The following is a 57,671-nucleotide window of genomic DNA, read 5'->3' on the forward strand; positions in this document are numbered from 1 at the left end:
TTCGATATAGATCGCCAGGTTGTCCAATGCTTGCTGACGAGCAGCCGGATCGGTTGGCAGACTGTCACGCAGTGGCAATGTGAGTGTCACTTCGCGGCTCTGCATATTCGTGTCGATCTCTACCGGACGAGCCAGTACACGAACATTCGTATTCGGAGCAACTTGTTGAATCAATTGCTCTTTCTTCGCACGCTCTTCAACTTCTTTGCGCTCGGATTCCTTTTTCAAAGGTACAACGCGGAAGTACAAGTCTTGATCAAATCCGGCGATGGAATTCGTCGGAACGGAAATCACTACATTTTCAGTGGAAATCTCCAGCTTGAGCGAGCCATCATTCAGTTCTTTTACCGCTGCTTTAGGCAGTTCAATACGTGTCTCGGACACGGAATCTTTGGTATCTGGAATAACAATGCGTGCGGTGTTCATGTTCAATTGTTTCGCTTTTTCTACCGATTCCTTGGCAATGGCTTCGGTCATTTTCACCAGATCTTTGATCGTGCCGTTGGTTTCGGTTGTACGGGTAATTGGCGTTTTGGTCAGGTTGGTACCGTTTGTTCCATTAACGTCAACCACGATCTGCTCTTGTCTCGTTGAAGGTGCAGGTGTAGAGGTTACTGGTGAAGTTGTGGACGAACCTCCACCACCTCCACCACCACCACCTGTGTTTCCATCCGGGTTAGGCGTTGGAGTATTGCCATTATCTGTATTGCTATCACCATTCTGTGTAAAGACAAACTTCACAGCGCGGCCTGGCAGTTCATCGCTGATTGCTTTGTAACGAACCCATACCGTTTTGTTGCCGCTAAGGTCCATTTTTTGAATGAAGGCAACATCAATCCAGTGCAACTTATTGTCGAAGGAAATCTCCATCGTATTGTCCAAGCCTGTTAGGGTGTTATTGATGTCATTGCCCTTCACATTAGGAGCCGTAAAGAATCGGTTAAATACATTTTGTAGATTCCCAACATCCTCGTAACTGTCTTGTTCATTTAGGACCCATTCAGCCAATTCCTTTTGGCCTTCAGGACTGAGTTCTGCCCTTTTGGATAAATCAAGAGCGCCTCTAAGATTAAATTTGTATTTGCTGAAGAATGCTTCACCTTTAATCTGATCTTTCATTGCTTTATCAAGCCATTGATCCATTCGCGGTATAGAGGTAGCTTGCTCAAATGAATCGATAGGCATAGAGAGGAGATTCAGGACAATATCCGGATCAACAATATCCCCTTTAGACACTCCTTCCAACCTTTCGAATGCAACTAGATGCAAGTAATTGAATGCCAGTACACCTTTATCTACTTTGCTACGTTCCAAATGTTGTTGTCCAAGGCTGCGTAACACATATGTCTGTTGGTCATTAAAGTGATTAGGTCCATTTACTAATTGCTGAGCGAGCAGATCCAGTTTATTCCTAAGAACACTGAGTTCCCTCTGCTCCCAAACAGATTGTGCCAATACACCAAGTTCAATCATATATTGGACCTGTTCTTTGTTTTTGTAATCTTTATTTACATATTCAATCAGGAATCCCGCAATGAAATCTCTAACCTGCAGAGACAAGGCACCGTATCCATTGGGTAAAGTAATACCCAGATCCGGATCTTCCATAGCCATTCGCATAGCCGCTATATTACTGTTGCTCTTTGCAGTATTTAAGACACTCAATGGATTGCTTTCGTTATCATCCGGGAAAAATTTATTAAATGCAGTCTGGATTGCATTATAGTTTACAAACCCTCCGCTTGGTCGAAGTTCGATCATATGATCTGCTAATTGTTGCTGATACTCGTTCGTTAAGGTATCTATTTTGGTAAAGTCCAAAGGGAAAGACTCCAACGGACTTTCTGGGTAATCGGAGTTATATTTCTCAACATCTTTCTGAATAGATCGGAGTTGCTCCAAAGACTCCAACACTTCTGCTTCCGTTAAGGCCTGGTTAAGATAAGGTGTTCTTTCAACAGCAGTGTCCGTGAATTTGACTACTCGGGAGATGGACTCTTTCCCTTTCAGCCTAATTGCATATCGATACTTAGTCATCCATTTGTCCATTTCGGAGGATGTGAGGTAAGTATCAATAAGTCGGTAGTATTCCCCTTCTGCATCGGGCTCCTTGAAATAATCTACTCGTTTTGCTTGCTTTTTATAAAACTCATCAAGTGCAGTTATTGCGTTTGGTCCATCAATTTCGCGAATGACTTCAAGTGCCTTCAAGGCTACTTGCACCATGAATTGGACCTGTTTATTATTCTCATATCCAGCATTCGTTGGTGGATCTATATCCAGTAAGTATATTGCGATATCCTCCTGATCTTTGACAGAAAGCATCTTGAAATCAGGCTCAGTGATGAATTGTTCATCGCGCAGTAATGCAATCATATCTTGGATAAAATCATTGCTGTTACCCCGATCTGCTTCTTTCTTCAGTTCGTTATACTTGGTCAGCGGTGTATCCTTATTAAAGAACGCATCAAACGTAGTTTGAACTTCAGATACCGTTTCATAACCGTTCTGCGGCTTATGATCAATCATCCATTGTGCAAGTTCGGATTTAGTGGCTACATCATTCTGGATGGTCGACATTTTCCCCATATCAAAAACAAAAGGCTGGATGTTAGGATTTGGATTAAAAATGACATGCATTTGAATGAAGTCATACTTACCATAAAGATTATCCAATGATGCTTCCATGCTGGAAAGGTCAAGTGCTCCATTCAGTTCTTTATATTCTGATATCTTAGAAACCATAAATTCCAACTGACTATTAAATTGCGTAGGATCGCTAGAATTCATGAATATAATATTATAGAACATAAGATAGCTCACAAACATTGGCAAGTCTGCACCCGTCAAATTCATATAATGATTACCAGCTTGTGTCCAATCAGGTTTACCAACATTCGGGAAATAAGTGGACCATTCTGCCAGCAGGCTATAAACCAGAGTGATGTTGTACTGCAATGCGCTCGACTCAGTCTGCTTAGGAAGTGTGATAAGATGGTGCACCAAATCAAATACGTAATTGGCCTGATTGTTGTTCTCATATGAGAACTCCAGTGGAAGCAGCAAGACCATGCCTCTGGCAATTTCATATTTTTGATTATCGTTTAATGCTTCATAATCTTCAGGTAGTGTGATTAAATCTTGTTGTTCAAGTAAATTTTGAACATTGGTCATCGTCGTACCCTCATCCGACTCAACATACATGTCTCTCTCCATATTAAGTTGATCCAACGGAGTAAACGGGTCAGCACTTGCAACCCCACCCACACTAACCACCTGTAACAACAAAACCGCAATTAAAAGGTAGCTTATCAGCTTTTTGTAATTCATGTACTTGATCCTCCCTATCTCATGTTTTTTACATATAAATTCAATCCATCTGATACGTAAGGCCTATTGTAGTGCACTGCGATAAACAGAATCTAAACAAAAAGAGCAAATAAAAGGAAAAAGATCCATCCTGTAGTACAAAAACAGGATAGATCTCAATTTTTTTCGCCAAAATTCATCATTTTATTTTAAAAAAAGTATTCTTTGGGACCTATATAACTCCAGCCCTTAAATCAAGGTGTACCCGCCATCCACATACAATGTGCTGCCCGTCGTGAACATATTGGCCATCAGATACGTAACTGTATGTGCAATTTCTTCATTGTGCCATCAAGGGTAAAAATAACGCGAACGAAGCGACTTGAACGACAACTATACAATGGAACTTCACAGCAAAAAAGACGAGAGACAGATCACCTGATATCAGGCATATCCGTATCCCGTCTTTGTCACATCACATTCCAATCCGCAATCCGACCCTATACGATCCAGATGGTCACTGACCTAAGAAAGTAACCCCAACTTCAGTACTCTTGCAATATTCTCGGCGGTACGTTCCACATTCTCCGGGCCTTCTCGCAATAGTCGATCCAGATCTGCTGCTCCAGGCACAATACCAAATATGGCATCGATGCCTTCCGCGTAGAGGGTGTCAATCCCTTCGCCCACACAACCTGCAAGGGCAATCACAGGTTTACCCGCTTCCTTGGCTGCCCGAGCAACACCATAGGGGGTCTTGCCAAATTTCGTTTGGAAGTCGATGCCGCCTTCACCCGTAAATACCACATCCGCAGCAATCAACTTTTCACGCAACTCAGTATATTCAATGACAATCTCAATCCCTTTACGTAATACAGCCTGTGTAAAAATCAAAAGTCCCGCGCCCAATCCACCAGCCGCTCCGGCTCCTTGTACATCTCGGATATCTTTATGAAGCTGCTGTTTCACCACATCTGCATAATGGGACAAATTCGCGTCCAGCTGTTCAACCATCTCTGGAGTTGCCCCTTTTTGTGGTCCAAACACCCTTGATGCGCCATGCTCCCCACATAGGGGATTGGTCACATCACAGGCCACAATGAACTCCACTTCCTGCAAACGCTCATCCAGACCAGATACATCAATCTGAGCCAGTTGATCCAAAGCCCCGCCCCCACGCGCAAGCGGCTGACCCTGTGCATCCAGAAACTTCGCACCAAGTGCTTCAGCCATGCCAGCCCCACCGTCGTTGGTCGCGCTACCACCAATGCCAATGATGATCTTGCGTATGCCAAGGTCCAGACATGCGCGAATCAACTCGCCTGTTCCATAGGTTGTCGTCCGGAGCGGGTCCCGGGTCTCCTTGGTAACCAAGTGGATGCCGCTGGCCGACGCCATCTCGATGGCCGCCGTTGTTCCGCCACCCAGAATGCCATACTGTGCAGTGACTGTCTGACCCAATGGTCCGCTCACCTCGTGCTGGTGAAGGACACCGCCGGAAGCATCCACAAGGGACTGAACCGTACCTTCCCCACCATCTGCCATAGGTACATGAATATAGCGTGCCGTCGGATATATTTTACGCAACCCTTTTTCCATCGCGATACATACTTCTTTTGCTGTCATGCTTTCTTTGAACGAATCCGGTGCCAGAACAAATGTCTTCTCTCTAGTCTCTCTCATATCTTAAAGGAGAACACGGTTTTCCATAATATTTTTCATGCTGATATGGGATTTGGAGGGTCCCAGCTTCACCAGTGAATCCTGAAATTCGGCAAGTTCTTCAATGGACGCCGTCTGTACCTTGATCAGATAGTTATATTCACCGCTAATCCGATAGACATCCGTGACTTCGATAGCCTGTTCACAGAACTGGACCAACTCGTCGCAATGCTCTGTTTTGAGCAAAATAAATGTCGTGGTTCCACGGTTTAACCGGGCCAGATTATAGATGGTTGAATATCCCGTTATTACACCTCTCTCCTCCAGTTTCAGAATTCTTTCCTTAACCGAAGGTTGGGACATGTTAATTTCTTTGCTTATCTGTGCAACGGGGATACGTGCATGATGTTGCAGCAAGCGCATAATCTGCTGATCGATTTCATCTATTATGTGTTCCATTTGTAAGACCTCCGAGTCGTCGGCTTATTTAATAAGGTTTTTCTAATAAATTAGCTAAAAATAGTTAGATTCTATCTCATTATATCCTTTGATATTGTATGGTTCCAATGCGATATTAACCCTATACTTTAGAATACAATCTGAAGAAGGAGCGATGTAATGTGAGTGTTATTGGACTTGCACATGTAGCCATTCAGGCTCGTAATTACGAAGATACTCTGGCGTTTTATATAAAAGTATTGGGATTCAAGGTCGGTCACTCCTGGAGTTTGCCTTCCTTCCACATTACCGAGGCATGTATGCTGATCTCTCCGGATCAGCGCACCTGTATTGAGGTATTTGATCCAAAAGCAGTCATTCCTGCCGAGGGTGAACCTGCCACCTCTCCTGAAGCGGTCCGGCACGGCGCACTGTTACATTTCGCCTTTTACGTGCATGATATAGAAGATATCTATCAGCGAGCGCTCGCCCATGGAGCCAAGGCCTACGTTGAACCGGATTGGATATCGCTTGGCGAACCTGCACTTCGGGTTAGAAATGCGCTCGTCCACAGTCCGAATGGTGAAGTGATCGAATTCCTTGAAGAGGTTGATTTTGACCGATCCTCATCCTCACCTTCATCCATATGAAGTACACAAACAGCCTGTTGCCTCGTCATTCGTGGCAGCAGGCTGTTTCATGGTTCGATTTGCTTGGCAAGCACCAGCACACACCTACCCTACTCTTGCTCTGCACTCCCCAGCGTATACTCACTTAGTTTCCCTTCATAAACCAGTTGCAATCGTTCACTCTGGCGAAAATCATCCGGTGTCACCAGCGCCGGCAGTTTATTCCACAGTTTGATTCCCGAACGCTGTAGAATCTCGGCTACAAATTGGGAGCAGAAGTAGGAGTTGCTGAACTCCACCGGTTCCTTGAGTGTAATGCCGATCACGCCGAGCAGATTGTACATATATTTCTGGCGGCTGCGGATGAAGATGTGCAGCACACGTTTCATCTTTTCCACTTCACGATCCGTCACCTGAAGCTTGTATATGACACATGTGGTATTGGGATACTTGCTGTATGTACCTGTCTGAATATTCTCCTTCACAAACCCACCATTCAGCGGATTGCTCGGATGCTTGCGGCCGAAGCTGTACAGTTCGGTTAACTCCCGGTCAAATGAGATCGATGCGTGATTATATGGCGCTCGGGTATAGCTCTGAATAACCTTGGTAAACAGCGTTCCTGTATTCGTAAGCAAGATATAGATGGAGCGTTCATCTGTCATAGCAAAATTTCCCCTTATCAAGTTGGCACTATTCCTTCATAATAACATAGGTACCCTACAATGGAATCTTACTTTGAATAAGCAGGTGATCGGTACGTGAGCAGTTCACTCTTTACACTAACGTTAATCTTCACAGCTTTACTTGTGATACATATCGTGTACAAAATTATTGCAAAGCTTCAGCCAAGCAAAGACTATTCAGGCATCGGCCAAAAAATCAAAACCTGGTGGGGTATGTTTGTGATCTTCTGCCTCGCCACCCTTTTTAACCCCATCGTGTCCCTCATCTCCCTCATGGTGCTTGCATTCTTCTCACTCAAAGAATACTTCTCCATGATTCGCAGTACACGCAAAGCCGACCGCAGGCTGTTCCTATGGGCGTATCTGGCGATTCCGGTTCAGTTCTACTGGATCTACATTGGATGGTATGGCATGTTTATCGTGTTTATTCCCCTATATGTGTTCCTAGTGCTGCCCCTGCCACGTCTGATTAACAAAGGTACGGTCGGTTTCCTGCGCAGTGTCAGCTCCACACAATGGGGACTAATGCTGATGGTGTTTGGACTGAGCCACTTGGCCTATTTCCCATTTGCCTCACCGGAGTACGGCTCCAAGCTGGTGCTGTTCTTGGTCGTGCTAACACAGCTTAATGATGTGGTGCACTATCTGGTCTCTCTCTATCTAGGCAAACGAAAAGTGGTGCCTACCGCCAATCCATTTGTCACCTGGGAAGGGTTTGCGTGTGCGTTTATTGTAACGACAGCAACGTCTTATTTGATCCATCCCTACCTGACGCCATTTGATTGGAAATTCTCGCTGTTCATCGGGGTGTTGATCAGTTTGGCTGGATTCTTCGGTAGTCTGACGGTGTCTGTACTGAAGCGCGATCTGTTAATTGGAGATGACAACAAGTTCGATTCGCTCAAAAAAAGCTACCTGAGCCGGGTCGACAGCCTGACCTATACCTCTCCGGTTATGTTCCACGTGGTACGTTATTTCTTTGACTTTATGTAGCAACACAACAGATAGATCGACGATCTTGTAATTATGTATGTCAAAAAAAGCAGCCCAAGTGGCTGCTTTTCCTGTTCAACAGGCTCTAGACGGACCCTTCATGATATGCCTGCGCTACTTCAACGTAATTTCTTTTTCGGACATGATTTCGTTCCCCTCATCGTTTGTGAACACAAATGTCGCTTTGCCCCGCTCGCCCTTCATCTCATCCGAATAGATAAAGCCAGAGAACTGTCCATTGCCGCTAAAGTAAAAACCCTCTTCACCATTTCCACCATGTTCAATGGCTTCCTGTAGTGAATTCACAATCGTCACCGTGTTAGACGTCCACCGCATCTCCGTTAGTGTATACCCCTTCGGAACCTGTTTAATTCCAAAATCAAAGCTGTTACCCTCGCTCGGTTTCTCCGACTGGTCAATGACGATATCAATCTGCTCAGACGGTTCAGTTGATTCCGATTGAGCTGTAGGCTTGCCCTCATCACCACTGGCACTGCCTTGGCTATTGTTATTCTTCGCATCCGCATTCGGTACAGAGTTTTCTCCAGCTTCCTCTACGGGTTGCTTCGATTGCGGATAGGCGTGCTCCTGAACCGATTCATTATTGTTCTTGGCACCACAGGCACTGACGAATAGCGAAATACAGAGCACAGACATGCAAAGTGCAGATTTCTTTATATTTATTTTCATCATCTAATTCTCCCTTCATTCATCTTCGGCACGTATATCCAACACGCCACTTATTAATCACTACACCATATCGTCCCACATGAAGCTCCATTATATGTAAATGATTAATAAATTCAGTATGTAACTGCACCTCGATGATTAAAAAAAGAACTCTGTTCATGACTTCATACACGTATTATTTTATCGATCAAACCCAGGCAAGACCAACACTTGTCCAATCTGGATGGCGGTATGCTCGATTTTGTTCACTTTCTTGATAGCTTCTACATACACACGAGTGTCCATCTGCTGAGGTTTATGTGCCAATGAAATGCCCCACAGTGTATCTCCCTGAGATACAACGATCTGGTCCCCCGACAACAATTGCTCATCCCCGGCAAATGCAGTGAATACAGCACTACACCCTATGATTATAATTAGAGTTATAGTGACGATCTTCATTAGCCAGGCTGGCGTCTTCACACGCTGCATGAATTGACCTTTAACATACATGGTGCGAGACTCGGACGTTTTGGTATAAGCGGATTCATAAATACTTTTGTACGTGGAATATTTCATTCTAGTCGACCTCCAGACTTTCATTCCGCTAATCTTTAATTTCATGTTTACCTATGTATTTTTCCTATAACAATGAATGATCAATAACTCGCTTTTTCACTATATAGGTATCTTTGCCTAAGTCACCCTACCCTGATAGGTCTATACTACCAGTTCACTCTAAACAAATTCTGAACAACCGAATTTCAATGTTATATCAGATTCAATTTATCCAATATTCATGCCTGATTTTCGGCGATGCTTGCTGCAACGTTTTTCTATAATAGGTATAGATAAAGATTCTAATGAGTAAGGACGTGCCCCCATGATTTCTGCTGATCTGAAGGAACAATATTACGAGGCGCTTGTAGCCAAGGATTCGGAATACGAGGGTTTATTCTATGTTGGAGTCCGAACCACAGGTGTGTTCTGTCGTCCCACATGCCCTGCGCGAAAGCCAAAATTCGAAAACTGCGAATTCTATGAGACGGCTCAACAGGCACTTCTGGCCTCTTATCGCCCTTGCCAGCGCTGTCGTCCACTTTCTCACCCTAACCAAGTATCCGATGTCGTTCGCATATTAGTGGAAGCTGTGGAGAAAAATCCGGAGAAACGCTGGAAAGAACAGGATTTCAAGGCCCTCTCCATCGACGAATCCACTGCTCGCCGACAATTCAAGAAGCGGTTCGGCATGACCTTTGTAGAATATGCTCGCGCTCGCCGCATGGGACTTGCCCTGAAAAATATTCGCTCCGGCCGCACCGTGATTGATAGCCAATTATCTACCGGATATGAATCAAGCAGCGGCTTCCGCGATGCCTTTTCACGGATCATGGGTGCTGCCCCTACACAAGTCGATGAAGGACATATCCTAAAAGCGTCCTGGATTGACACCCGCCTCGGCCCGATGATGGCCATCGCAGATGAGGAGTCGCTATATTTACTGGAATTTGTGGACCGCAGAGGTCTGGAGCGCGAAGTTGAGCGTCTGCGCAAACGAACCAAATCAGCGATTGTACCCGGCACTACAGCTCCCATCCAGTCCATTGAGCGTGAACTAAACGAGTACTTTCAAGGTATTCGGACAGCATTCGACACACCGTTGTTCTGTTTAGGAACACCATTTCAGAAGCGTGTGTGGGACGAGTTGCTGGCCATTCCGGCTGGTGAAACGAGGTCATATCAAGAGATTGCAAATGCACTGGGAAAACCGACTGCTTGCCGAGCTGTGGCACAGGCGAATGGGGCCAATCAGCTTGCGATTGTGATTCCATGTCACCGTGTAATCAATGCCAGTGGTGAACTGGGTGGATATGGCGGGGGATTAACTCGCAAAAACTGGCTTTTGACTCATGAGAAACAAAAACAGGGTAGCTGAAAAACAGAATGAAGTAATGAAGTACGTATCAAATGTCCAAAGGAATGCATGATATAACAAAGGAGAGTCAACATAATATGAGTACCTTAGAAGAAAAAGCAGCGTTGTTCCAACAATACCATGTGAAAGGAAAACCACTTGTTCTGGTCAATGTGTGGGATGCCGGAAGCGCACAAGCCATCCAATCCGCTGGAGCAACGGCCATTGCTACCGGAAGCTGGTCCGTTGCTGCGGCCCACGGTGAACGCGATGGTGAAGCCATGCCATTCCATCTGGTGCTTGCCAATCTCGCACGGATTACAGCGAGCGTGGATCTGCCTGTAACGATCGATATAGAGGGAGGGTATGGGAGGTCTGTGTCAGAAGTGAAGCAAAATATCCTGCAAGTCATCGATCATGGTGCTGTAGGAATCAACATTGAAGATCAACTTCCCGCTGGCTTGGGATTGTACACTGTGGAGGAGCAATGCCCGAGATTGTCCGCCGCCCGGGAAGCTGCGCAGCAGGCAGGCATCCCGTTGTTCATTAACGCCCGCACAGATATTTTTCTACAACATGCACCTGAACACCATAACCACTCTCTCCTGGAGGAAGCACTTATACGTTCGAGCCATTATGCAGATGCAGGAGCCAGTGGTCTGTTTGTACCCGGTTTGCAGGATCACCAACTGATTCAGGAATTGTGTGAGCGTTCACCGCTGCCAATTAACGTCATGGTTACGTCTCCTGAGCCTTCACCAAAACAGCTTGCCACACTGGGTGTAGCACGTGTAAGTTACGGGCCATATCCCTATCTGCAAGTTATGGAACACCTAAAAGAACTGGGGAGAAACATTTTATCGGGAAATTAACAGGAGGGCATGTTATAATCACCTCTATTGAACATTTACAGGAGGCAATTATGCTTAACGTGGAACAAAAGCTAGAAGTGCTACAATCGTATCCCCAACTGCAACGCAAAGATGTTTCTCTCGGTCGAGTTAATTTCCACTACGAGGATAGTGCGTATGATAAAAAAATTGTTGCTCTCCATATTCATCCTAACGGAAACGGTTATATCTATGCAGGGCTACTGCCTAACTGTGAGACCGATGCTAAAGGATTCGTCAATATTCGTGATTACTCCGAAGCAGATCTGCGCACATTGTTAGATGAAACGATCCAAGCGATGTCTCACAATCCCAACGCAGTTGAATTCGAAGAGCCAGAACAAGTAAAAGCTACTGCTCCTGTATTGTCTACAACCTCTACGGGTGGCGGAACGTGGATCGATGAAGATGGACATACGCTGACTTTAAAATACGAAGATGACATGTGGTATGTATATTCCGGTGATAATCTGGATATGGCTTTTGAGTCACGTAGCGAAGCCGGCGAGTACCTCAAAGACGAAGGATTCAAACCGCAGGCTCAAGCTTAAGGGATGCACCTTCATTTGGAATTACGTATAAAGATTGTTGAATAGGTAAATCCAATGATTTAGGATGATACAAAAAACACGAGGCGTGTTCGCACTCGTGTTTTCTAATTTCGGAGATTTCGCTTAGATTCCTTGCCCCGTTCCTTTATAACTGTTTCCTGTCAGTCTTTTTTGGTTTTCATGGTAAGCGGCGCATTCTTCATCATCGGGTACGTAGATAGAAGTAGCGCACCACCAATACATCCCAGAACGGTGAACAGTGTCATCATATTCACATTCGCAAACCACTTCATCCACTCCCCAAGATCTGCGAAGACAACGATCAGAGTGATCATTAGGCCTACCCCAAAGAACATAATGAAGAAGTTACGCATCCCCAAGCGCATCCAACAAACCGTTGGGAAGACAGAGATTCCCAGTACAAGAAAGCCGCACATCAGATCGATCCACAGGTAGGATAAGAAATGATATTCACTTGAATACAACATGCCCGGTTGATAAAGGGTTACGTCAACAATTCCTTTTTCCTGAAGCAGGTGTAAGAGGAAGTACGCCACATGCAGAATGATCATGGTGCCTGCAACCATCCATACCGAATTCATATAGAAGGATTTCATGAATTGAATTCGTGTACTGCCCATACCAATCGCAACCGGAAACAGTGTAATCATTCCCCCGATGGCAAACGCACATATCCCTCCGTACATGGGACCAAACAGTTGCGTAGCATACGAGACATCAAATATGAAGCCAATGGCCAGATATACAACGGCGAGCATTAGAGCGATGGATGAAAATATGCTCAGAAACAAACGCATATCATCGCGAATCAGTCGGTTCGTACCTTTTACTGCGTTCATGGTTTAACCCCCTCTTGATTACGGGTCCTGTTAACCAAATAATCTTGTAATGTCGCTTTCTCAATGGAAAGCCCCTGTGAATGAGCGATATCCTTCCACATTTTCGAGTAGGGCTCATCAATCATCACTTTTACAGTCGATCCCATCTGAGAAGACTCTATAACTTTAACACCTGATGTAACTCGGTTAATATCATCAATTCCCCCTGTTAGAAGAACTCCTTTTTCGCGCATCTCTTCCATCGATTGATTTAACAACACCTCTCCGGCTTGCAAAACGATAAGGGACTCACACAAAGGCTGAATCTCCTCAATGTGATGACTGGATATGAGAATCAGACGCGGGTTATCTTCATAACTTTCCAGTAGCGCATTGTAGAAGAATTTACGCTTCTCAGCATCGAGTCCATTGGTAGGTTCATCCAGAATGGTTATCTTTGCATTACTGGCAAGACCCAATATAATCTGGGCAGCAGTCTTCATGCCTTTCGAAAATTTAACGATCTTTTTCTTCGCCGGTAGTTCGAACACATCGATTAAACGTTCCGCCAAATCCTGATTCCACTGCGGGTGAAAATATTGCCCCATTTGAACCATGTCACTAACCGTCCAGTTTTTCCCCAGGGGATGATTCTCCTGGATGTAGCACAGATGCTCTTGGGCAGCCAGATTATTATAGGGGTCTTGACCCATGATCTGAACGGTTCCACTGTCCGGGCGGTTATGCCCTGCAAGTAAACTCATCATGGTTGTTTTCCCCGCTCCATTTCTTCCCCAGATCGCACTAATGATTGGCTCACTCTCATGTAGCGTAACCTGGTTCAGAACGGGTGTCTTCTGGTAGCTGTAGTTGACCTGCTCCATATGAATCATAACTCACTCTCCTTATCCTTCTTGCCACGAATCAGATCAATGATCATGTCTTCATTCATGTGAATCCGTCTGGCTTCTTCAAGTAAAGGCTTGATGTATTCTTCATAAAAATCTTGCTTCCGTTCAACGAGCAATGCTTCTCTTGCTCCCTTTGCAACAAACATTCCAACACCTCGCTGTTTGTATATAATCCCCTTGTCCACGAGTTCCTGCAGTCCTTTGCGGGCTGTAGCCGGATTGATATTGTAGAAGCGTGACAGTTCATTGGTTGAGGGAACCTGTTCTTCCACCTTCAATCTGCCCTCCACAATATCGTCCATAATCATCGTAGCAATCTGATGAAAAATAGGCTGAGATTCATCCAAAGTCGATTTCATGTGCTTCCAACTTTCATACGTATTCATTGGTCAGTTAGTCGGTTAGTTACTCATGTAACTAACTATAGTATACAAAGACGCAAATGTAAATAGGCGAACTTAATTCATCGCCTTTCCTACCTTTGCTCTGTTGTATTGATTAATAAGCCCGTCCAGGACTACGGATTGCTGGATCACTTCCGGATGAAGCAGACTACCGTATTCCATATGCATGCGATATAACAACTGTCTGGCATCTTCGATCCGTGATATCAAATCCAGGCGATCCATAGTACCCCTCCTTTTTGTCATATTTTAGTGTATTATGCCAATCATAAGCGCATGTGAGATACGACATACTTATTCTTCCACTTTGATACACAAAAAAAGAACGCTTCTGAAATGAATTCAGAAGCGTTCTTTACTTTTATTAAGTTCCAAATCCATGATCAGCGGGTCTCATAATTTCGGGGTTCGGGCTTTCGGGATTCGGGCTTTCCTTGCCTGGGACAGGTTCCGTAGCAGGAGCTACGATGAATACAACGATACTACAGGTAGCTATCAGCAAAGCCAACTTTCTCTTCATTGAGTTTCTGCACCTCACTAATTATCATTTTGTATTGCTGTTTCGCCGTCTCAGATGCAAATTCCCGGTATTGCTCAAACAGTCCGACACCTCTAAGCATACCTCGTCCACTGCTAATTTCAATAGAAAATTTTAAACTATCTAGCACAAATTCTATACCTAAATGATACTCGTCTTTCTTTAAATAATATGCACCCAAATCTGCTAAAAGTCGTAAATATCGATCATCCGTAACTTGTCTGCTTACTTTACCAATTCGGTTACTCTGTTCCTGATAAGTGAAGTAGGATTCATACTGTTTGAGAACATGATCAATATCCTTATCATAGCGATTAGCCGCCGTTACAATATCACAAAGCGCTGGGAATATCTCATTTTCCTTCGTCGAGATATACGCCAGGTAATCTGGTAATACCTCAAACTGTCCACCCATTAAATGATATATATATCGATTAGCTTCAGCCCATTCTTGAAACTGATTCATAACTACGATTTCATCTTTATCCGGGTTCCTCACCCAGCGATTATCCGAATATAAAGAAACATATTTAAGTGCCTCAGTGTAGTCCTTCAATTGATAACAGGCACTTCCTGCAGCTAGATCGGAGTATAGAATATAGAAAACAATTGGTCTTTTTGTCTCTTCTTGTTTCCTTCGGCCATTCATCTCATAATGGATGGACGCTTTTATTTTCAATTTTTCAGATAACTCCTGAACCTTGTCCCATCTATGCAATGCTCCAAAAGCATTAATCAGTTCGTTAAGCGCATCCAACTGGTAGCGTTCATCCAGCCGATCCACATAATATTCGAACCGAGATGCAATAATCAGATTTCGGTGCTGATCATTGGTTAGCCCCAACCTGAACAGTCGATACTGACAGAGTGCAAGCCGCTCGGAATGTTGCATTTTCTCACTCTCGGCGATGTTTTCATATAGAAGGATGGCTGCTTTGAATTTACCCGCTTGGTAGAACTCTTCAGCCACATCAAATAACAAAGGAATATAGGATAGATTATCCATCATCAGACGAATAACCTCTTCAATACAGTCCAACTTGTCCAACTCGGCACAGCGATGAAGGAAGGGTCCCAGTCTTCGCCAGTCCGGGGTCGCGTGTACAAAACACTCGTCTATGTATAACTCATAGAAGTAACCTTCTTCCAGTCTCATGGCGGAAGTAATGCGATCCAACTGCTGCATGGCAATAGGCCGATTTTTATTCAAAATATTGCTGAGCGTACCCGAATTAATCCCTGACGTTTCCGAAAAATGACTAATGGACATCTGTTCACGCTTCAGATAACTTTCCAAGTGATCGCGTATCGTGGTTGTCGACTCCAAACGAACACCACCCTCCAAAATAAAAAACATAAACGGGATTATCGGTATGCAAAAGTAATTATATGTAATTAGAAAGTATCGGTCAATATAATAATTTCAACTAATTTGTATTAAAACCATTTTAATCCTTTTATAAAACGGACAATCCTATCCTTATTTTATATCGGAAACACGTCTGGCATCAAACCTGAAATTAGACAAAAAACACGAGCCATCTACGGGCTCGTGCTCTCAACTGACTCAGCAGTCAGTATACTCACTATAACTTGGATTTAAGGCAGTATATTACCTGCCGCACGGTAAATTTCATACCACTCTGGACGAGTGAGATGAACATCTCCTGCTTTTACACAGTCTTGCAGACGTTCAATGTTCATCGTGCCTGTCACAGGTTGCATCTGCGCAGGGTGACGAAGCAACCATGCGATTGCAATCGTTGTATTGCTCACGTCATACTTCACAGCAATCTCGTCAATCTTTGCATTCAATTCCGGGAACTTGTCGCTACCCAGGAATACACCTTCGAAGAATCCGTACTGGAACGGGGACCACGGCTGAATGGTGATATCATGCAGACGACAGTAATCAAGAATGCTACCGTCACGGTTAACCGCGGCATCGTTCTCCATGTTCACATTAATGCCACTGTCAATCATCGTGGTATTGGTAATACTCATCTGCAACTGGTTGGCTACCAGTGGCTGTTTCACGTATTTTTTCAACAATTCGATCTGGTTCGGATTCTGGTTGGATACCCCGAAGTGACGCACTTTACCTTCGCGCTCCAGTTGATCAAAGGCTTCAGCCACTTCCTCCGGCTCAACCAATGCATCAGGACGGTGCAACAGCAGAACGTCAAGATATTCCGTTTTCAGACGTTGCAGGATGCCATCGACTGAATTCAGGATGTGCTCTTTGGAGAAATCAAACATGCCTTTGCGGATACCGCATTTGGATTGAAGAATCATATTTTCACGAACTTGGGGATTCATCTGTACTGCTTCGGCGAAGATCTCCTCACATGTTCCTGTACCATAAATGTCGGCATGGTCAAAGAAATTCGCGCCAACCTCCATTGCAGAACGAACAAAATGTTCGGCTTCCTTACCGTCTAGTGAATTAATCCGCATGCAGCCCACCGCGACTACAGGTACTTCTAGTGCACTGCTGCCCAATTTAATCGTTCTCAAGATGTTTTCCCTCCATATTCGAATATTATCGTGTATCTTACCTTTGATTGTGACATATATCTGCAATCGGTTTCAATAGCTTTATCCTACATTCATATGGAGAAATGATAGGTTCTTCATTCCAGCCTATAGATCCAAAAGAATAAACTATACTTCTTCCGGTATAATGACCTCAATATGCCTTGGCAGGACACGGATATGAATCGGCAGGGCAGGACCTTCTTCCCCATCTACATTAGTGCGAATGGCTTCGTCTGAGCGAACATGAACTTCTTTGGCTGTAAAATAGTCCACGTCCTTATGGTCTTTCAGACTACCAAATAACAGGGAGGTGCCCAGGGTCAGACTGTTGAACACACTGATATTACGAACAACAAAACAATGTATCAGACCATCGTCCACCTCTGCATCCGGGGACAACTTCTCGAATCCTCCGACCGAGTTGGTCAGCGCCGCCAGAAAAAGTGGCGATTCCCCCTCCCAGAGCTGTCCGTCATATTCGATGGTTAGATGATTGGCTGGTGTATTCACCAGGTCTTTCAAGCCTTCTTTGAGATATGCGAATGATCCCAACTTCGACTTTTCTTCCGAGGATACGGAGAACAAAGCTTCTGCCAAAGAACCTGCAGCCACAACGTTGGCAAACAGGCGATCATTGATTTTCCCCAGATCCACGATATGGGTCTGATTCGAACGTAACTGCCTAATGGCTTCTTCCGGGTCAAGCGAGATATTCAGCGCACGCGCAAAATCATTCACCGTACCTAGCGGTATAACGCCTAATCGGGGACGATGATCCTGATCCATCATGCCGTTAATCGTCTCATGCAGCGTACCGTCGCCTCCGATGGAGATGACCAGATCACAGCCGTCTTTGCAGGCGCTCAGACAGTAGTTGGTGGCATCACCTTCCCCGGCCGTCTCATTAACCACCACCTCATACTGCTGTGACTCCAGAATTTCTCTGACTTGGGACACATACTGCTCGGCCTCTTCCTTACCTGACGATGGATTACTAATGATCATGGCTTGGCGCATACTCACATCTTCCCCTCCAAATTGGCATCTTTACTTCATCTTTACCCTTTTCAAGGGTGGGTTGAATAGGGTCTGCGGGAGATGTTTTATTTTTTTTGATAAACATGTCTCTGAAGAGTGCAGAGCAGGGTTTGTTTCATATAGAATAGAAGTAGAGAAATACCCATTACGAAATTCCTTGTTCCTTTTTCCCGTTGACGGGTTAATAACTATAGATGTGCTTTGAGCCGAACCTGTATATGTTAAACTCTTCAATTCACACTGAACACTCCCGTGGGCAGAACAACCTTCACTAACTCAATCTGTTCGGATTATTTTATAATTCTAAAAATCGGAGGGAATGCATGCAATGAGAAGAATGACGCTATTATTTCTAGTATTCATCCTTAGTCTCGGGGCATCGGGGCAAGCCATGGCTTACACAACTACGGACTTGGGCGAGGGAATCATTGAAGATCCCGCTTTGGAGGACGGACTGAAGTTAATCCTGAACAAACCTCTGGATATGCCATTAACTTCAACGGATCTGGAGCAGCTTGAGGTGGTGGATCTGAGCAATGCAGGTATTCACAGCCTGTCCGGTCTCGAATATGCAACCAATCTGACTCACCTCCGATTATATGGGAATGAGATTGAGGATCTCACACCGCTGGCGCACCTAACCCAGCTTCGCGAGATCGATGTTCGCAATAATTACATTACATCCATAGATGCACTTACTGAATTAAAAGACTTGGGACGGCTGTATATCAGCAACAATTCCATTTCTTCCATAGAGGTTGTACGTGGGTTCAACCGATTACATACGTTCCACGCCAGTGGTAACCAGATTGCCAGTCTTGCGGCCCTCTCGGATGCGGATGCACTGAAGTGGCTTGAGATCTCGAACAATACGATTAACGATCTGACACCGCTCATGGGTAAAACCCGGCTCCAACAACTCAATGTAGCAAACAACCAGGTTCAGACGCTGGACGTACTGGCTGAATTGCCAAATACACTGCGGAATCTGAATGTGGCAGGTAATCAAATCACGGATCTGACACCACTGGAGCATATGACACGCCTTCGGACACTTGATATCTCTGGTAACCAAGTACAGCATCTCAAGGGGCTTGAGGAACTGACTGGGCTGACAGAGCTGAATGCAGAGTCCAATCAGATCTATGATCTGGAACCTTTACGGCAGCTTTCCAGCCTGGACGTGTTGAAATTATCCAACAACCGGGTGTGGGATCTGACACCGATCGCAGGTTTTACGTTTACCCGTGATCAGTCAGCGACAAATGTTATACAGGATATCTCGGCGTCTACCTCGTTATCCTCGGGTATTCAGACGTCTGTCTCAGAGGTTGAGCCTGCCGGACTCACGGTGCAGAACAATTATCTGGATGTTGTGAGTGGCAGTCATACAATGCAACTTCTGAATCGGATGAATGTGCGGGAGCAGAAACGAACGCCCCAGGGCAGCTTTCAGCGTCTAATCGAAGGGTCTACCACCGCCTATGTTGGGGATCGTGCTTACGCACTGGATGCTGCACCTTTTATCGATGAAGGGCGGACCTATGTGCCTCTGCGTTTTGTCTCGGAGCAGTTAGATGCCCGTGTGAACTGGAACAGCGGTACGCGCGAAGCTGTGATCACACAGAATGATAAGACCATCCGCTGGAGCGTGGGCAACAAACAAGTTGTCGTGAATGATACACTTGCGATCAATGATGCTCCTCTTCTGATGAAAGATGGTAAAGCTTTTGTACCGGTTCGCTTCATCTCGGAGCAATTCAATACCTCTGTTGGTTACATCGGAAGCAGCAAAACGATTCTGATTTTTGAAAATAAACAGCTTGGTGAGAGTGTACAGCCTTAAGTTGTGTCTCACGTTCATTTACAGCCATAAGAGAATATGAGAAACATAGCGCAAGTCCCCGTCTGAATAATCAGCGGGGATTTTGTTGTGTTATGACAGTTGTGTTAAGACATTGGATAATGGTATATGGACATCGCCGATCACAAGCAAATACAGCATACGATCTGTCTATGCGAATACGAACTCGTAATACTCCATCTTCGATTAGGGTAAATTTCACACGGTTTAGCATATCTTCTTTTGCCGTGGGAGTTGTTATACTGAACGTAATATATATGACAACTGAGGTTCAAGCGAGGAGGAAATTCACATGACATTCACGCTCACTGGTTATTCCACAACCCAAGACAGCCCGTGGAGAGAGCTATCTTTTGTGCCAACTAATGAAAGCGCTAACCTAAAACTCACGGGTGAACAGCACCAACTTGTGGAAGGGTTTGGCGGATGTTTCAACGAGCTTGGTTATATGGCTCTGTCCCATTTGAATGAGGAGCAGCGCCATGAGGTATTTCACTCTCTTTTCCATCCCGAGGGCGAGCACAAGTTTAACATCTGTCGCCTGCCGATCGGCGCAAGTGATTATGCAGAGCAGTGGTACAGCCACAACGAGGTGGACGGCGACGTGGCCATGGAACATTTTTCGATCAAACGTGATTTCAAATATCTGATTCCTTACATCAAGGAAGCTCTGACTTATAACCCGAACCTGCAATTCTTCGCCTCGCCATGGAGTCCGCCAACGTGGATGAAGTCGCCCAAAGCCTATAACTATGGGACACTGCGCTGGGAGAAAGATATTCTGGAGGCCTACGCCCTGTATTTCGTAAAGTTTGTACAGGCTTACCGTGACGCAGGCATTACGATCCATCAGGTGCATGTGCAGAACGAAGTGATTGCAGATCAGAAATTTCCTTCTTGCATGTGGACAGGCGAGCAGCTTCGTGAGTTTATCGGCGATTATCTGGGCCCGGCTTTTGACCAACACGGTCTGGATACGGAGATCTGGCTGGGAACGATCAACGCCCCTGATCCATGGGAGGAATTAATCAAGAAAAAAACGAATGACTTCGATGAGTACGCCGGGCTTGTCCTGAGTGATGCAAAGGCCTATTCCTATATCAAAGGTGTTGGATATCAGTGGGCAGGCAAAAATGCGATTCAACGTACCTCGGCGAGTTATCCGGAGCTGCGTTATATGCAGACCGAGAACGAATGCGGTGATGGCAACAACTCATGGAACTATGCCAAGTATGTATATAATCTCTATCAGCACTACTTCAGCAACGGAGTGAACGCGTACATCTACTGGAACATGGTTCTGGAACCCAAAGGCCGCAGCACATGGGGCTGGGAGCAGAACTCCATGATTACGATAGATCCAGACAATAAGGAGGTTACTCGTAACCCGGAGTATTATGTGATGAAACACTTCGCGCATCATATTGTTCCTGGTGCTCGAAGAGTCGGTCTGTCAGGCGCGTGGAGCGGGAAATCCGTTGCTTTTCGCAACCCGGATAACAGTCTCATTATTGTCATCAACAATCCATTCCAGGACCGTCGTGACCTGTATCTAACCCTTGAAGAAGGACAGACCCTACACATGGAGCTGGAAGCCGATTCATTCAACAGCATGGTTATTCATCCGAAATAACTAATCCAACACATCGTTAAAAACGCGAACATCAATAGCGTCAGGCCCCAAGGATTCCCCGGGCCGGCGCTATTTTTCATGGGCCATTCAATGCCTAATGTCACCATTATTGCTACTGTAGAACACAAACCGAAGACAACTTAAAGAAATGACGTTTCACCTTTTATATTTACAAATCTATAAATATAGATATAATGTAATCCAGAGAACTTACTCTCATGTCCATCATATTATAGGAGGCAAGGCAGGCTCATTTCGACACAATATATCTACTTTTCTGTATATTTAAATTTATTGGAGGTACGCTTTGCATGAAATCACAACAGGTCAATCCACTCCTTATCCTGATTCTGGCACTCGGGGTATTCGGGATTATTACAACAGAAATGGGAATTGTGGGGGTACTGCCTCAGGTTGCGAATAAATTCAACATTACGGCTGCACAGGCAGGTTGGCTGGTCAGTATATTTGCGCTAGTCGTAGCCATTGCGGGCCCTTTTCTCACCTTGCTGGCATCCGGGATGAATCGCAAAATTATCCTTTTAGCCGCTGTGCTGATGTTTGCCATTTCAAACGTGGTCTATGCCTACGCCACAACATTTGATACCATGCTTATCTTCCGTATCATTCCCGCGTTATTCCATCCCGTCTTCTTTTCCGTAGCCCTGGTCACCAGTGCCCAACTTGTTCCGGCAGAGAAAAGCAGTCAGGCCGTCGCCAAAGTATTCACCGGAGTTACCGCGGGCTTTGCCTTGGGCGTGCCACTCACATCGTATCTTGCTGAACGCCTATCCCTCGAAATCGCCTTCCTGTTTGGAGCGATGGTCAGTGTGGTCGCTTTGATCGGCATATGGATCTGGCTACCCTCGATGCCCGTGAAGGAAAAGATGTCCTATGGCAAGCAGCTCGGTATTCTGCGCAAACCTGGATTATGGCTGAATGTTGCCGCAGTCATTTTTATATTCGCCGCCATGTTCTCCGTGTACAGCTATTTCGCCGAGTATCTTGGACAGGTCACCCACATGAGCGGATCATGGATCAGTGTCATGCTGACCGTCTTTGGTGTCGTCATGATCATCGGAAATTTGGGGTTTGGACAGTTTCTGCGTAAGAGCGTGGTCCGCACTGTCCTCATGTTCCCCCTTCTGTATGTAGCAGCTTACGCACTCGTCTATTGGGCCGGTCCCCACTTCATGTGGATGGTTATTGTAGTCATCCTCTGGGCATCCGTGCATTCAGGAGGATTAATTGTAAGCCAAACCTGGTTAACCGCTGAAGCGCAGGACGCGCCTGAATTCGGCAACAGCTTGTATGTATCCTTTTCCAACCTCGGTATTACCCTGGGTACTGCTATCGGCGGATGGTTCATCGCAAACCTGGGAATACATCAACTGATCTGGAGCGGAATGATATTTGCGCTGATCGCTTTTGTCTTGATTTGGATTAAAATTAAATGTTTCCCTGCACCATAAATTGCCGAACACTGTTGAGACAAAGCATTAACACAAAAAGCGCCATGTTCCCATGCTTAACATGTGGAACAGGCGCTATTTGGTGTTATATGATTACCGGATTTACAAAGGATGCTCCGACTCGTCAAAACGCACGCTTAAGGATTGTTCGCCAGGTAATTTCTCAGCCATTGCATAGCCGGACGTTCTGTACCGTTGCTATTGACCAAGTGAGAGCCAGCCTGCCAGGTTTGATTCTGGTTGTAACCCCACAGCGTCACACCTTTAACAGCAGAGTGTTTCCACAGCACAGGGAATTTCTGCTGATAACGTTGCAATTGTGTATTATCGTCACCTGTCATATCCAGCTCGGATACATAGATTGGTAGCCCTGTAGCCGCAAGCTTGTTCAGTACCGTGTTCATTGTGTTCACAGAAACGTTGTCCATATTGAAGTAATGCGCCTGGATTCCAATACCATCAACTAGACCTCTGTTTTTCAAAAGGTTGATAATCTGGATATATTGGTCCGCTTTAGCAGGATCACCGATAATACCATATTCATTAATTAACAATTTGGAGTTAGGGAAGGCTTGTCTCGCCTGTTGGAATGACCAGATAACCCAATCCCAACCCGTTGCCCCATCTCCACCAATGGCATTGCGATAGGATGGTTTCGCATGCAGAGGTTCATTCACCACATCAACGAAGGCAGACTTCGAATACCGCTGTCCTGCCGCTTTAATCCATTGTGTCACTTCAGCCTTCTGATCTGCGGCTGAGAGACTGTTAATCCAATTTGGCTGTTGATTTCCCCATACGAGGGTATGAAACTTGAACGGGAACCCGTTGTTGTTAGCATAGTTGTAGGCCATGTCCGCCTGGCCCCAATTCATTACGTTGCGTGTGCCTTCAACAGCATCCCACTTGGTAGAATTCTCCGGAGTTACCTGATTCCAATACGGGCTAAAATTCGAAGGAACCTGGTTGGCAATAATATTGCCCAGAAATTTGCTACCTTTCGCCAGACCAGCGCTCACACTACCAACCGCAACAGAAGCAGCGAGAATCCCTACCAATGCCAGTGAGCCGACTGTTTTGAACCACTTAGACTTAATCAATGATTTTCCTCCTTAGTATTCTTTTTTGTAAAGCGCTTACAAACATCATTTTACTGGATAATTTTGGTTTTTAACACCTGTCAAATTATAGTATTTTATTGCAAAAAAATAGATTTAAATGCTTTTTCTGAAGTTATTTATAGATTCACTCTCTTAAATCCAACATAACTCTTACATTGGAGTTTACATTCACCAGATGTTTATCTAGTATGAAATGATACATATCTTTATACACACTAGATAACAAGGGAGATTACAACATGCGCAAAATTTCAACGAAACGTTTCGCCGGATGGCCTTTATCGTTCCTCTTATGTGCCTCCATTTTGTTTGCCCCTTTTGCTTCCACTCCGGTTCAGGCTGCTGAGGCAGACAAGGAGACCAAGATTACGTTGCTGGGTACATCGGATATACATGGTCGATTTATGCCGTGGGACTATGCTATGGACGGTCCAAACCCAACCGGTAGCATGACACAGCTCTACACCATTGTGAAAAAAGTCCGTGCGGAGAATCCCAATACGATCCTGCTGGATGCAGGAGACATGATTCAGGATAACTCAGCTGAATTGTTCAATGATCAACCTCAATCTCCCATGATGGTTGCAATGAACGAAATGAAATATGACGCATGGGTTATGGGTAACCATGAGTTTAACTTTGGACTGGACATACTGGAGAAGATCTCTTCCCAATTCAATGGACAGCCTCTCGTGGGTAACATTTTCAAAGAAAACGGCGACCGCTACATGCCTGCCTATACGATTATCGAGAAAGACGGAATCAAAGTGGGTGTTATCGGAATGAACACACCTATGATTACCGAGTTTGAGAAAGGTACAGATCACCTGGACGGCATCATCGTCAAAGATCCTGTGGAAGAGACCAAAAAGGCCATTGCTGAGCTGAAAGGCAAAGTCGATGTCATGGTTGGACTCATGCATATGGGATTGGATAACGAGAACGGTAATCCGGGAACCGGAGTGACGGATATCGCCAACGCCAACCCGGAGCTGGCTGCCATTTTTGCCGGACACATGCATACTTTGATTGAATCCCAAACGGTTAACGGCGTATTGATCTCCGAACCGAATAAATATGGCTCACATATTTCACGAATCGATCTGACATTTGAAAAAGACGGCGACAAAGTTGTGCTGAAAAGCAAAGAAGCTCAAGCACTCGCTGTAAAAGCAGCAGACGGAACATATGAAGTCTCCGATCCTGCGCTGGAAGAGACTTTGCACCCATTCCACGAGTTCGCTCGTGCCGATGCCAACATTGAAGTGGCTGAACTGAAAGGAACAAACCTGGTGCCTGCCGATGAAATTAAGGGTATCCCTGCGGTGCAGATCCAGGAAACACCTTTGTCTGACTTTTTCACAGAAGTGATGTTGCATTACAGTGATGCCGATGTGGTCGCGCACCAGATTGATAACGACAAGGCCAAGCTGGATGTAGGTCCAATCAAGAAAAAGGATATTGCGTTCAACTACCAATACACCTTTGGTGAAGTGACCGTATATGAAGTAACCGGACGCGATCTAATGGATTATATGGAGTGGTCTGCGGGGTACTTCAACTCCACACGCCCGGGTGATGTGACCGTCAGCTTTGATCCGAAACGACGTGCTTCCAAATACAGCACCGATGATTTCTTCGGCGGCGTAACGTATGAGATTGACCTGACCAAACCATACGGTAATCGGATTACAAATCTCAAGTACAGCAATGGGTCAGTGGTCAAAGAAGATGATACGCTGAAACTTGGCATGAACGCCTATCGAATGGAAGCGCTGATTGCCAAAGGTGGTGCCATGGAAGGGCGTAAGTTCAAGCAACTCTGGTCCTCCAAGGATGCCTCGGCATTTGGTGAGATTCAAGGCACGATTCGCAACCTGTCCATCGCCTATCTGAAAGATGTCATGAAAGGTGTCTACGAACCGAAGATTCAACACAACTGGAAAATCACTGGCGTAGACCTGACTGCACCGGAACGTGTAGATGTGGTGGAGTTAGTTAACGATGGCATCATGTCTGTGCCAACAACGGAAGATGGCAAGTACACCAACATTGCCTCCATTAACATTTTAGATGCAGTGACTCAAGAAGAGATTGATACATTATCTGCCAAAGCAGGTGTGAATGCAGCACAATTTGCAGGCGTGAAAACCAAGGGAGCGTTCTATCAACAGCTGAACAAAGCTCGCAAATCGTCAGGCAATGGCGAGGGAGCAACTACTCCTACACCTGAGAAGCCGACAACGCCAACAGTACCAAAACCAACACCAACTCCAGGCACGCCGAAACCTGGTAAACCATCCACACCAAGCACTGGTAAACCGGGAACTGTCATCAAAGGCAAACAAGCCAAGGTTACTGCGGCTTACCTGAACGTACGCGCTGGCGCTTCATCCAAAGCGAAGGTCGTTGCTGCGGTACCAAAGGGCACCCTGCTTGAGGTGATCAGTACAGACAAATATGGCTGGGTAAAAGTGAAGCTGGATGGACGTGTAGCATTTGTATACGGGAAATACGTGAGTATTTTGAAATAGGTAACATCGTGACGCACCACGCTTAACGAAAAAGAAAAAGGGCGATTCTCCCATGAATATCATGGTCGGGATCGCCCTTTGTTATGTTAAACGAATGGTTATGCGTATGGCCCTTCCTCTACTGCTCTAGGGGAATGAAGTCATTTAGCCTTGTGGTTGGTTCTTGATTTTATCCATAAAAGCGTTCAGCTGGATGCCATTCGTTTGTTCCATAAAATCACGCAATTCCTCCGATTCCCCCTCGTAGGCGGCAAGTACGTAGTCATCATCGACAATATAGTACGTGCCGTAGCGAGTGAATGAATATCCTCCCTGCTGTTCTCCGGTCGTCCCCTTTTTGACTACAGCGATAATCTTCATACCTGGTTTTCGGGTACATCATCTCCTGTTACTACTTCATTTACCTTCACCTGATAAGAGATGAATTCAGGTTGGTAGGATGTGATTCCATTAGCCCTAACCTTATCAGCCACCTTTCGTTCAGGCGTACCGGGTTTAGTCGATAGCTCCACACGAAAACTCGGCAACACCTTCACGACCTCCGCCACAACGACCCCATCCCCAAACGCCATGACCTCATTGAAGCTAACTTCTCTCATGTTAATCGTCGCGGGGACGCCAGTGGATAGCGGATATTCCTTGCGGAGTTCATTCATTCGATCAGAGGATAACCTGCCCCCTGCGGCATTAAACGATTCGTAAAAAGGGGACGAGCACCCGGATAGGCTGACCAGAGCCAGTACGATACTTAACAACCAACATGTCATCTTGACTCGCGGCATATCTTATCCCCCTTTTCCTGATAAAAAAATAAAACACAGACATCCATGTCTGTGCAGTCCATTAAAATTTCGGTTGTACTCGCTCCGGCCGGGTAATACGTAGTATATAAAAGTACCACTATTATAAAAATTCTTTCATGACTAGCGACATACGTGTAATATACGATTGATTATCCTATAGCTTTTTTACGGGTACCCATATGCTACCATATCCCATTTTTCAGTTCCAGCCTCAATGGAGTGATTTTTGTTCTTTATTCCATTGATGTAAAGGAACTTTGATGTCTCTAAGACCGTCCATACTTATAGATGTATTAAAAAGGAGGTGAGCAACTCGATGTCCATTTTACGAAGATTATTCGTATTCCCGTTTATCTTGCTCCTGTTAACCCTTGGATGCGCAGAGAAGTCCGCAGAACAAGGGAAAGAGAAGCCACATGTGCGAGGAATTATTACGGATTTTGAGGAAGAAAGAGGTCAGGTACTCATCGAGAATAAAGAAGATGGCGGTGTTGATTCAGGACCGATTTGGGTCTCGCTCAGCAAGGACGCCGAACTCATCGTCGGAGGAGAGATTGTCACCGTCTCTTTGGATGAGACACTCGTTGGTCGAAGTGCAGAAGTGTGGATCAATGGAGTTATTGCTCAATCTTACCCTCCCCAAACCAAGGCTGTGAAGATGGTCATTCATTAACACCAAGCATATACGCCGATACATTTCGTTTCACGTGGAACGTTATGATACACATACGAACAGCAACGGGTGGTTGCTACTAAAATCGGAAATGATGAAAACAATTTACACACTTGAAGCATTTACTCCGTTAGCCTGCCTGCATATAGAGTATAATGAAGAGGTATACGATAAATGTACGGTGCAATAATTGTACAAAAACTAACGCAAAAGAGGTAAACGATGAGCAAGCAACAATTTAAAGATTATGGACTTGGTGAAGAGATCGTAAAAGCACTGGACAGTCTGGGCTATGAGACACCAACCGAGGTTCAAACCAAAGTTATTCCGGTAGCACTAGAGAATCAGGATCTTGTGGTCAAATCACAGACAGGTAGTGGTAAAACAGCTGCTTACGGCATTCCGCTCTGCGAGCTGGTGGATTGGAATGAGAATAAGCCACAGGCTTTGATTCTTACCCCAACCCGCGAACTGGCTTTGCAGGTTAATGAAGATATTACGAATATCGGGCGCTTTAAGCGTATTAAAGCAACCGCACTATACGGACAGTCCCCTTTCCATATCCAAAAAGCGGAGTTAAAACAAAGAACCCACGTGGCTGTTGGTACGCCGGGCCGGGTTCTGGATCATATCGAACGTGGCACGCTGCCACTCGAACGGATCGCTTATCTCGTTATTGACGAGGCTGATGAGATGCTGAATATGGGCTTTATCGAGACGGTACAGGCAATCATTCAGAAACTGCCGCAGGAGCGAGTAACGATGTTGTTCTCCGCTACATTCCCTGAAGATGTAGCCAAGCTGTCACGCAAATACATGAACAAACCGGTAGAGATCGAGATCAAGGCAAGTGGACTGACAACAGCCACGATTGAACATGCTGTGATTAACGTACCAGAGGTGAACAAAACCGCACTGCTTCAGGACTTGTTCATTGTGGAAAATCCGGATAGCTGCATTGTGTTCTGCCGTACGCAGGAGAATGTGGATAAACTGTTCCGGGTCATGGCTGACCTGGACTACCCAGCAGATCGTATCCATGGTGGTATGGAGCAGGATGAGCGGATCGAAGTGATGAACGCATTCCGACGGGGACAATTCCGTTATCTGATCGCGACAGATGTAGCCGCACGTGGTATTGATATCACAAATATTACTCATGTCATCAACTACGATATTCCTTTGGAAAAAGAGGGCTATGTTCACCGTACAGGCCGTACGGGTCGCGCAGGCAAAACAGGTAAAGCCATTACGTTGATTACACCGAAAGATGGCAGACGTCTGGCTGAGATTGAATCCTATATCGGATTCGAAATCCCTGTCGTGAAGGCTCCTTCCGAGGAAGCTGTAGATCGCCGCAGAGAAGATTTTGAGAAAAGATTGAAGATCGTTCCTGAACGTAAAAAGGACAAGCGTGAACAGCTGAACCAACAGATCATGAAGCTGAACTTCAACGGAGGCAAGAAGAAGAAACTTCGCGCCGTAGACTTTGTAGGTACCATCGCCAAGCTTGAAGGGGTAACCGCAGACGACATCGGGATCATTACCATTCAGGACAATGTAACGGATGTGGAGATCCTGAACGGTAAAGGCCCGCTCGTACTGGAGCTCATGCAGAATACAACGATCAAAAAGATGCAGCTCAAGGTTCGCAAAGGTCATAAATAGTTTGGTAAACACGGTCAAACAACTAGGAATTCAAACAGGGATAGTGGACTCTTTTCTAAGTCTACCATCCCTGTTTTCATTACCTTTTCTTTTTCCGAACTGTACCGCCTTCCACCGTATACCGAAAGAGCGCATCTTCGGCGCCCCCGATATCATCCGTAACCTGAAATGTCGCTGCATCTCCCGACTTATAAACCCCACCCGTCACAAAGCTGAACACCACACGCTCATCTTTACCCCAATATTGATTCAGCATGACAAATGTACTACCGCTCACACCCTTTACCGTGCGGTTGCCATTGGCATTATACAGACCATTCTGATCCATTGCCCAACTCTGGGGATCAGCATCGAATAGATGTGTAAAGCTGGCTCGATCGATATGTTTATTTGGTTTACCCCATAGATACACACGATTGGCATCCACCGCCCAACTGCCGGAAGGTGTTATTAACTCAAACGTTGCAGCATCAGCTCCCTTGATGATCTGAAGCACATCGTCTGGATGACCGAAAGGCTGACTTGTCCGAACAACCTCGGCACGGTACACATGTTGCTGATCCTTGGAAAGTCCAAGATGCTCCGTCCCGGCATACGTTTCAAAGTGCTGAGTATCAGCTCCATCTACACGGTAACCGTTGTAATACACATGATTGCCATCACGACCAAAAGGCCCACCTAGCGGCTGGAACGTATCCGGGTCTGCTCCTTTTACAGTACGCCACTGAAAATAAACACGTTCCCGGTCCCGAGCAAACTGCTCATCCAGCGGTTCAAAGGTAGACCTGTCCGCTCCACGAACAAAGTTGAATACCGCTTTTGCTTCTCGATGAGCCGTCCCGCCCCATTCTGTTCTATAAAAAATAGACGACGCAGTCTCAACCCAATTCCCTGTGATCTGCGTAGCGCCCTCTCCACTGCGGGCATAATGCACATGCCACCAGCCATGTACGTCGGGATGATGTTCTTGCAGCCATGCCCTCACCTCATCCTTTTCCCCATTCGCGTAACGAAGAGAGCTAGACAGATGGAACAGATGGTCCTTGTCGGTGCAATAGTCGTGATGAGCAATCACAGAGTTCGTATCAATATCCTCAAATAGATGAAAATGCGTGCTGCTCTTTACATATAAATAACGTTGGTCCTGAGCAAAGTAAGGCGTATCCAGCAACAGCCGAAAGCTGCTCGGATCGGAGTCAGGCACGGCCTGATCTTCCAGATAGACATACTGAGAGTCGCAGCAGTAATCTTCATCGATCACACGAAAAGCTTCCGTATCCCGACTGAACAAACTCGCCTTATTCTTGCGGGCATTGAACCACCATATTCCCTGATGATCACGCAGATAGGCGAAGGTCAACCATCCCTTTTGATAAGTAGAGATGACTTCAAAATCCTGAGCAGTAATGCCTCCCTTAATCGGAGCGCTGGTTCCATCTTCTTCATTTTGCAATATCACTTGAAGGTCTTCATCTACAATAAACTTGTCCATGATGGTTCCCCCTCCAGATCTGTTGTAACAATTAGTCTATCCTCATTTTAACGTGTGCACCTGAGCCTCTCTACATCATCGTACTTGATATTTAGGAACATTTCCTCCGCTCTCACCGCTCAGCCACGATGAAATGAAGGTTTGTTCAGCAATGGATGGATTGTTCACTTGAAAAAGAGTCTGACCCAACTACAATATAAATGAAAGCGCTACATTTTATCTGATATCTTTCGGGAGGTGTATGTAATGGGTAACAGGAAAGCCGTCTGGTTTCTGGTCTTTGCACTCACGTTCACCCTGTTTGGACTTCATCCTGAACGGACAAGCGCAGCAAGTGTCGCGATAACCAACGGTACCGATTGGCTCGATACCGCAGGCAACCCCATCCATGCGAACAGCGGCAACATTCTGCAGGTAGGCTCTACGTATTATCTGTACGGTGAACATGCGGTGGGCGGCAGGTTTGACAGCGTGAACGTCTACACCTCCACCGATCTGAAGAACTGGACTTTCAGCAACGCTATTCTGACGAAAGATTCCGCAACCGAGCTGGCTTCCAGCAAAATTGAACGCCCCAAAGTCATCTATAACGCATCAACCAACCAGTATGTGCTCTGGGCACACTATGAGAATGGAACGGACTACAACCTCGGGCGTGTAGCGGTCGCAACAAGCAATACCCCGAATGGCAAATTCACCTATGAGGGAAGCTTCCGCCCGCTGAATTATGAATCCCGTGACATGACCGTCTTTGTTGATACAGATGGCACAGGTTATCTGGTTACTGCTTCACGCAAAAATGGCGGTGCCAATGATACGATGGCTATTTTTAAAATGAATGCAAGTTATACGGGAATACAATCCTTCGAGGGCTGGCTGTTCGAGAACGCCTACCGTGAAGCACCTGCTGTTGTGAAAAAAGGAAACCGTTACTACCTCTTCACCTCTCAAGCCGCTGGCTGGTATCCGAATCAGGGCGCTTATGCTACAGCAACTTCCATGACGGGTCCATGGGCTGCGCTTACGCCATATGGCAATCCATCTGCCTTTGGTTCGCAGATTCATGATATTGCCACGATTACAGGCAGCAACACCACATCCTACATCTACATGGGGGATCGCTGGAATCCGATGAACCTCGGAGAGCACAAACATATCTGGCTGCCGCTAACCTTGAATGATTCGAACGGAACCGCATCACTGGAGTGGTATACAACGTGGAATATCGACGCAGTAACGGGTGCGGTAACACCGCCTGCTCTCGTCAATCATGCACAAGGCAAAACAGCTACCGCCAGCTCCACAGCCTCCGGCTCGTCTGCATCCAACGTCAATGATGGCAACTACCAGACTTCATGGGTGGCTTCCTCCAATAGCTGGCCTGCCTGGTGGCAGGTGGACTTCGGCGCACCAAAGACGATCACCGAGATCGACACGTCCTGGTTTATGTATAAAGGTTCCGAAGGGTACTACAAATACAAAATTGAAATTAGCAACGATGGAGTCAATTACTCCACCTTGGATCGCACCAACAATCTGACCTATGGCTTTACGACCGATGCTGTGCATTTCACAGCCCGTTATGTACGGATCAATATGGTGAACGCCGTCTTGTGGAATAATCCGGGTAACTGGTACACCCCAACTCTGCACGAAGTCAAAATGTTGGGCCCTGCAACACCTGAAGCCACAGGTTACAGCCGGTTCAATTCACACAACGTTCCGGATCGATACATCCGCCATGCCAATTACACCGCTCGCGTGGATGCCAACGTCTCTCCTGTTCTGGATTCCCAGTTCCGCGTCGTACCGGGTCTTGTCAGCTCCACAGGAATCTCGCTTGAGTCCATTAACTTCCCAGGCTACTTTCTGAAGCGTAATGCCAGCAACAAAATTGTACTTGAAGCTTACGCCAACACCGCCGCCTATAAGGGAGATGCTACGTTCCTAAGCAGTCCTGGTTGGGCTGATAGCACCAAAGTATCCCTTCAATCGTACAGTCAGCCCGGATATTACATCCGGCATTATGACTACGTTTTGCAGTTGGATGCTGTAAATGCAGCCAGCAGCGCAACTGTGAAGAGTGATGCCACGTTTGGGCGAACCAATTTCTAAACACATAAATTGGAGATAAGATTAGCATCTACATCTACAATTTAGATCTCGGGAAAGGCCGTTTTTTCAGGGTTCAAAACTGATTAACCCACCGAGGTAAAAGTCTAATGCCCATTCTGGAGGAAATCTGCAAATGGGGTGTGCATAACGTCCCAGAGACACAAACGCTGCATGAAATATAGTGAGTTATGTAATATATGCAAAAAAGCCTACTCCGATGGGAGTAGGCTCTTCTGCTAGTTGATCTATAAAAGTTATTTGAAATTAGGATCAAACTTCATCACGTTCATTTTACCTTGTTCCTTATAACTCACATAGATGTTATCGGTGCTGTCTATGGTGATGTCTAGCTGAAGAACGTCACCAGCGGAGAATCCGGCAGACCCTACGGGTCTCCAATCCATGTTCTCATATTTCAACACAGTCACCCTGTTGCCGTCTGCTGCATCTCGATAAGCAACGTAAGGCGTTCCTTCGCTGTCAAAGGCCATATCCATGCTTCCTTCTTGAGATGTACCGACCGAGAATCCGGAAGTGTTCACCTTTTCCCATGTCGTATCTTCTGACGGAGTCGAGTGCGGATATTTCCACATTTCAACACCATTGGAGCTGCTAAGATAGATCATATAAGGTACGCCAGATGGATCAAGCGCGGATGCAGCATCCATATTTGCAGTTATTAGATATGCTTTACCATCCAATTGTTTCCATAATCCATCTGCCAAGCTATATCCTTTTGCCACAGGGGTACCAGTTAACCTGAATGGAGCAAATAAATACATGCCGTTGTTTGGTAATGGTGCGAGGAAGGCTCTTAGACCTGCGAATGCCTCTAGTCTCGCTTCTTGTTTCCATCCACTACCTTCATGATAACTCCATGACATAAGCATTGACGGTTCCGCAGCATTACCGACCAAAATACCTCTAAACATCAGAAAAGGATTATCATCCTTATCGAAGGTAATGAAGAAGCTATCATTAACTTTATCCACTTTTCTGCTCGTCTTTCCATCATTCCAACTGAAATCAGAGATAGTAGATACTGGTCTCCACCACTTATGTTCATCATTATAATTCTTAAAGCTTACTTTACCTGAGCTATTCTTATAAGCAACATAAAGCTTGTCCTTACTGTCTATTCCGAGCGATATAGCTGAGCTCCCTAATCCTCCCGCTTTTTCAAGATCGCTTTGATTGCCAAAGGACTGCCACTTGCCTCCCTTAAATTGCATCACAAACACTTCGTAATTGTCCTTTATATAAGCCACGTAAGGAGTCCCTTGACTGTCGAAGATGACATTGGACTTACTATTCAAATCCAACAAGTCACCTACTTGCAGCCACGATGTCATCGTCCACTTCGCGTACAGGGTGATGTTTGACGTCACCGGCGTCATGAAGTCGTAGGCGATCTTCAGATCGCGATCGCTGTACCAACCTTCAAATCGATACCCTGCCCACTTCAGCGCAGCAGGTGCCACAGCTTTGTCGCCAGTAACCACCGTCTGACTACCTACTGCTGCTCCACCGTTACTGTCAAAGTCCACCGTGCGGCTGTTAAATGTCCACTTCGCGTACAGCGTGAGGTTACCCGTCACCGATGTCGTGAAGCTGTAGGCTTCATTCAGTCCAGCGTCGCTGTACCAACCGTTAAACACGTAACCGTCCCTCGTCGGTACGGCAGGCTCCGTAGCATTACCGCCGGTTTGCATATTCTGTTCAGCCACCAGTGATCCGCCGTTACTGTTGAAGGTGACCGTATATATAGCCGTCCACTTCGCGTACAATGTGAGGTTATTCATCACAGGTGTCATGAAGCTGTAAGATTCATTCAGACCAGCATCGCTATACCAGCCTTCAAATACATGCCCTGCACGGGTCGGTGCGTCAGGAACTACTGCCGTGTCACCTTCACTCACGGACTGACTGCTCACCGACGATCCGTTGTTACTGTTGAAGCTCACTGTGTAGCTGTTCTTTGTCCACTTCCCGTACAGCATCACATTGGCAATTACACCTTCTGTGAAACCATAAGGTATCATCAATTCGCTATCGCTATACCAGCCATCGAACGTATACCCTTCCAGCATCGGAGCGCCAGGAGCAGTAGCCACGGCACCTTCATTCACAGTCTGTTCTGTGACCAACGATCCGCCGTTACTCTCGAAAGTTACAGTGTAGGTAATCGGTACATATACCGTCCACTTCGCGTACAATGTCAGGTCTCCCGTAACCACCATAGTCGTGAAATTGTAGGCGTTCATTAGCTCACTATCGCTGTACCAGCCGCTAAACACATAGCCGTCTTTCGTCGGAGGGGCAGGAGCCATAGCCTTGACGCCTTCATTCACTGTTTGGGCATCTACTACCGACCCTTCATTACTCTCGAAGCTTATCGTGTAAGGGATCAGCCACTTCGCATACAGTGTGAGATCCGCCGTCACCGCTGTAGCGAAGTCGTAAGCATTCGTCAACGTGTTATCACTGTACCAACCGCCGAATACATAACCATCTTTCGTCGGTTCAGTCGGCGTACTAATCGTGGCGCCAAACCCTACAGTCTGAGCCGGCACTTCTTCGGACCCACCGTTACTGTCGAAATTTACAGTGTAGTCGTTAATTGCCCACTGAGCGGTAAACTGGACATCTTCAGCAGGCATCGTGGTCGGAGGCGTTGGCGACCAACCCGTAAAGCTATATCCCTGCCATGTCGGAGTGCCTAGACGCAACAGCATCGTCGCTCCGAAAGGAACATTATCCGTTTTATTTGTTGCCCCAGAACCGTTATAATCAACCGTCATTTGGTATACATCACGCTTATAATATACCTTCAACGCCGTTTTGCCGTTGCTCGTGATTAGATCCGTCAGTACCGAAATGCTGTCGTCCCGCACGAAGCCATCATAGGATCTCGGCTTGACATCCGCCAAATTCGCCTCGGTACCCGTAACTCCACGATACGATTCCGTATCTGCAACCGTATAGGTGTCACTTCCGATATTTTGCAGCAAGTACACGACCTGATAAGGCGTACCCTCTCTCCCCGTCCACTTCGCTGTATACGTAGTATCCTCAATCGGCATTGTACTTGGAGCTTCTGGCGACCAACCGGCAAACGTATATCCCTGCCTTGTCGGCACAGGTATACGAGCAGCAATGTTCTTGCCAACGGCTTCCGTTAGCGAGATTTGGGGCGCACCGGCATAACCCCCAACGAAGGTCATCTTTCGATTCTCCGGATAGTAATTAACTCTTACGACTGTCGAGCCGTCTCCCTTGATTAATACGCCGCTTACCGTTCCGGTCGCATAGCCCTGCTCCTTAAACCTGTCGGAGCTGATTCGAATCTCTGTGTCCGTTGTTCCAGTCCTATTTTCAGTATCCACAGGCGGAGCCTGTATTCTGCTGTTCGGGTCTAGCACATAATACTCAACCGTATACGGCGTATTCTTGTTCGCAATCCAGTGCGCGTACAGTTTCCGATCCTCCGCAGCCATTCGGTTCGGAATCGTGATCTTCGTGCCGCCGGAAGCGGCCGTATACCAGCCGTCAAAGGTGTATCCTGGATATACCGGGGTGACCACACTGATTGGCGCGTTATAAGGAGCCGCCACAACCTGGGTCACTCCGCTGTTCTGTGGATCCAGCTGAAGGATGTAGTCACCCACTCTGGCAAGCCAGCTTAACTGAATCGTACGCTTGAGTGGCTCGGACATGAACGACGCCGGTGCCCCCTTCCAGGTGATAACCAGATTGCCATCACTCACCTGAATGTTCTTGTCCACCACTTCAATCATCCCGTTTGCTGCGTCATACTTGAAGTTTGGATTGTCCACCTGAATATCGAAATTCGAGCGATCATACGCCTGTTCGTCCGTATCGCCTGTCTTCAAATCAAAGGTATTCATCGTGACCCACAACTCCGGTACAGCGATGGATGACGCAGAACCCGCCATGTTCACTTTGAGCGACTTATCCTGTGGATAGGCGAAGTCGTAGACGTTCTGTTCTTCTCCAATCGTATACAGTGGCCACTCTTCATCGACCAGCTCCACGCCGCCGGAAAGCGCTCCATCTCCTAATTGAGCGCCGAGTTCGACCTCCAAATAGATCCCAATCTCGACGAACAGGGCACCTAAAGACTTCGTGGTCTTCACCCCGCTAATATTTTTCAATTGATAATAGAAGTAGCCCCACAGATTCACATACACACCGGGTTCTACAGCAAGCCCGATACTATTCAACTTGACGCTTCCAATCCCCGCTTTGACCTCCATATGAATACCAGCTCGTAAACCGATCGTCCCCATCACATAGAAGGTAAATTGGTAATCTCCGTCTCCCGGCAAGCTGACCGTATTGCTCGAACCACTGAAACTCAATACGCGCAAGCTAACCGAGTAGCGCTTCGCCATCTTATAGTAGAAATCTGCCCCCACCGTCAGGTTCACCTGGGCGCTGACCACAAACTCCGCTTCAAATTTGACTTCCACAATACCTAAAGCCACGCGTACGCTCTTTTCAAAAAGCTCTTTCTTGATTAACGGAAACCACTCCGTGTCTTGCTCCAACATCTCTTGATACTTTTCCTTCAACGATTCCGCATCTACGGCAGTATCCTGCACACCCGCCATTACCGCTTTAATCTGTGTCGCAATGTTCTGAACCTTTCCCAACCTGCCAGCGTTCTTCTCGCCCACCCAGTCATTCAGTGCATCATTTAACTTATCGTGTTCAACGAGAGCTATCTCTGCCGTGATGTTCATCCCGGTATAGCTATAAGCATCCAGATTCGCCGTAATTACATAATCATCAATGCTGTACCAGTAAGGAATCCCCCACTTTTTCAGCCAGTGCCCTTTCATATCCCCATTGATACCGAGGTCCAGGCTCATCTCCTGCACGAATGTACCCGTCATATGGATGACAAGATCGCTGTCTTCATTGATATTGACAACAATATCGGCACCCACTTGTAATGTAACGCTTACGCCTGAGGTTCGGCCGTCAATATTCTTCAGCCTCGTGCCGAGTGAAGCAAAAACGGTCAGATTCTCCACACTTACCCGGCTCCCTTTACTGGACGCTAGGGAGGACTGAGCCTTGATCTCCTGAATTTCCTTCGTCTCCATGGCGATGTCAGACAGATAATCCGCGGCTTCATTGACGAATCCGCTGTCTCTCGCTTGCTGCTCAATTTGCTCTTCGAGCTGTGCAATCTGTTCTTCCGAAAACAGATCGTCGCCGTCAATTGCTTGCTTCTGATAGATGTTGAAGGCATTTTCAATATCTTCAATGGTGGCATCTTCATACGTAATTACGTCCATCTCCGCCTCAGGCGTAATCGACGTAATACGTCCATAACCCATGATCTCAATACCTTCTTGATCGAATTGTCCATCATAAAAACCAATAAAGTCGCCCACATCAACAGTGGTCAGCTCATCCAAACCAAAGGGCTTGTACAGGCTGTCACTGTAGTTCATGGCAGTGTGCTCAACCGTGATGGAATGGTTATTGGGAATTCCATCCTTATCTGCTTCTATGCTCACCGGTAGAACATCCGGCTTGAACAACACTTGATTGGCATCTGCGTGATCATAAGTGTAGACACTTCCATCTACCGCCGTGATCTGGACATAGGCCACATCACCATCGTCTTCACCAGTCGTTTCGACTGTGCGCAGTTTGGGACTAACTCCCTCATAGATGGCTACGGTATCACCGACTTGAATTACCGTGCCAGTGCTTCCGGTGTACTTGAACGTTCCACTACTCGCATTCACTTCGGCGAGTGCATTTTCGCCACCTACCGTCGTAGTAACGACTGAAATCGCGGGCGAATCGACATCTGCTCCATTTATCACCATATCCGTGACATCCGTGAACGGAATGTAGATCATATTCGGATTGAGTGGAACATTCATGACTTCTTGTTTAGCAACGCTAAATACATAAATACTTGTCGTCGCGTCTTGGCCTTGGAAGGACAAGCTGTCATCCGTCAACGTAAGTTGATATGTGTTACCTTCAACGAACTTGCCGTTTTCGGCTGCTGACGATACCGTGAAAACTCCGTTCCCGCCAGAGACGGTAACCCCTTCGAATTCGGGATTCGCCGTATCCACGAAGTTCATCCCCTCTTTGACCTGGGATTCCGTTAGACTGCCCGATGAATCCTGCACCTTAATGGTGAAGTTCGGCGCGACATCCAGTACCGAATAGCTTGGTACGCTCTGTACTGCACGATCTATGCTATCCGTATACTTTGCATACAACTTTGTATCCGCGTTCAGGGTGCTGCCGCTTGCGAAGATGAGTGAAAGATCACTATCCGCAAACCACCCTTGGAATATATATCCTTCTTTTGTTGGAGCAGGTAGATTATTTAGCACCTGGCCTTTTCGTACCGTCTGCGCAGCAACTGCCGTGCCTCCGTTGCTCTCAAACGTGAGCGTATACGCAGTGGAACCCGTGCCTGGGTTACCTCCGTTATCTCCAGGCGTTCCGCCACCACTATTACCGCCGGTTGTTGGTGTCACCGGCGATGTCGGTGTTGGTGTTGGTGTTGGTGTAGGCGTCACCGGCGTTTGATTCTGATTTTTCCACGCCTCTACAACCGCGTTGTTGCGCATGAAGAGAACCGCTGCTTCCGCGCGAGTCGCTTGTGCACGCGGATTGAAGTTCCCCTTTTCGTCCCCGGTGAACACACCGGCTTGCCACAGCTTGATGACCGCGTCAGCCGCCCAAGGCGATACATCCCCGAGATCGCCCGGCTCTGTCGTGACCGGATTCTCGGTCTGATAAGGGATCTGTTCGCTTTCGAAATACCGCAACGTCATCGTCGCCATTTGCTCCCGAGATACGGTAGCATCCGGCGAATATTTCCGATCCCCCGTGCCATCGGTAATTCCCTTCTTAACCGCCCATTCGACATATGGCGCATACCAGCTGCCCGCCTGTACATCGGCAAAGCTCGAAGTGGAGTACGCCCCGGCATCGACTCCCGCCATCCGTCCAAGTGCCGTTACATACATGGCACGTGTCATTGTCCCCTTAGGAGAGAAGCTACTCGCGTTCGTTCCGCTGAATATGCCCTTCTCCTGCACATGGACGACTGCATCATAGAACCAGTCGGTGGGACTCACATCCTGGAATCCAGTAGATGTGGTTACTTTTGTCATCTGCATCGGCAGTTCAGCCGCTACTGCCGATTGCGCTGGTAATAGGGGCACGGCAGAAACTACTAAGCTGATCACCAGCATCCACATCAGGATCTGCCGGCTTACCTTCCATCCCTGTCTTACTTTCTTCACTTTCATTCATCCCTTCTATGTATAGATCAAACTAAAAAAGACCTTCCAAAATTGGTTTCTAATCAAGCTAATCAACAAAGCCAGACTAATAGCGGATACCACTGACCCAGATCGGGATCATTGGTTTCCTGCGAGTCAGTTCGCTCGACACGTGGAGATCAAGCGAGGAAAAACTTTACATACAGAAATGGAATTGTCCTAGCTGCGGCGTTCAGCACATTCAGAACATCAACGTCAGCTCAAACATCCGACTGAAGAGATCCGACTGCTTTAAGGTACGATAATGCCAACTTTACAGATTGAATTCGTTTCACCGACCTTCCTGATCAGTCGCAGTCGAATTGTGACACCGACACAGCAAATTATGTCGTTTTTTCTTCCGTATTTTATCATGCGAGATAGGGGCGCTTGTGAATTATAAAGAAAACTTTAAGTAAGCAACCACTCGCAAGTGAGAACATCAATGACATCAAAAAATAGCGGCGTAGGGAAGGTAACTCCCACACCACTATTTTTCATGAATTCTTAAGCTAGTCTGCAATCCATTCCAGATGATTCTCTTCTCAACGATTCATCTACCAGAAGCGACTATAACGAACTGTTCTTCCCCCAACGCAGTCTTGGAGGAAGTGAAAAAACACTAATATGCCTCTTGGGTTTCAATGAGATAAAAGGCTCCTGCTGATTCTTCGCCACATTGTGGGCGATATGCCTGAAGCGCAGCCCGCTTTCAAACTCGGGATTAAGCGCAATCGGAATGCCCTTATGTACGGAACGTATAATTTCTACATCGGCATGGATCACGCCAATCACACCGATATTGAGAATATCGATAATATCCTGCATCTTTACCGTTGCCGAACGGGCTTCCTGTCCGTCGGCCATATTAATGATGAGCTGTGGCGGAGCCGGAATCATATCTTCTAATAATCCGATTACGCGATCCGCGTCCTGAAGCGATGTACGATGAGGTGTAGTAACGACAATAGCCTCATCTGCTGCCAAAGCCGCATTCCAGAATCCATTTTCAATGCCTGCCGGCGAATCGATCAGCACATAATCATAGCCCTGGGCTATTTGCTGTACAACCTCGCCAAAAACTTGCGGATCATCGTGATGCACCGCGTCGTTACTACAGGAGATAAAGGACAAGGTACTGATTCGCTTATCTTTGACGATCACTTGATGTAAAGCACATTGACCCGTCAGAAAATCAGAAATATGATACCTTACCCTATTGCTCAAACCAAGCGGAATATCCAGATTTCTCAATCCAAAATCAGCATCGATCAGGCAAACGCTGCTCCCCGATAAGGCAAGGGCAGTCCCGAGATTAGCCGTGACCGTTGTCTTGCCAACTCCACCTTTCCCTGATGTGATACATATAACTCGTGCCATCGGAGCCACTTCCTTCTCTTCAAGTACTAATGCGGGACAGCAAGACAACCATTTCTTCACGTATTATCGTTTGATCCGGCTTGAATGTAACGTCCTCGTAGCTAATAATCAGGTACAATTTGATGAAATATGTCGTTATATCGACCACAGTGATTTTATCATGATGGATTATCCTACTTGAGAAACCTAAAGAAAACTTTAAATCCGTGCGTATTGGATCGTTTAATTCTTCGGAGAGATGGCACATCATTTTGACGAGGATGGAAAAGCGCAGACTGGTGTTGAGGAATTCAATATCTTGAGTCGATTATGAAGCTAGTGGAAAAACAAAAAATGGGCCAATAGCGTCAGGTACTGCTCCAACGCCATTTTCCCATTTATAATAGACTACCACCCTTACTGCTATATTCATGCTTGTGACGTACTGTTAGAAACCAGCATATATCCGCTCCCCCGAACCGTAATGATTCGCTCGGGGTCGGCAGGGTCAGACTCAATTTTTTTGCGTAAATTACTGATATGTACAGCAACCGTTCTTGTATCCTCCAGACTTTCCATTCCCCAGATGATTTGAAACAACGTATCAACACTGACGACACGATTTACGTTTTGTGCCATATAGGACAGCAGACTGAATTCTTTTTTCGATAAAGAGATAGGTATGCTCCCCATGTTGACGGACTGCGTGTAGAAATCCAGTGTCAAACCCGGTAACTCCAGCAGTTGTTCCCTTCTACCCGTCGACACTCTGCGAAGGTGAGCCTTGATCTTGGCCATGAGCACTCCCGGACTGAACGGTTTGGTCACATAATCGTCCCCGCCATAGGATAATGCGCTAATTTTTATTTCGTCTTCCTCTTGACTGCTCAGAAACACAATCGGCGCACTGGTGAGATTACGCGCATTCCTGCACCAGTCAATACCGTTTTCATTAGCCAGCAATATATCCAGTATAATTAAATCCGGCTCAAACGATGTAAGCAGCTCCATCGCTTCTGACCCGCTATGACTGCAGGTGGAGACAAATCCCTCCCTATCACAATACACCTGCACAATCTCGCATATATGAGGATCATCATCAACGATCATGATTTTGTGCGTGTCCATCTCATCACCCCTTTCCTTCAATCACCGTACAAGGAAACGTTACATAGAATGTCGCCCCCATCTTGCCGTCGCTCTCCGCTCGAACCATGCCTCCGTGCGCTTGTACGATTTCCCTGCAAATTGCAAGCCCCAGTCCACTGCCCTCTATGCCCATTCCCGGCCGATCATATCTGTAATTACGTTCGAAGATTTGCTCAAGCTGATCCGGAGGAATCCCCATGCCAGAATCCTGTATGCTAATGGTCGCATAGCGAGCATGATTCATCACTTCCACAACTAGTGCAATACGCACCAGCCCCCCGCTGGAGGTGAACTTCATGGCGTTGGATACTAGATTAAATAAGGCCTGCTCTATTCTTTTCGCATCCATCTCGACAACTGGCAAAATAGATCGTCTATCCTCGGTATCTCCGATATCCAGTATGAAGTCTAATCCTGCGTCTCGCACTACCAACTCATATTGTTCAAAAAAACCATGCAAGAAAGGAATCATCTGAATCGGCTCCATTCGGTACGAGACCTGTCCGGTCTCCAAATGCGACAAGAAGGACAACTCCTCGATCATACGGTTAATCCTTATCGTGTTCTCCCGGATGTACTTCAGATATTGCTCATTGCGTTCCGGCTTGACCCTGTCCTGTATAGCTTCTACATATCCAAGCATGCTGGACAACGGCATACGCAGATCATGCGTAATATAAGCAAGAAGCTTCTTCCTCCCTTGCTCGGAGTGAAGCAGTCGGTCATACGAGGTTTGGAGATCATCATGCACTGTAGATAAGGCCTGTGTTCGCTCCTGAACGGTCTGTTCCAGATTCATATTCATTTCAATCAGCTTGTCATTAACGTCCTGTAATTCACGTGTAATTCTCTCTTCGTTCGATGCCGTCCTCGTAGATCGCGAAGACAGCAGAATCAGCTGCGCGATCGTAAATATCAATAAGCCAAGCGGAGATGTATTTCCAACTAGCGACCATCCGTTAAAATACAAAAAATCGTTGACAACCGTGACCAAAGTAACCACCGACACCAGCAGGAAGATCAGCGCTCCCTCCATACGTCGCACAGCCGCCTGAACCAGCCCGATCATCAGATAAATCATATGTAGAACTACCATCACACCGATTACCAGCAAAAATTTTGTATATATAATTGCAGGGGTTACCACTACAAGGATACAGAATGCACCAGTTACGATCCGGGTGCCAAGACGAAACCATCGCGACACATAATTCGGAAAAATACAATCAAAATACATGGTGATGATATAACCGCTGAGGCAAAGAATCAGATATTCGATCTTGAACTGCAATTCCCAAGGAAAATGAGGCAACCATTGTGTAAAGATAAGCTCGCCGTTGAACAAGGATCGAATACCAAGCAGTACAGTAAACAGGCCAAAATATAACGGAGCTTTATCCTTACGTCGCAGCATGAACAACAGCAGATTATACAAACCGATCACTAGCAAACTTGCCGTGATGAACATATCCCTGGCAAGATTCAGATTGGTCTTGATCGTTAGTACGTCACTGCCACCCAGCTCGATATCCTTGGTAATGCCGCCCCGATGATGTTGGAAGTTGGATACTTGCATGACCAGCTCTAACGTGTCGCTTTCAGGCTGAAAATACACCAGCTTTGTTTCCAGTTGCGGGGTCATGCTGTGCTTGTCCTGACCAACCTCACCAACTTCTGCCAGCAGCTCGCCATTGACCCATAATTTGTACGCATTAAAAATGCTAGGCAGCCGTAGAGCAAGCATCTCATCTCGATCCTGCTCGCTTAGATGAACGACCAGTCCAAAGGTTGCATAGCCTGTACCGGTCAGCCGCTGACCTTCTAACGGGTAGCCCAGCCAGGAGCTTGGAATGTTAATCCAGTGGTCCTGATTTCCTTCCCTTGCCGAACGAACCCGCATATCCTCAGGCGACAGCAGTTCTTGCCAATAGAACGCCCACTTCCCTGTTAACTTTTGCGGATTCGTACTGAGCTGAACCTGCCTTAAATCCAGAATACCTTTTTCACTTTGGAACTTAGGAGAATCCGGCTCAGAGAGGACGACATAGCCTGCAACCAAGCCAACAATAACGGCAACAACGATATAAAACCACACCTTACGAGAACCGACTCGGAGAATTCCCCTCATGATGAATCCAACCCCAATCTCTAAAAGCGCAATAAGTAAGTTTATTTATCCAAATGATATCATCATTACAGGAGAATGTACCCTGCAAATTTCTAGGAAGAGACAAGAACAATCATCACGATGAAGCCCTTTTGACGACGCACGCTTAGCTGGACACACCCACAAAAAAGTACGCACTTTGAAGTGCGTACTTAATATGAAAGAGCTTATTCGTAATGGATAATTCGAGCACAACCCCTATGTGCCGGAATCACAGACACTTCATGAACTATAGAGAATTATTAATGATGTCTGCGAATGCATCCCTGTTGTACGTATCATCCTGAATGCGCCATTCCCCCTGATCTTGCAAAAAGGTGATATCGCCCGATAGCGGAATGGACTTGAACTCCTTGCCTTTCTCGTCTGTAAATTTCAGATCAAGCGTGTATTCCACCAGAATCCAGTCGCTCTTGTTATCTTTGATCTTGGTTTGTATATTTTCAGGATGCAGTTTCGCTTGTTCGATGTGTGCAACCTGAAGAGGCAAGACAATATATCGATTAGCCATGTAAGCCTCATAATTCCTGGAGGTCAGGAACGGCTTCATCGTCTCTCCTTTGGCTAATAACCCTTCCATCTCTAACGTATCCTCATAGTCCTTACCATCCACAGTGAGTTCTGTTGTCTTATACTCCAGCGACATTTCGAGCGCTTGTTGCTGCTCCTCCGCAGTCGCCTTCTGGTCCCCCGTATCACTTGGCTGTTCCGTTGATGGTGGAGTGACGGGTTCAGTGCTTTCCGCTGGTTCAGATGATGTACATCCCATTAACATGGCGGCGGAAAGAAATAATATACCCATCACATATGCCAACTTGCGCATGGTTAACCCCTCCCTTTCTCGTCAGTATTACTCTCAATTATCCCTTCAATAGGATATAATGTCCAGTTATTGGGCACATCTGAACAGACACCCAGTGAATAACATCCATTCGGTATCATGTTCATAATAGATTGTGTTATAGTCATCGGGAAGTGATTTGGAGGAGATAATAATGATGATCAAAATTACAACTGGACCAACTCTCGAAGGATAGCGCCTACGGGTCCAATAACTGCGTGTTTCCTTCAACAATGAAGGTGTGAAAGCTATGTCAACTTATCAAGTCGTTCCTATGATCTATGATTCCAAGGAACAGATTGATGCTATTATTTTACTCGAACAACAATGTAAACAGCTTGATTCCATTCATCTGAAAGCAGACCTTGACCATATTAGCAAAAAAGACGGAGACCATGCACTCCTCTGTTATCGCCACGGTGATTTGGTAGGACTCCTCAGTTGGTATCCATCCGACGGCGTAACCGGGAATATTAATGCCATCGTACACCCAGATTTTCGTCGCCAAGGTGTGTTCGGCAGCCTACTGAAAAGAGCCATCCTGGATATGAAACCACAAGGGATTAACCAACTCAGTTATCGCGTTCCTCATGGCTTATCTCCGGGTGTTCATACTGCCCAATCCCTTGGAGCCATTTATGATCGTGCGGAGTACTCGATGCAACTTGTGAATGAGGTCCTTTCGGTTGTGGAGCCACCTGAACTAACGTTGTCTGTGGCAGAAGCCGAGGATATGGAGTTTATGGTCACTTGCTCCTCCCAAGCCTTTGGAGATTCGGAGGACTGGACACGCGAGTACTTTATGCAAACGAATGAACCCAGCCGAGTCATCTATATTGCATGGCAGAATCAACTGCCTGTTGGGCTGGTACGGGTCAACTCCATTAATGCAACAACCGCATTTATTCATAACTTCTGTATCTTGCCTGCTTATCAGGGACAGAAACTGGGGCGCACTGCGCTTAGCATCCTAGTTGATCTCCTAAGGAAACAAAGTTACACAGATATCCGCTTATCCGTTGTTACCGAGAACAAACGTGCTTTGAATCTGTACCGCAGTGTTGGTTTTGAAGTAAATTCTGAGTATCACTATTTCAACGGTAGTTTATAAAAGGCAGTAGAGAGAGATCGTTTTCCGCAAAGGGAGACGGTCTCTCTTTTTATATATTGGAGAATTGAAAAATCAATTTATAACCATCGAACGTTTGCCCGTACATCCCCCGATAGTTACCTTTAGTATAATTATCCACTGTTTTTCGCCAGAAAGATTGGCCAATCTTATTTTTCTCCGATGGATTGGTGAACAACTCCCAGTTTCCTCTAAACATGCCGAAGATCGTCGATGCCGCGTGTTCAGCAACACCTACACCTCGAAACGGCTGCATCAGAAAGAAATCATGTACAAAGAAATCCGTGCCTTGTGAGCAATATGGCGGAGTAACCACAAATGCAAAACCTGCCGGTATACCATCCACAATCATCAGGAACGGATAAAGACACTCCGGTTTTTCCCACCAAATATTCTGTACATCATACTGATCCTGTAACGTTTTGTAATCAGGACTTGGCTCAAAAATGCCATGTTCGTTCGGGGTATGCTCTCCACCCAGACCATAATGTCCGGATAGATCATGAAGGTATAGCGGGTACATATTTTTAATCACATACGCCTCGTCTTTATTCGTTAATTTCACTTCTATATTCATATTATTCATATTCACCAACCTTACCAGATGATTTAAGGAGTTATTTTCAAGAACTCTCAACGCATATCCTTGTACCGTCAAATGAATTGTACGCGTAATTAACAACCTCGAATATGTAAAAAAGCTTTAATAACCATTCTTTATTCTTACAGGAAAAAGCCACATTCGATTGCTCGAACATGGCTTCTATAGTTTCATCCCTTTTTGCAATACACAATTTTCTTGATGCTATCGATGGATAAACAGTATTGATCCGCAAGCTGATCGATGGTTGTTCCGGCAGCAAAAAGCTGGCGGATCTCGTCGTTCCGCTCCCGGACAATCCTTCTGCCACCCGAATTCTCGCCCCACTTCTTGTGGGCATCCTTGGGCCTCGGAATATAGATCAAGCCACCAGAGATATGACGCTGTATTTCTTTGAGTAATTCTTCCGGGAAGATTGTATCCGCATTAATATATTTCACGTTGCTCCACTCCTTAAAAGTTAAAATCTTTAAGGCAGCAGAGTCGTACAATGAACACATTGGATATGCACTACAATGATATGGCGGAAAAGAATTTCAAGCTCTATGCAAACAACCGCCGTTGTTCATCACATGGACTCTGCATAGAGCGGGTCGTTAAATTTATTATGAATCGAATCATGGTAGCCCCCCATTCAGTAATCTTATTCGTGCTGAAGAACTTTTAACTGTCTATACCATAATAAGGTTTACTTTCCCTAATGGCAAAATCTACACGTCGAATCTGTAATATACCCCTGTTAATTCTTCTGATACGCTCCATAGCTTGTTTGAAATGTTAGCGTCATATAATTTTTCGATGATCTTAGCGCTCTTGGGATAGCCCTTAGTGCCGCCCATACCGCTGGGAGCAATATACTCCCCTCCCGTGATCGTCGGATCTGCTGCAGCATATAAGGTAGGTAATGCCCCCATATGTGCCGGTTGACTAATGATTTTCAAAAGACTGCGCATGAATATATTGGTCTGTTTCCCCGAACCGAAGGAAAATAGATTGGTATGCGAAATTCCTGGATGAGCGGCGATACTCATGGAATCAATATTGGCGGAATTAAATTTATTCTGCAGCTCTCTCGCAAACATCAGATTGGCTAGCTTGCTTTGACTGTAGAACTTCATGGGATTATATCCTTTGGAGCCATCTAAATTATTAAAATCAATCGCACCATTATGAGCTGCCATACTACTTACAGTGACAACTCTCGATTTCGGAGTAGAGATCAATCGAGGCAATAGTAGACCCGTAAGCGCAAAATGGCCTAGATGATTACTACCAAACTGTAATTCAAATCCATCTTTCGTCAACTGGAATGGAGGGTTCATAATTCCTGCATTATTAACGAGAATGGACAAAGAATCGTATTGCTCAAGAAAAGCGGCTGCGAACTTACGGATACTAGCTAAATCGCTAAGGTCAAGCTGCATAACGATTACCTCTCCAGCTACATGCACAGACGACTTTATTTTATTAGCTGCCTTTTCACCTTTTTCCAGATTACGAACTGCAAGGATAACTTTTGCGCCTTTTTCAGCTAACGCTAATGCCGTTTCATACCCTAACCCGCCGTTCGAACCTGTCACAATCACTACTTTATCAGATACAGTTGGGATGATGTCTTTAGTCCAAACTTCGCTCATTTGTCTACACACCTTTCTTATCTCTTCCTTGATACCCTAATATCCTTTTATCCCCCACCATACTGACTTAAACTCCGTTCCAGCATCCCTCTAACCTGCTGTTGCAGTTCGAGCGGAGACACCACCTTCACTTCCGGCCCATAGCAGAGTAACTTTCGTGCTGTAAAAGAAAACTCTTCAGGCGGAATCAGTCCGCGCCACTCATGGCCTTCAACTGACTTGAACAACACATCTGACGCAGCAATCCTTGCTCCAAATTCCGTGAATCGCAGCACCACTTCTACGCTTGCTCTATCTTCTTTGGCAGCTAGCCATGCCTTTAGACTTGGAACAGATTTATCCACTGATTCCATAACAACCAACTGCTGCATGCGATCCACCCGATACAACAATACACGATCCTTCTTCCGGGCTGGCATGTACCAATGTCCCTGCTCATAGTAGATGCCATAGGGAAAGACCTGTACTTTTTTAGGACCACTGCGGGCATGATACATAAATTCGATTTCTCTCTTTTCTACCGCTGCACCCAATATCTCGGTTGTTAAAGGCTCGGAATGCCCACCAGGGTGTTGGACAAAGGTGATATGCTCTCTCATTCGCATAATGAGATCCTGTACATCTTTGGGCAAAGTAGAGAAGTATTGCTCAGCCAGATGCTCACGCATTGATCCATATGGAAAATCCGGTACTTGCTGTAGATATTCCAGCATCATAAACAGCCCTAATGCCTCCTGCTGTGTCAGTTGAAGGGGTGGCAAAATCCGATTGGGCAACACCCGGTATCCTCCGTTCACGCCAACTTCTGTGTACAAAGGGAAACCCAGCGCCTGCAATGCATCCAGATCTCGCTGGATCGTACGAATCGATACGTCGAACCGTTCTGCCAATTCCCGGGCAGTGAACTTTTGTCTGGAATCCATCAGGCGCATGATCGCCAATTTCCGATGATTCATGAATTCAACATCCTAACTACGTCAACTTTTGTCATAGTTAAAGTGTATCATACATTTTAGAAGGGAGCGATGAACATGTCTGATAACAAAACAATTTTGTACATTGCTATGAGTTTGGATGGATATATCGCAAGACTGGACGGTTCGGTCGATTGGTTATTTGATGTGGAGGGCGATGGTGGAGACAACGGGTATGCTGCATTTTATAAAACAATCGGTAGCGTTGTTATGGGACGTTATACGTATGAAGAGGTGCTCACACTTTCCGAAGAATTTCCCTATGCGGATCGCCCAACGTATGTGCTTTCCCGCTCGGAACAGCCGCCCGCTCCGCATGTACAGTTTACAACCGAGGAGGTAGATACGCTCATTCCCCGGTTAAAACAAACTTCTGATGGAGACGTGTGGATTGTGGGTGGCGGCATATTGGTTCAAGCTGTGTTAGCAAAAAAATTACTGGATGAGATTGAAATCGCCATCATTCCCAAAATTCTTGGTGAAGGCATCCCCTTATTCCCGACAGGCACTGTGCCAAGTCAATTTAAAATGCTCCGAACCCAGACGCTCGGACAGATCATTTCGATTCGTTATGAGGTACAGAACACCGGCACAGCGGATACACCCTCGAATATCTAGATGAGTAGAAAAGGGGAAAGACCATTCTTGTGATAAATGGACACCATAAAGTTAGACACCATCTAACCATTGGGCTACCCGTTCATGAAAGAGTGGTCTTTCCATTACCATGTATCAAGTATCAAGTATCAAGTATCAAGTTATCCTATCATTCCTCGTATATATTCCGCTAACACCTCTGCCGTCCTACGGTGAGATAACTCGCCTGGATGGGTGCGCGCACCTACCGTCTCTTCGGTTGTATCAGGAAGCTGGATGATTGAGACCTTACGATCTCCTGTCCCCTTTGTATACGCATCAACCGCGCGGTAGATGGCAGGCATCATGGGAAAACCAAGCATGCCATAAGCCCATACGAGTTGTGCATCCGGATTGTTTTTCCGAAGTTTGAACAGGAACTGCTCCACTGCTTTCTCAAAAGCGGTCAGATCCTCTTCATGATACGTACCATCTTCGTTCAAACGCTGCTTGTACACCTTGCCCGTGTCGGGGTCTTTCCACTCCGGTGACTGAAATGCACCCCCATCATTGCTGCCCAGGTTCACGACTACCACATCCGGCTGCCAGGAACTAAAATCATGCTGATCTCCTGCGCCTAGCGCTTCGTTACGCTCACCAGTAAGCAAGCCACAGACCTGTTCGTAATACTTGGGGATATTCCCCTTTGGATTATTATCCCAACTTGTCAGCACACCCCAGCCACTTTGCGAGATGACCCGATACTCCGCATTCAATGCCTCTGCTGTCATAAACGTATAATTATGTATGGCGCTGAACCACATCGGAATCCAATCTTCCTCCGCTTTCGCTCCAATCGCACCTTCGCCAGATGTAATACTGTCACCAATGAACTCGATCTTGTACGGTTTTTCCTGCACAGGCAGGAACGCTCCATCCGATTTCACCGCATGAATCTGCAAGGCACAACCCGGGTCACCACTCATCGCTTGAACATCTTTGACGATCCGTACATTCTTCACCACATCTGCGTTCATACCTCGGAATACACAGACCCAGTACCTTCCCGCCGTTAACATCTGTCTGCTCACCGAAACACCATTGATCAGAATGCTGATCCATGACTCATACATGTCATACTGCGACTCTACTTCAACCCATAGTTCGGAGCCCTGTACATTGAGTTCAACTGCACTCCCCGTCCAAAATAACGTCAACGGCGATCGCTCTCCAGTTGTTCTGCCATGCACTTTAAGATTTCCGATCTCAGGCAGAGCATATACCTTTAAATTCTCATTAGATATCACGGTGCAAACCTCCTACGTTTGGCTCAGATTATAAGCAGGCTCTCTACATGCCTCGGATGTACGCTTAACTGATATTATGCAACTTTTGAAGCGCTTCCTCTTTGTTTTTCAAAAAGAAAACATGCTTGCCATTGTTGCACTCATAGATGAAATCTCTCAGGCTCTTGCTGTTATGTCCTTCGAAATCTCCCACAATAGCAAGCTTAACATGATAGTTCACGTATTTCTGCAAAATCTCGCCTGCAAGCTTGGTTTTCAGTTCGAAGAACTCTTCCGTGATGTTCGATTTGTCGATAATGAGCTTATCGGCATCATCGCTATACCTTACCGAAGCCATCAAATCCAGTGCATCTTGAGCATTGTTGATGACGATGCCATCACTTTCAATAATGGCGACCTTGGAATTGCCTTGTTGATCAATAGTTATGTTCATTTCACTTTCTCCTCTTCTGGACATCGGCTTTTGGTTAAGAGATAACATATCTCAGTTATTCAGTTGTTCAATTATTCATCTTTTCAAGCGTCTCCATATAGAACACATGCAGGAACTTTTTGATATTAACCTTGCCTTTGTCGCCTGCCTGATCTTCTTCCATGGCTCTCATCTTCATTCGAACATCCTGGAAGTCGAAGTACAGGGGAGCATAATGCTCAAACTTGTGGTTGCTATAATCGTTGAGTCCAATCGAGGCCATGTTTGTTAACGCGGCAATTACCGTTCTGCGAATGCGCTGTTCCATCGCCTTGCTCTCTTTCTCGACGTCTTTGGGCGTGGACTTGTACGTCTGGGCCACCGCTTCATAGGACTCCTTCAGTGGCGGCCACTCCGCGACCTGCTTCTGATCAATCGCATACTCCATGAGCGCAATGATGTCCTTGCTACCACTTTCTCCGATGATCCCCAGATCCATTAAAATGCTTCTTGCCGCATCTCGCACCGTACGACCTTGGGCAGGGGCCGGCGCTTCCACCAGATTCAATCGAGCCATCGACTGCTTGATCTCCAGCACGTATCGTTCATACTTCCACTGGTCATTCACTTTGCTGAGCACATGCTCCACTTCCACCCGATTAATCGGTTTATGAATAAAGAATTCAATGCCGTTCTGGTAGGCCGCTCCTACCATCTCTTTGTTCTCCACCTGAGAGATCATGATGAATTTCCCGGTATAACCCCCGTGCTTCAGCTTCGCCACCGTCTCAATTCCGTCCTGATCCGGCATCAGCAGATCAATCAGCACCACATCTGGACGCAGATCCATGATCATGCGTGCTCCTTCTATGCCGCCCTCAGCCATGCCCGCAAGCTCGCCGATACCACAGGATTCAATGATATCATGCAGCATGCTCCGACTTACCACATCATCATCCACGATCATGATAGAAAGTGTCATCGACATCGGCCCCCTTGATCAGATTTATTTTGGGAATAGCTATAACAAATGTTGTCCCTGTCTCTCCCGGAGGCGCCGACTCTACCTTAATTTGTCCCGCCAACGACTGAACGATATCACGTACATGGGACAAGCCAATGCCCGTCGCAGCAATGCCAACTTCATTGAACTTTGTTGTATAGCCTGGTTCAAAAATAACATCCCGTTTGGCTTCAGGTACGCCTTTTCCAGTGTCCATCACGACGAAATGCACGTCATCTTCTTGCTCATATACATGAATTCGGACCGTCCCGACATGCTCAATCGCCTCTACCGCATTGGCAATCAAGTTATTCATTACCGTGAGAAGAGGAATGTAATACGGAGACTCACAATCATACTGTTGTTCAATATCGATCTCGACCTGCTTATGAAGCATTTCGCTATATTTTCGGTTTGCTTTGCTGGCAAAGTTCAGTACTTCAGATAGGCTCATGTTGACCGCTTTTTCATTATCATACAGCTTCAGCAGACCCGCTAGAATACGTTGTGAATCCTTCTTTACTTCATGAATCTGCTGAGCGATGCCCAGCGTGCGCTGACTATATTGGTTCAAGTCCTGCTCCCGGAGATCGCGATATAGATCATAGCTGTCAGCTGTAATGCCTTCGATCGTATTCATCGCTTTCTTCAGGTAAAAGACCTCGCCATACAGACCCGAGTTCACACTCAGCATCTGCTCCATCCGCTTCTCCTGCTCTGCATGCAAAAGCCGCATCTGCCTCACCGCAATGCTGTTATATAGCCCAATCACAAAGTAACTTCGCAGACCACCTACCACAAGCAGATACAACCATTCCTTCATATAAAAGATATTGGTCCCGCTTAACATTCCGCGAAAAAGCAGCTCAACAAGATTAGAGGAGAAATCGATACATGTGATTAACCCGCCGAGCAGAAGAGGCTGCATCTCATGGAATCGATGCTTGAATTTGCTAAGCCCATAGGCAAAGACCACATAATACACACCTGCCCCCAGATTGTCCCGCATGCTTTCCAGTATGGACACGCTCTGTACATGATTGATGAGATCTGCTGACTGAAACAGCAAATTCGCGATGCCTGTCAGGATTCCTGTCTTCACATAAGACAAGTGTGGCATGATCATCAGCAGAAATAAAAGGATGCTAACCCCCAGCCCGATTCGGAAGTAATCTTCCCGGAACGGATTTATCTTGAATTGCGCCCCTACCGCAGTGGTAAAGGCAATGGCCGTCATCTGCACATTCTCATTTTTGACCCAATTGCGCATCGTTCTCTTCACCCACTATAACAACGTTTAGCGCCCAATGCCGGAACCCGCGCTTCTAATGTTAAATATACTAACATATGAAAGAAGCATTAGAAATAATTAAAATTAGGGAATGAACACGCAAGTAAAACAAAAAGGCCGGAAGTTTTCACTTCTGCGGCCTTTTCCTTATATTTCATCCGGAATATCAAATGATACCATCGTGCCCTCACCCGGCTCACTTACGATCGATAATCCCTGACCATACCGTTGCAGCAATCTGCGGTTTGTATTCACAATGCCTATTCCGCCTTTTCCACCTGGCGTAGCATGTAGCAGTTCTGCAACCTTCTCCGGTTCGATGCCTTTGCCATTATCCTTCACCTCAATACGGGTATAACCCTCATGACGAGTGATGGATAGGCATAACGTACCGCCTACATTGCGGCTTAATAGTCCGTGTCTGACGGCATTTTCAATCAAAGGCTGAATGGATAGCGGTGGGAGAAGCAACGGAAGGTCCGGCTCTACGTTTAATACCACCGACAAGCGATCTTCAAATCGTGTTTTTTCAATAAAAAGATAGGCTTCAACGAGTTCCAGCTCATATGATAATTTCACCAGTTCCCCTGTGTTGAGATAGTTGAAGCTGATCCGTAAATAGGATGAAAAAGCATCGCCAAGCTTCCGCATATGCTCTGTATCAATATCACTTAAGACCATAAGTGAATTCAACGTATTAAACAGGAAGTGAGGCTGAATCTGAGCCTGTAAATAAGCGGCCTCCATGCGCAGGCGCTCTTGGATAGACTGATTTAGCATGGTCAATGCACGTATCCGATATTTCAGTTCCACCGCATCTACAGGCTTCGTGACATAATCATTGGCCCCCGATGCAAATCCCGTGTAGATATCTGGCGGCTGACTTCGTGCCGTCAACAGCAGCACAGGAAGCTCCGACATCGAGAATTGTTCCCTCACCTTCTGGGTTAACTCATATCCGGACATATTGGGCATCATCACATCTGTAATGAGCAGATCCCACTGACGTGTCCCGAGCAATTCCATCGCTTCCTGACCCGAACCTGCTGTAGTTATATCATATGGTTCCGTCGAAAGAATGCTGACCAACACATCCAGATTCACCGGATCATCATCCACAGCCAGAATGGTGGCTCTCCCCTCTTTTAACAATGGAGCCATCTCTGCCGTCGCCAAGGCTTCCGCGTCCCCCATACCTTGGCGGGGTAACAGGAATCCGCTAGGTGCATCTTCCATCATCTCGGCGGCCTGTTCCCATATCAGGGGAAGTTGTGACTGAGCCTGATCGGCGGCTACATCCGCGAGTGGTAGATCGAAGCTGAATACCGAGCCCTTTCCGAGTTCCGAGCGAACCGTAAGTGCCCCGCCGTGCAGTTCTACGAGCTCTTTGCAGATGTTCAGTCCAAGCCCGATGCCTTGTCCATCACTGATTCCATACGATCCTTGTTCATACGGGAGGAAAATACGCATCCGTGTATCCTCATCCATGCCAATGCCTGTATCCGTCACATGAATCAGAGCATGTCCTTCACGAATTTCGGCACTTACGGATATCCTTCCTTCCTCTGTATGTTTAAGCGCGTTATGCAGTAGATTATACAAAATCTGAACGAGCCTTTCTTCATCAGCCATGACCTGAGGGAACGATTCCAGAATCTCCATATGAAGGCGAACCGGTTTTCGTTCTGCCATGAATTGCAGCATGGCGATAACGCCAGGCACAACCGACTGTATGGAAAGAGGCCCCTGACGTAACTCAATGCGGTGCTCCTTCAGCCGGACTACATCCAGTAGATCACCAAGGAGATGTGACATCCGTCGACCGATCGTAATCAGCAACTCCATATCCTCCAGGCTCCGTTCATCCAACCGGTTTTTCTCTCGGGTGATCACGTTGTGAGCGATGTTAATGATCCCGTGCAGCGGGGTCCGCAGTTCATGTGATGTATTCGCCAAGAATTGATCTTTAATTTTGTCGCCCTTCTGCAGTTCTGTGTTCAGCTTCATATTCTCCCTGACATTCCTGAAGTATTTCTTGAACCAATAGGCGGAGAAGCCGGTAATCGCAAAGATAATGTCAATGGGATAATAGACTGTTGTCACATCTTTGGCTGTCTCGACCACACTCCATATCAGGTTGGATATAATGCCTCCTGCAGTAAGCAGCAGAAAAACAATATCCCGGTCCGCCTGTTTCCTGAAGATCATCGTTCCGACGATGTATAGAAACCAGATCATGGATACAAGAAAGAATAGGTTAATGACATTGTAATCGATCATGGCATAGGTAATATGAATGGGCACCACCACAATCACGGCCGTATAGATCAAGGTCATGACAACATGCCACTGTAGCCATGCCTTTCGTACATGAACCATCGTTAATCTCTGGAATAACAGAAGGATACAAGCATTTTGCAGCAACAATGAGATCAATCGAATTTTAATGCCCCAGGTATAATTAATAGGAAGCCATAACATCAATATATTATCATGACCCATCGTA

Annotated in this window: 44 protein-coding genes and 2 pseudogenes (1 of these 46 running past the window's edge); 15 read left to right on the forward strand and 31 right to left on the reverse strand. The window is 46.2% G+C overall.

Annotation, left to right across the window (positions count from 1 at the left end):
- The 3 genes and pseudogenes from C170_RS16145 to C170_RS16155 all read right to left on the reverse strand — a co-directional run.
- A pseudogene (locus C170_RS16145) lies at nucleotides 1–3,330 on the reverse strand (hypothetical protein); the annotation flags it as partial.
- A gap of 504 nt (nucleotides 3,331–3,834) precedes the next feature.
- Nucleotides 3,835–4,992, reverse strand: a complete 1,158-nt coding sequence (locus C170_RS16150; RefSeq protein WP_036611650.1) for a glycerate kinase family protein — start codon at nucleotides 4,990–4,992, stop codon at nucleotides 3,835–3,837.
- 3 nt (nucleotides 4,993–4,995) lie between these two features.
- Nucleotides 4,996–5,430, reverse strand: coding sequence for an Lrp/AsnC family transcriptional regulator (locus tag C170_RS16155; protein ID WP_036611653.1), 435 nt, complete (start codon nucleotides 5,428–5,430; stop codon nucleotides 4,996–4,998).
- A 161-nt stretch (nucleotides 5,431–5,591) separates the two neighbouring features.
- Between C170_RS16155 and C170_RS16160 the strand changes: the two genes are divergently transcribed.
- Nucleotides 5,592–6,059 carry a VOC family protein gene (locus C170_RS16160; RefSeq protein ID WP_036611656.1) on the forward strand — a complete coding sequence of 156 codons (468 nt, stop codon included), beginning with the start codon at nucleotides 5,592–5,594 and terminating at the stop codon, nucleotides 6,057–6,059.
- Between the two features lie 89 nt (nucleotides 6,060–6,148).
- On the opposite strand, the gene C170_RS16165 is transcribed toward C170_RS16160, so the two are convergent.
- On the reverse strand, nucleotides 6,149–6,703 hold the full coding sequence (locus C170_RS16165) for a hypothetical protein (RefSeq protein ID WP_036611659.1): 555 nt from the start codon (nucleotides 6,701–6,703) through the stop codon (nucleotides 6,149–6,151).
- A gap of 96 nt (nucleotides 6,704–6,799) precedes the next feature.
- Here C170_RS16165 and C170_RS16170 point away from each other — a divergent pair, with 96 nt between their 5' ends.
- Nucleotides 6,800–7,717, forward strand: coding sequence for a phosphatidate cytidylyltransferase (locus C170_RS16170; protein ID WP_036611662.1), 918 nt, complete (start codon nucleotides 6,800–6,802; stop codon nucleotides 7,715–7,717).
- A 114-nt stretch (nucleotides 7,718–7,831) separates the two neighbouring features.
- On the opposite strand, the gene C170_RS16175 is transcribed toward C170_RS16170, so the two are convergent.
- Nucleotides 7,832–8,410 (reverse strand): hypothetical protein, encoded by a 579-nt coding sequence (locus C170_RS16175; protein ID WP_161799406.1) that lies wholly within the window; start codon nucleotides 8,408–8,410, stop codon nucleotides 7,832–7,834.
- Nucleotides 8,411–8,587: 177 nt separating this feature from the next.
- Nucleotides 8,588–8,965, reverse strand: a complete 378-nt coding sequence (locus C170_RS16180; protein ID WP_036611665.1) for a LysM peptidoglycan-binding domain-containing protein — start codon at nucleotides 8,963–8,965, stop codon at nucleotides 8,588–8,590.
- A gap of 304 nt (nucleotides 8,966–9,269) precedes the next feature.
- Here C170_RS16180 and C170_RS16185 point away from each other — a divergent pair, with 304 nt between their 5' ends.
- The 3 genes from C170_RS16185 to C170_RS16195 all read left to right on the forward strand — a co-directional run bounded on the left by C170_RS16185 (nucleotide 9,270) and on the right by C170_RS16195 (nucleotide 11,742).
- Nucleotides 9,270–10,322 carry a bifunctional transcriptional activator/DNA repair enzyme AdaA gene (locus tag C170_RS16185; RefSeq protein ID WP_036611668.1) on the forward strand — a complete coding sequence of 351 codons (1,053 nt, stop codon included), beginning with the start codon at nucleotides 9,270–9,272 and terminating at the stop codon, nucleotides 10,320–10,322.
- Between the two features lie 77 nt (nucleotides 10,323–10,399).
- A complete protein-coding gene (locus C170_RS16190) occupies nucleotides 10,400–11,173 on the forward strand; it encodes an isocitrate lyase/PEP mutase family protein (protein WP_036611671.1) in 774 nt (257 codons plus the stop codon).
- 50 nt (nucleotides 11,174–11,223) lie between these two features.
- Entirely contained in the window at nucleotides 11,224–11,742 is a 519-nt protein-coding gene (locus C170_RS16195) for a hypothetical protein (RefSeq protein ID WP_036611674.1), read from the forward strand.
- A gap of 161 nt (nucleotides 11,743–11,903) precedes the next feature.
- Here the strand turns inward: C170_RS16195 and C170_RS16200 are convergent, their stop codons facing one another.
- The 7 genes from C170_RS16200 to C170_RS16225 form a co-directional block, all read right to left on the reverse strand.
- Complete coding sequence (locus tag C170_RS16200) at nucleotides 11,904–12,602, reverse strand: hypothetical protein (RefSeq protein WP_036611676.1); 699 nt, start codon at nucleotides 12,600–12,602, stop codon at nucleotides 11,904–11,906.
- Nucleotides 12,599–13,474 carry an ATP-binding cassette domain-containing protein gene (locus C170_RS16205; RefSeq protein ID WP_036611679.1) on the reverse strand — a complete coding sequence of 292 codons (876 nt, stop codon included), beginning with the start codon at nucleotides 13,472–13,474 and terminating at the stop codon, nucleotides 12,599–12,601. The genes C170_RS16200 and C170_RS16205 overlap by 4 nt, the downstream gene beginning before the upstream one ends.
- Nucleotides 13,471–13,851, reverse strand: a complete 381-nt coding sequence (locus tag C170_RS16210) for a GntR family transcriptional regulator (RefSeq protein ID WP_036611682.1) — start codon at nucleotides 13,849–13,851, stop codon at nucleotides 13,471–13,473. The genes C170_RS16205 and C170_RS16210 overlap by 4 nt, the downstream gene beginning before the upstream one ends.
- 99 nt (nucleotides 13,852–13,950) lie before the next feature.
- Nucleotides 13,951–14,121, reverse strand: a complete 171-nt coding sequence (locus C170_RS30440; RefSeq protein ID WP_017691550.1) for an aspartyl-phosphate phosphatase Spo0E family protein — start codon at nucleotides 14,119–14,121, stop codon at nucleotides 13,951–13,953.
- Between the two features lie 257 nt (nucleotides 14,122–14,378).
- The gene (locus C170_RS16215; protein ID WP_036611685.1) at nucleotides 14,379–15,761 is read right to left on the reverse strand and encodes a hypothetical protein; all 1,383 of its coding nucleotides are present in this window, start codon (nucleotides 15,759–15,761) and stop codon (nucleotides 14,379–14,381) included.
- A 272-nt stretch (nucleotides 15,762–16,033) separates the two neighbouring features.
- Nucleotides 16,034–16,951 carry an aldo/keto reductase gene (locus C170_RS16220; protein WP_036611688.1) on the reverse strand — a complete coding sequence of 306 codons (918 nt, stop codon included), beginning with the start codon at nucleotides 16,949–16,951 and terminating at the stop codon, nucleotides 16,034–16,036.
- A 147-nt stretch (nucleotides 16,952–17,098) separates the two neighbouring features.
- Nucleotides 17,099–17,989: a diacylglycerol/lipid kinase family protein gene (locus C170_RS16225; protein WP_036611691.1), complete on the reverse strand. Its 891-nt coding sequence runs from the start codon at nucleotides 17,987–17,989 to the stop codon at nucleotides 17,099–17,101.
- A gap of 349 nt (nucleotides 17,990–18,338) precedes the next feature.
- Between C170_RS16225 and C170_RS16230 the strand changes: the two genes are divergently transcribed.
- The 3 genes from C170_RS16230 to C170_RS16240 all read left to right on the forward strand — a co-directional run bounded on the left by C170_RS16230 (nucleotide 18,339) and on the right by C170_RS16240 (nucleotide 22,979).
- Complete coding sequence (locus C170_RS16230; RefSeq protein ID WP_051447233.1) at nucleotides 18,339–19,856, forward strand: leucine-rich repeat domain-containing protein; 1,518 nt, start codon at nucleotides 18,339–18,341, stop codon at nucleotides 19,854–19,856.
- A gap of 310 nt (nucleotides 19,857–20,166) precedes the next feature.
- Nucleotides 20,167–21,507 (forward strand): glycoside hydrolase family 30 protein, encoded by a 1,341-nt coding sequence (locus tag C170_RS16235; protein ID WP_036611696.1) that lies wholly within the window; start codon nucleotides 20,167–20,169, stop codon nucleotides 21,505–21,507.
- A 311-nt stretch (nucleotides 21,508–21,818) separates the two neighbouring features.
- Complete coding sequence (locus C170_RS16240) at nucleotides 21,819–22,979, forward strand: MFS transporter (RefSeq protein ID WP_036611701.1); 1,161 nt, start codon at nucleotides 21,819–21,821, stop codon at nucleotides 22,977–22,979.
- A gap of 137 nt (nucleotides 22,980–23,116) precedes the next feature.
- Here the strand turns inward: C170_RS16240 and C170_RS16245 are convergent, their stop codons facing one another.
- Entirely contained in the window at nucleotides 23,117–24,079 is a 963-nt protein-coding gene (locus C170_RS16245) for an endo-1,4-beta-xylanase (RefSeq protein ID WP_036611704.1), read from the reverse strand.
- Nucleotides 24,080–24,504: 425 nt separating this feature from the next.
- Between C170_RS16245 and C170_RS16250 the strand changes: the two genes are divergently transcribed.
- Entirely contained in the window at nucleotides 24,505–26,634 is a 2,130-nt protein-coding gene (locus C170_RS16250; protein ID WP_422395296.1) for a 5'-nucleotidase C-terminal domain-containing protein, read from the forward strand.
- A 144-nt stretch (nucleotides 26,635–26,778) separates the two neighbouring features.
- Here the strand turns inward: C170_RS16250 and C170_RS16255 are convergent, their stop codons facing one another.
- Entirely contained in the window at nucleotides 26,779–26,994 is a 216-nt protein-coding gene (locus tag C170_RS16255; RefSeq protein WP_036611709.1) for a hypothetical protein, read from the reverse strand.
- On the reverse strand, nucleotides 26,991–27,416 hold the full coding sequence (locus tag C170_RS16260; RefSeq protein WP_036611711.1) for a hypothetical protein: 426 nt from the start codon (nucleotides 27,414–27,416) through the stop codon (nucleotides 26,991–26,993). The genes C170_RS16255 and C170_RS16260 overlap by 4 nt, the downstream gene beginning before the upstream one ends.
- A gap of 337 nt (nucleotides 27,417–27,753) precedes the next feature.
- Here C170_RS16260 and C170_RS16265 point away from each other — a divergent pair, with 337 nt between their 5' ends.
- Both C170_RS16265 and C170_RS16270 read left to right on the forward strand, forming a co-directional pair.
- The gene (locus C170_RS16265; protein WP_036611713.1) at nucleotides 27,754–28,110 is read left to right on the forward strand and encodes a hypothetical protein; all 357 of its coding nucleotides are present in this window, start codon (nucleotides 27,754–27,756) and stop codon (nucleotides 28,108–28,110) included.
- 222 nt (nucleotides 28,111–28,332) lie between these two features.
- The gene (locus C170_RS16270; RefSeq protein WP_036611715.1) at nucleotides 28,333–29,778 is read left to right on the forward strand and encodes a DEAD/DEAH box helicase; all 1,446 of its coding nucleotides are present in this window, start codon (nucleotides 28,333–28,335) and stop codon (nucleotides 29,776–29,778) included.
- 79 nt (nucleotides 29,779–29,857) lie between these two features.
- Here the strand turns inward: C170_RS16270 and C170_RS16275 are convergent, their stop codons facing one another.
- Nucleotides 29,858–31,270, reverse strand: a complete 1,413-nt coding sequence (locus tag C170_RS16275) for a DKNYY domain-containing protein (protein WP_036611717.1) — start codon at nucleotides 31,268–31,270, stop codon at nucleotides 29,858–29,860.
- A gap of 246 nt (nucleotides 31,271–31,516) precedes the next feature.
- Between C170_RS16275 and C170_RS16280 the strand changes: the two genes are divergently transcribed.
- Nucleotides 31,517–33,385 carry an AbfB domain-containing protein gene (locus C170_RS16280; RefSeq protein WP_036611719.1) on the forward strand — a complete coding sequence of 623 codons (1,869 nt, stop codon included), beginning with the start codon at nucleotides 31,517–31,519 and terminating at the stop codon, nucleotides 33,383–33,385.
- 92 nt (nucleotides 33,386–33,477) lie between these two features.
- Nucleotides 33,478–33,567, forward strand: a pseudogene (locus C170_RS31650) (hypothetical protein); the annotation flags it as partial.
- A gap of 72 nt (nucleotides 33,568–33,639) precedes the next feature.
- On the opposite strand, the gene C170_RS16285 reads toward C170_RS31650, so the two are convergent.
- From C170_RS16285 to C170_RS16305, 5 genes are all read right to left on the reverse strand, one after another.
- The gene (locus tag C170_RS16285) at nucleotides 33,640–40,707 is read right to left on the reverse strand and encodes an InlB B-repeat-containing protein (protein ID WP_036611722.1); all 7,068 of its coding nucleotides are present in this window, start codon (nucleotides 40,705–40,707) and stop codon (nucleotides 33,640–33,642) included.
- A gap of 582 nt (nucleotides 40,708–41,289) precedes the next feature.
- Entirely contained in the window at nucleotides 41,290–42,099 is an 810-nt protein-coding gene (minD, locus tag C170_RS16290) for a septum site-determining protein MinD (protein WP_036611723.1), read from the reverse strand.
- Nucleotides 42,100–42,507: 408 nt separating this feature from the next.
- Entirely contained in the window at nucleotides 42,508–43,206 is a 699-nt protein-coding gene (locus C170_RS16295) for a response regulator transcription factor (RefSeq protein WP_036611725.1), read from the reverse strand.
- Nucleotides 43,207–43,210: 4 nt separating this feature from the next.
- Nucleotides 43,211–45,355 (reverse strand): sensor histidine kinase, encoded by a 2,145-nt coding sequence (locus tag C170_RS16300; protein WP_036611727.1) that lies wholly within the window; start codon nucleotides 45,353–45,355, stop codon nucleotides 43,211–43,213.
- Between the two features lie 268 nt (nucleotides 45,356–45,623).
- Nucleotides 45,624–46,217: a hypothetical protein gene (locus tag C170_RS16305; protein WP_036611729.1), complete on the reverse strand. Its 594-nt coding sequence runs from the start codon at nucleotides 46,215–46,217 to the stop codon at nucleotides 45,624–45,626.
- A gap of 268 nt (nucleotides 46,218–46,485) precedes the next feature.
- Between C170_RS16305 and C170_RS16310 the strand changes: the two genes are divergently transcribed.
- Nucleotides 46,486–47,346 carry a GNAT family N-acetyltransferase gene (locus C170_RS16310; RefSeq protein WP_036611731.1) on the forward strand — a complete coding sequence of 287 codons (861 nt, stop codon included), beginning with the start codon at nucleotides 46,486–46,488 and terminating at the stop codon, nucleotides 47,344–47,346.
- Nucleotides 47,347–47,395: 49 nt separating this feature from the next.
- Here the strand turns inward: C170_RS16310 and C170_RS16315 are convergent, their stop codons facing one another.
- From C170_RS16315 to C170_RS16330, 4 genes are all read right to left on the reverse strand, one after another.
- Complete coding sequence (locus C170_RS16315; RefSeq protein WP_235200777.1) at nucleotides 47,396–47,950, reverse strand: hypothetical protein; 555 nt, start codon at nucleotides 47,948–47,950, stop codon at nucleotides 47,396–47,398.
- Nucleotides 47,951–48,135: 185 nt separating this feature from the next.
- Nucleotides 48,136–48,405 (reverse strand): CD3324 family protein, encoded by a 270-nt coding sequence (locus C170_RS16320; RefSeq protein ID WP_036611734.1) that lies wholly within the window; start codon nucleotides 48,403–48,405, stop codon nucleotides 48,136–48,138.
- Nucleotides 48,406–48,675: 270 nt separating this feature from the next.
- Entirely contained in the window at nucleotides 48,676–49,602 is a 927-nt protein-coding gene (locus tag C170_RS16325; protein WP_036611736.1) for an oxidoreductase, read from the reverse strand.
- Nucleotides 49,603–49,649: 47 nt separating this feature from the next.
- A complete protein-coding gene (locus C170_RS16330; RefSeq protein ID WP_036611739.1) occupies nucleotides 49,650–50,558 on the reverse strand; it encodes a helix-turn-helix transcriptional regulator in 909 nt (302 codons plus the stop codon).
- A gap of 69 nt (nucleotides 50,559–50,627) precedes the next feature.
- On the opposite strand from C170_RS16330, the gene C170_RS16335 reads away from it, so the two are divergent.
- Nucleotides 50,628–51,194, forward strand: a complete 567-nt coding sequence (locus C170_RS16335; protein WP_036611741.1) for a dihydrofolate reductase family protein — start codon at nucleotides 50,628–50,630, stop codon at nucleotides 51,192–51,194.
- Between the two features lie 140 nt (nucleotides 51,195–51,334).
- Here C170_RS16335 and C170_RS16340 read toward each other — a convergent pair whose 3' ends face one another.
- The 5 genes from C170_RS16340 to C170_RS16360 form a co-directional block, all read right to left on the reverse strand.
- Nucleotides 51,335–52,459: an SGNH/GDSL hydrolase family protein gene (locus C170_RS16340; RefSeq protein WP_036611744.1), complete on the reverse strand. Its 1,125-nt coding sequence runs from the start codon at nucleotides 52,457–52,459 to the stop codon at nucleotides 51,335–51,337.
- A 64-nt stretch (nucleotides 52,460–52,523) separates the two neighbouring features.
- Nucleotides 52,524–52,892 (reverse strand): DUF4180 domain-containing protein, encoded by a 369-nt coding sequence (locus C170_RS16345; RefSeq protein ID WP_036611747.1) that lies wholly within the window; start codon nucleotides 52,890–52,892, stop codon nucleotides 52,524–52,526.
- A 67-nt stretch (nucleotides 52,893–52,959) separates the two neighbouring features.
- Nucleotides 52,960–53,853: a response regulator gene (locus C170_RS16350; protein ID WP_036611750.1), complete on the reverse strand. Its 894-nt coding sequence runs from the start codon at nucleotides 53,851–53,853 to the stop codon at nucleotides 52,960–52,962.
- Complete coding sequence (locus tag C170_RS16355) at nucleotides 53,825–55,144, reverse strand: sensor histidine kinase (protein ID WP_036611753.1); 1,320 nt, start codon at nucleotides 55,142–55,144, stop codon at nucleotides 53,825–53,827. Before C170_RS16355 ends, C170_RS16350 begins: the two co-directional genes overlap by 29 nt.
- A 168-nt stretch (nucleotides 55,145–55,312) precedes the next feature.
- A protein-coding gene (locus C170_RS16360) for a hybrid sensor histidine kinase/response regulator (RefSeq protein WP_036611756.1) crosses the window boundary here: on the reverse strand, nucleotides 55,313–57,671 show its 3' portion. It continues 779 nt past the right edge of the window; only the last 2,359 of its 3,138 coding nucleotides appear in the window; the start codon falls outside the window, past its right edge; it ends in the stop codon at nucleotides 55,313–55,315.

It is taken from the genome of Paenibacillus sp. FSL H7-689 (assembly GCF_000517905.1).
In the GTDB taxonomy this organism is placed as follows: domain Bacteria; phylum Bacillota; class Bacilli; order Paenibacillales; family Paenibacillaceae; genus Paenibacillus; species Paenibacillus amylolyticus.

Coding starts and splice junctions, on each gene's coding strand:
- C170_RS16150 (WP_036611650.1), bottom strand. CDS start 4,992: ATGAGAGAGACTAGAGAGAAGACATTTGTTCTGGCACCGGATTCGTTC.
- C170_RS16155 (WP_036611653.1), bottom strand. CDS start 5,430: ATGGAACACATAATAGATGAAATCGATCAGCAGATTATGCGCTTGCTG.
- C170_RS16165 (WP_036611659.1), bottom strand. CDS start 6,703: ATGACAGATGAACGCTCCATCTATATCTTGCTTACGAATACAGGAACG.
- C170_RS16175 (WP_161799406.1), bottom strand. CDS start 8,410: ATGATGAAAATAAATATAAAGAAATCTGCACTTTGCATGTCTGTGCTC.
- C170_RS16180 (WP_036611665.1), bottom strand. CDS start 8,965: ATGAAATATTCCACGTACAAAAGTATTTATGAATCCGCTTATACCAAA.
- C170_RS16185 (WP_036611668.1), top strand. CDS start 9,270: ATGATTTCTGCTGATCTGAAGGAACAATATTACGAGGCGCTTGTAGCC.
- C170_RS16190 (WP_036611671.1), top strand. CDS start 10,400: ATGAGTACCTTAGAAGAAAAAGCAGCGTTGTTCCAACAATACCATGTG.
- C170_RS16195 (WP_036611674.1), top strand. CDS start 11,224: ATGCTTAACGTGGAACAAAAGCTAGAAGTGCTACAATCGTATCCCCAA.
- C170_RS16200 (WP_036611676.1), bottom strand. CDS start 12,602: ATGAACGCAGTAAAAGGTACGAACCGACTGATTCGCGATGATATGCGT.
- C170_RS16205 (WP_036611679.1), bottom strand. CDS start 13,474: ATGATTCATATGGAGCAGGTCAACTACAGCTACCAGAAGACACCCGTT.
- C170_RS16210 (WP_036611682.1), bottom strand. CDS start 13,851: ATGAAATCGACTTTGGATGAATCTCAGCCTATTTTTCATCAGATTGCT.
- C170_RS30440 (WP_017691550.1), bottom strand. CDS start 14,121: ATGGATCGCCTGGATTTGATATCACGGATCGAAGATGCCAGACAGTTG.
- C170_RS16225 (WP_036611691.1), bottom strand. CDS start 17,989: ATGCGCCAAGCCATGATCATTAGTAATCCATCGTCAGGTAAGGAAGAG.
- C170_RS16230 (WP_051447233.1), top strand. CDS start 18,339: ATGAGAAGAATGACGCTATTATTTCTAGTATTCATCCTTAGTCTCGGG.
- C170_RS16235 (WP_036611696.1), top strand. CDS start 20,167: ATGACATTCACGCTCACTGGTTATTCCACAACCCAAGACAGCCCGTGG.
- C170_RS16240 (WP_036611701.1), top strand. CDS start 21,819: ATGAAATCACAACAGGTCAATCCACTCCTTATCCTGATTCTGGCACTC.
- C170_RS16250 (WP_422395296.1), top strand. CDS start 24,505: ATGCCGTGGGACTATGCTATGGACGGTCCAAACCCAACCGGTAGCATG.
- C170_RS16255 (WP_036611709.1), bottom strand. CDS start 26,994: ATGAAGATTATCGCTGTAGTCAAAAAGGGGACGACCGGAGAACAGCAG.
- C170_RS16260 (WP_036611711.1), bottom strand. CDS start 27,416: ATGCCGCGAGTCAAGATGACATGTTGGTTGTTAAGTATCGTACTGGCT.
- C170_RS16265 (WP_036611713.1), top strand. CDS start 27,754: ATGTCCATTTTACGAAGATTATTCGTATTCCCGTTTATCTTGCTCCTG.
- C170_RS16270 (WP_036611715.1), top strand. CDS start 28,333: ATGAGCAAGCAACAATTTAAAGATTATGGACTTGGTGAAGAGATCGTA.
- C170_RS16275 (WP_036611717.1), bottom strand. CDS start 31,270: ATGGACAAGTTTATTGTAGATGAAGACCTTCAAGTGATATTGCAAAAT.
- C170_RS16280 (WP_036611719.1), top strand. CDS start 31,517: ATGGGTAACAGGAAAGCCGTCTGGTTTCTGGTCTTTGCACTCACGTTC.
- C170_RS16285 (WP_036611722.1), bottom strand. CDS start 40,707: ATGAAAGTGAAGAAAGTAAGACAGGGATGGAAGGTAAGCCGGCAGATC.
- minD (WP_036611723.1), bottom strand. CDS start 42,099: ATGGCACGAGTTATATGTATCACATCAGGGAAAGGTGGAGTTGGCAAG.
- C170_RS16295 (WP_036611725.1), bottom strand. CDS start 43,206: ATGGACACGCACAAAATCATGATCGTTGATGATGATCCTCATATATGC.
- C170_RS16300 (WP_036611727.1), bottom strand. CDS start 45,355: ATGAGGGGAATTCTCCGAGTCGGTTCTCGTAAGGTGTGGTTTTATATC.
- C170_RS16305 (WP_036611729.1), bottom strand. CDS start 46,217: ATGCGCAAGTTGGCATATGTGATGGGTATATTATTTCTTTCCGCCGCC.
- C170_RS16310 (WP_036611731.1), top strand. CDS start 46,486: ATGTCAACTTATCAAGTCGTTCCTATGATCTATGATTCCAAGGAACAG.
- C170_RS16315 (WP_235200777.1), bottom strand. CDS start 47,950: ATGAATAATATGAATATAGAAGTGAAATTAACGAATAAAGACGAGGCG.
- C170_RS16325 (WP_036611736.1), bottom strand. CDS start 49,602: ATGAGCGAAGTTTGGACTAAAGACATCATCCCAACTGTATCTGATAAA.
- C170_RS16330 (WP_036611739.1), bottom strand. CDS start 50,558: ATGAATCATCGGAAATTGGCGATCATGCGCCTGATGGATTCCAGACAA.
- C170_RS16335 (WP_036611741.1), top strand. CDS start 50,628: ATGAACATGTCTGATAACAAAACAATTTTGTACATTGCTATGAGTTTG.
- C170_RS16345 (WP_036611747.1), bottom strand. CDS start 52,892: ATGAACATAACTATTGATCAACAAGGCAATTCCAAGGTCGCCATTATT.
- C170_RS16350 (WP_036611750.1), bottom strand. CDS start 53,853: ATGACACTTTCTATCATGATCGTGGATGATGATGTGGTAAGTCGGAGC.
- C170_RS16355 (WP_036611753.1), bottom strand. CDS start 55,144: ATGCGCAATTGGGTCAAAAATGAGAATGTGCAGATGACGGCCATTGCC.